General features: G+C 67.1%; 55 protein-coding genes and 2 pseudogenes (2 of these 57 only partly in view). 23 read left to right on the top strand and 34 right to left on the bottom strand.

Annotation, left to right across the window (positions count from 1 at the left end):
* The 5 genes from AC1VVG_RS22210 to AC1VVG_RS22190 form a co-directional block, all read right to left on the bottom strand.
* On the bottom strand, window positions 1–18 hold the start of the coding sequence (locus tag AC1VVG_RS22210) for a cytochrome P460 family protein (protein WP_482836288.1). It extends 522 nt beyond the left edge of the window; only the first 18 of its 540 coding nucleotides appear in the window; it begins with the start codon at window positions 16–18; its stop codon lies off the left edge, out of view.
* Window positions 18–1,061 (bottom strand): alpha/beta fold hydrolase, encoded by a 1,044-nt coding sequence (locus AC1VVG_RS22205; RefSeq protein WP_482836286.1) that lies wholly within the window; start codon window positions 1,059–1,061, stop codon window positions 18–20. The genes AC1VVG_RS22210 and AC1VVG_RS22205 overlap by 1 nt, the downstream gene beginning before the upstream one ends.
* A gap of 258 nt (window positions 1,062–1,319) precedes the next feature.
* Complete coding sequence (locus tag AC1VVG_RS22200; protein ID WP_482836285.1) at window positions 1,320–2,699, bottom strand: tripartite tricarboxylate transporter permease; 1,380 nt, start codon at window positions 2,697–2,699, stop codon at window positions 1,320–1,322.
* On the bottom strand, window positions 2,699–3,196 hold the full coding sequence (locus AC1VVG_RS22195; RefSeq protein WP_482836283.1) for a hypothetical protein: 498 nt from the start codon (window positions 3,194–3,196) through the stop codon (window positions 2,699–2,701). The genes AC1VVG_RS22200 and AC1VVG_RS22195 overlap by 1 nt, the downstream gene beginning before the upstream one ends.
* An 87-nt stretch (window positions 3,197–3,283) precedes the next feature.
* Window positions 3,284–4,570, bottom strand: coding sequence for a hydroxymethylglutaryl-CoA reductase, degradative (locus AC1VVG_RS22190; RefSeq protein WP_482836282.1), 1,287 nt, complete (start codon window positions 4,568–4,570; stop codon window positions 3,284–3,286).
* A gap of 163 nt (window positions 4,571–4,733) precedes the next feature.
* On the opposite strand from AC1VVG_RS22190, the gene AC1VVG_RS22185 reads away from it, so the two are divergent.
* Entirely contained in the window at window positions 4,734–6,119 is a 1,386-nt protein-coding gene (locus AC1VVG_RS22185; RefSeq protein ID WP_482836280.1) for an aminotransferase-like domain-containing protein, read from the top strand.
* A 53-nt stretch (window positions 6,120–6,172) separates the two neighbouring features.
* Here the strand turns inward: AC1VVG_RS22185 and AC1VVG_RS22180 are convergent, their stop codons facing one another.
* Both AC1VVG_RS22180 and AC1VVG_RS22175 read right to left on the bottom strand, forming a co-directional pair.
* Window positions 6,173–7,450: an epoxide hydrolase family protein gene (locus tag AC1VVG_RS22180; RefSeq protein ID WP_482836279.1), complete on the bottom strand. Its 1,278-nt coding sequence runs from the start codon at window positions 7,448–7,450 to the stop codon at window positions 6,173–6,175.
* 201 nt (window positions 7,451–7,651) lie between these two features.
* The gene (locus AC1VVG_RS22175) at window positions 7,652–8,356 is read right to left on the bottom strand and encodes an SDR family oxidoreductase (RefSeq protein WP_034188601.1); all 705 of its coding nucleotides are present in this window, start codon (window positions 8,354–8,356) and stop codon (window positions 7,652–7,654) included.
* Window positions 8,357–8,490: 134 nt separating this feature from the next.
* Here AC1VVG_RS22175 and gcvA point away from each other — a divergent pair, with 134 nt between their 5' ends.
* Window positions 8,491–9,384, top strand: a complete 894-nt coding sequence (gcvA, locus tag AC1VVG_RS22170) for a transcriptional regulator GcvA (RefSeq protein ID WP_069704470.1) — start codon at window positions 8,491–8,493, stop codon at window positions 9,382–9,384.
* Window positions 9,385–9,418: 34 nt separating this feature from the next.
* On the opposite strand, the gene AC1VVG_RS22165 is transcribed toward gcvA, so the two are convergent.
* The 5 genes from AC1VVG_RS22165 to AC1VVG_RS22145 form a co-directional block, all read right to left on the bottom strand.
* Complete coding sequence (locus AC1VVG_RS22165) at window positions 9,419–10,009, bottom strand: pyridoxamine 5'-phosphate oxidase family protein (RefSeq protein WP_049035274.1); 591 nt, start codon at window positions 10,007–10,009, stop codon at window positions 9,419–9,421.
* A 96-nt stretch (window positions 10,010–10,105) separates the two neighbouring features.
* Window positions 10,106–10,297, bottom strand: a complete 192-nt coding sequence (locus AC1VVG_RS22160; RefSeq protein ID WP_482836276.1) for a hypothetical protein — start codon at window positions 10,295–10,297, stop codon at window positions 10,106–10,108.
* A gap of 12 nt (window positions 10,298–10,309) precedes the next feature.
* Window positions 10,310–11,509 (bottom strand): aminotransferase-like domain-containing protein, encoded by a 1,200-nt coding sequence (locus AC1VVG_RS22155; protein ID WP_124670108.1) that lies wholly within the window; start codon window positions 11,507–11,509, stop codon window positions 10,310–10,312.
* 311 nt (window positions 11,510–11,820) lie between these two features.
* On the bottom strand, window positions 11,821–12,204 hold the full coding sequence (locus AC1VVG_RS22150) for a hypothetical protein (RefSeq protein WP_034188417.1): 384 nt from the start codon (window positions 12,202–12,204) through the stop codon (window positions 11,821–11,823).
* 130 nt (window positions 12,205–12,334) lie between these two features.
* Window positions 12,335–14,635, bottom strand: coding sequence for an NADP-dependent malic enzyme (locus AC1VVG_RS22145; RefSeq protein ID WP_069704467.1), 2,301 nt, complete (start codon window positions 14,633–14,635; stop codon window positions 12,335–12,337).
* A gap of 135 nt (window positions 14,636–14,770) precedes the next feature.
* On the opposite strand from AC1VVG_RS22145, the gene AC1VVG_RS22140 reads away from it, so the two are divergent.
* Window positions 14,771–15,742: a LysR substrate-binding domain-containing protein gene (locus AC1VVG_RS22140; RefSeq protein ID WP_049028874.1), complete on the top strand. Its 972-nt coding sequence runs from the start codon at window positions 14,771–14,773 to the stop codon at window positions 15,740–15,742.
* 4 nt (window positions 15,743–15,746) lie between these two features.
* Here the strand turns inward: AC1VVG_RS22140 and AC1VVG_RS22135 are convergent, their stop codons facing one another.
* The 6 genes from AC1VVG_RS22135 to AC1VVG_RS22110 all read right to left on the bottom strand — a co-directional run bounded on the left by AC1VVG_RS22135 (window position 15,747) and on the right by AC1VVG_RS22110 (window position 18,671).
* The gene (locus tag AC1VVG_RS22135) at window positions 15,747–16,427 is read right to left on the bottom strand and encodes a hypothetical protein (protein WP_482836274.1); all 681 of its coding nucleotides are present in this window, start codon (window positions 16,425–16,427) and stop codon (window positions 15,747–15,749) included.
* Window positions 16,428–16,544: 117 nt separating this feature from the next.
* The gene (locus tag AC1VVG_RS22130) at window positions 16,545–17,057 is read right to left on the bottom strand and encodes a GNAT family N-acetyltransferase (protein WP_049028876.1); all 513 of its coding nucleotides are present in this window, start codon (window positions 17,055–17,057) and stop codon (window positions 16,545–16,547) included.
* A gap of 85 nt (window positions 17,058–17,142) precedes the next feature.
* Window positions 17,143–17,586: a hypothetical protein gene (locus tag AC1VVG_RS22125; RefSeq protein WP_034188422.1), complete on the bottom strand. Its 444-nt coding sequence runs from the start codon at window positions 17,584–17,586 to the stop codon at window positions 17,143–17,145.
* A 110-nt stretch (window positions 17,587–17,696) separates the two neighbouring features.
* Entirely contained in the window at window positions 17,697–17,984 is a 288-nt protein-coding gene (locus AC1VVG_RS22120) for a hypothetical protein (protein ID WP_080287844.1), read from the bottom strand.
* A gap of 13 nt (window positions 17,985–17,997) precedes the next feature.
* Window positions 17,998–18,225, bottom strand: coding sequence for a hypothetical protein (locus AC1VVG_RS22115; protein WP_482836272.1), 228 nt, complete (start codon window positions 18,223–18,225; stop codon window positions 17,998–18,000).
* Window positions 18,226–18,299: 74 nt separating this feature from the next.
* Window positions 18,300–18,671, bottom strand: a complete 372-nt coding sequence (locus AC1VVG_RS22110; RefSeq protein WP_034188424.1) for a VOC family protein — start codon at window positions 18,669–18,671, stop codon at window positions 18,300–18,302.
* Between the two features lie 621 nt (window positions 18,672–19,292).
* Between AC1VVG_RS22110 and AC1VVG_RS22105 the strand changes: the two genes are divergently transcribed.
* A complete protein-coding gene (locus AC1VVG_RS22105) occupies window positions 19,293–19,721 on the top strand; it encodes a VOC family protein (protein ID WP_034188425.1) in 429 nt (142 codons plus the stop codon).
* 34 nt (window positions 19,722–19,755) lie between these two features.
* On the opposite strand, the gene AC1VVG_RS22100 is transcribed toward AC1VVG_RS22105, so the two are convergent.
* The 3 genes and pseudogenes from AC1VVG_RS22100 to AC1VVG_RS22090 form a co-directional block, all read right to left on the bottom strand.
* Complete coding sequence (locus AC1VVG_RS22100) at window positions 19,756–20,673, bottom strand: alpha/beta hydrolase (RefSeq protein WP_482836270.1); 918 nt, start codon at window positions 20,671–20,673, stop codon at window positions 19,756–19,758.
* Window positions 20,674–20,760: 87 nt separating this feature from the next.
* The gene (locus AC1VVG_RS22095; protein WP_226103885.1) at window positions 20,761–21,231 is read right to left on the bottom strand and encodes a helix-turn-helix domain-containing protein; all 471 of its coding nucleotides are present in this window, start codon (window positions 21,229–21,231) and stop codon (window positions 20,761–20,763) included.
* A gap of 27 nt (window positions 21,232–21,258) precedes the next feature.
* Window positions 21,259–21,408 (bottom strand): annotated as a pseudogene (locus AC1VVG_RS22090) (cupin domain-containing protein); the annotation flags it as partial.
* Between AC1VVG_RS22090 and AC1VVG_RS22085 the strand changes: the two are divergent.
* Entirely contained in the window at window positions 21,361–21,651 is a 291-nt protein-coding gene (locus tag AC1VVG_RS22085; RefSeq protein WP_482837246.1) for a hypothetical protein, read from the top strand. The pseudogene AC1VVG_RS22090 and the gene AC1VVG_RS22085 overlap by 48 nt on opposite strands.
* 90 nt (window positions 21,652–21,741) lie before the next feature.
* Here AC1VVG_RS22085 and AC1VVG_RS22080 read toward each other — a convergent pair whose 3' ends face one another.
* Window positions 21,742–22,206 carry a GNAT family N-acetyltransferase gene (locus AC1VVG_RS22080; protein WP_049028879.1) on the bottom strand — a complete coding sequence of 155 codons (465 nt, stop codon included), beginning with the start codon at window positions 22,204–22,206 and terminating at the stop codon, window positions 21,742–21,744.
* A 265-nt stretch (window positions 22,207–22,471) separates the two neighbouring features.
* Window positions 22,472–23,599, bottom strand: coding sequence for an aminotransferase class V-fold PLP-dependent enzyme (locus AC1VVG_RS22075; RefSeq protein WP_482836269.1), 1,128 nt, complete (start codon window positions 23,597–23,599; stop codon window positions 22,472–22,474).
* Window positions 23,600–23,851: 252 nt separating this feature from the next.
* Between AC1VVG_RS22075 and AC1VVG_RS22070 the strand changes: the two genes are divergently transcribed.
* Complete coding sequence (locus AC1VVG_RS22070) at window positions 23,852–25,033, top strand: serine hydrolase domain-containing protein (protein ID WP_482836267.1); 1,182 nt, start codon at window positions 23,852–23,854, stop codon at window positions 25,031–25,033.
* 94 nt (window positions 25,034–25,127) lie between these two features.
* On the opposite strand, the gene AC1VVG_RS22065 is transcribed toward AC1VVG_RS22070, so the two are convergent.
* The 4 genes from AC1VVG_RS22065 to AC1VVG_RS22050 form a co-directional block, all read right to left on the bottom strand.
* Window positions 25,128–26,300 carry an NAD(P)/FAD-dependent oxidoreductase gene (locus AC1VVG_RS22065; protein ID WP_482836266.1) on the bottom strand — a complete coding sequence of 391 codons (1,173 nt, stop codon included), beginning with the start codon at window positions 26,298–26,300 and terminating at the stop codon, window positions 25,128–25,130.
* A 163-nt stretch (window positions 26,301–26,463) separates the two neighbouring features.
* Window positions 26,464–27,615: a branched-chain amino acid ABC transporter substrate-binding protein gene (locus tag AC1VVG_RS22060; RefSeq protein ID WP_482836265.1), complete on the bottom strand. Its 1,152-nt coding sequence runs from the start codon at window positions 27,613–27,615 to the stop codon at window positions 26,464–26,466.
* Between the two features lie 423 nt (window positions 27,616–28,038).
* Window positions 28,039–28,230 (bottom strand): CsbD family protein, encoded by a 192-nt coding sequence (locus AC1VVG_RS22055; protein WP_034188432.1) that lies wholly within the window; start codon window positions 28,228–28,230, stop codon window positions 28,039–28,041.
* Window positions 28,231–28,370: 140 nt separating this feature from the next.
* Window positions 28,371–29,903: a PAS domain S-box protein gene (locus AC1VVG_RS22050; protein WP_482836263.1), complete on the bottom strand. Its 1,533-nt coding sequence runs from the start codon at window positions 29,901–29,903 to the stop codon at window positions 28,371–28,373.
* A 384-nt stretch (window positions 29,904–30,287) separates the two neighbouring features.
* Between AC1VVG_RS22050 and AC1VVG_RS22045 the strand changes: the two genes are divergently transcribed.
* From AC1VVG_RS22045 to AC1VVG_RS22035, 3 genes are all read left to right on the top strand, one after another.
* The gene (locus AC1VVG_RS22045; protein WP_167361896.1) at window positions 30,288–30,452 is read left to right on the top strand and encodes a hypothetical protein; all 165 of its coding nucleotides are present in this window, start codon (window positions 30,288–30,290) and stop codon (window positions 30,450–30,452) included.
* Between the two features lie 63 nt (window positions 30,453–30,515).
* A complete protein-coding gene (locus AC1VVG_RS22040) occupies window positions 30,516–30,866 on the top strand; it encodes a BON domain-containing protein (protein WP_482836261.1) in 351 nt (116 codons plus the stop codon).
* 63 nt (window positions 30,867–30,929) lie between these two features.
* On the top strand, window positions 30,930–31,127 hold the full coding sequence (locus AC1VVG_RS22035) for a CsbD family protein (protein ID WP_034188435.1): 198 nt from the start codon (window positions 30,930–30,932) through the stop codon (window positions 31,125–31,127).
* Between the two features lie 342 nt (window positions 31,128–31,469).
* Here the strand turns inward: AC1VVG_RS22035 and AC1VVG_RS22030 are convergent, their stop codons facing one another.
* On the bottom strand, window positions 31,470–32,498 hold the full coding sequence (locus AC1VVG_RS22030; protein WP_034188436.1) for a DUF1338 domain-containing protein: 1,029 nt from the start codon (window positions 32,496–32,498) through the stop codon (window positions 31,470–31,472).
* A gap of 225 nt (window positions 32,499–32,723) precedes the next feature.
* Between AC1VVG_RS22030 and AC1VVG_RS22025 the strand changes: the two genes are divergently transcribed.
* Window positions 32,724–33,680 (top strand): LysR family transcriptional regulator, encoded by a 957-nt coding sequence (locus AC1VVG_RS22025; protein ID WP_059559810.1) that lies wholly within the window; start codon window positions 32,724–32,726, stop codon window positions 33,678–33,680.
* Window positions 33,681–33,775: 95 nt separating this feature from the next.
* Here AC1VVG_RS22025 and AC1VVG_RS22020 read toward each other — a convergent pair whose 3' ends face one another.
* Entirely contained in the window at window positions 33,776–35,905 is a 2,130-nt protein-coding gene (locus AC1VVG_RS22020) for a TonB-dependent receptor (protein ID WP_482836259.1), read from the bottom strand.
* Here AC1VVG_RS22020 and AC1VVG_RS22015 point away from each other — a divergent pair.
* Complete coding sequence (locus AC1VVG_RS22015) at window positions 35,895–36,107, top strand: hypothetical protein (RefSeq protein ID WP_124608118.1); 213 nt, start codon at window positions 35,895–35,897, stop codon at window positions 36,105–36,107. The genes AC1VVG_RS22020 and AC1VVG_RS22015 overlap by 11 nt on opposite strands.
* Window positions 36,108–36,837: 730 nt before the next feature.
* Window positions 36,838–38,465: pseudogene (locus AC1VVG_RS22010) on the top strand (NADP-dependent glyceraldehyde-3-phosphate dehydrogenase).
* 72 nt (window positions 38,466–38,537) lie between these two features.
* Here the strand turns inward: AC1VVG_RS22010 and AC1VVG_RS22005 are convergent.
* Complete coding sequence (locus AC1VVG_RS22005) at window positions 38,538–39,170, bottom strand: LysE family translocator (protein ID WP_049036148.1); 633 nt, start codon at window positions 39,168–39,170, stop codon at window positions 38,538–38,540.
* Between the two features lie 603 nt (window positions 39,171–39,773).
* Here AC1VVG_RS22005 and AC1VVG_RS22000 point away from each other — a divergent pair.
* The 5 genes from AC1VVG_RS22000 to AC1VVG_RS21980 all read left to right on the top strand — a co-directional run bounded on the left by AC1VVG_RS22000 (window position 39,774) and on the right by AC1VVG_RS21980 (window position 45,174).
* Complete coding sequence (locus AC1VVG_RS22000) at window positions 39,774–40,097, top strand: hypothetical protein (RefSeq protein ID WP_034188441.1); 324 nt, start codon at window positions 39,774–39,776, stop codon at window positions 40,095–40,097.
* Between the two features lie 71 nt (window positions 40,098–40,168).
* Window positions 40,169–40,723, top strand: a complete 555-nt coding sequence (locus tag AC1VVG_RS21995; RefSeq protein ID WP_482836257.1) for a hypothetical protein — start codon at window positions 40,169–40,171, stop codon at window positions 40,721–40,723.
* A gap of 95 nt (window positions 40,724–40,818) precedes the next feature.
* Entirely contained in the window at window positions 40,819–41,304 is a 486-nt protein-coding gene (locus tag AC1VVG_RS21990) for a hypothetical protein (protein ID WP_034188443.1), read from the top strand.
* Window positions 41,305–41,545: 241 nt separating this feature from the next.
* The gene (locus AC1VVG_RS21985) at window positions 41,546–43,015 is read left to right on the top strand and encodes a PepSY-associated TM helix domain-containing protein (RefSeq protein WP_301741196.1); all 1,470 of its coding nucleotides are present in this window, start codon (window positions 41,546–41,548) and stop codon (window positions 43,013–43,015) included.
* A gap of 41 nt (window positions 43,016–43,056) precedes the next feature.
* Window positions 43,057–45,174 (top strand): TonB-dependent receptor, encoded by a 2,118-nt coding sequence (locus AC1VVG_RS21980; RefSeq protein ID WP_069704457.1) that lies wholly within the window; start codon window positions 43,057–43,059, stop codon window positions 45,172–45,174.
* A 66-nt stretch (window positions 45,175–45,240) separates the two neighbouring features.
* On the opposite strand, the gene AC1VVG_RS21975 is transcribed toward AC1VVG_RS21980, so the two are convergent.
* Window positions 45,241–46,485, bottom strand: coding sequence for an NADH:flavin oxidoreductase/NADH oxidase family protein (locus AC1VVG_RS21975; protein WP_482836255.1), 1,245 nt, complete (start codon window positions 46,483–46,485; stop codon window positions 45,241–45,243).
* Window positions 46,486–46,562: 77 nt separating this feature from the next.
* On the opposite strand from AC1VVG_RS21975, the gene AC1VVG_RS21970 reads away from it, so the two are divergent.
* From AC1VVG_RS21970 to AC1VVG_RS21960, 3 genes are all read left to right on the top strand, one after another.
* Window positions 46,563–47,021 (top strand): MerR family transcriptional regulator, encoded by a 459-nt coding sequence (locus AC1VVG_RS21970; RefSeq protein ID WP_482836253.1) that lies wholly within the window; start codon window positions 46,563–46,565, stop codon window positions 47,019–47,021.
* Window positions 47,022–47,118: 97 nt separating this feature from the next.
* On the top strand, window positions 47,119–47,814 hold the full coding sequence (locus AC1VVG_RS21965) for a hypothetical protein (protein WP_069704455.1): 696 nt from the start codon (window positions 47,119–47,121) through the stop codon (window positions 47,812–47,814).
* Between the two features lie 129 nt (window positions 47,815–47,943).
* Window positions 47,944–48,264 carry a DUF1330 domain-containing protein gene (locus tag AC1VVG_RS21960; RefSeq protein WP_482836251.1) on the top strand — a complete coding sequence of 107 codons (321 nt, stop codon included), beginning with the start codon at window positions 47,944–47,946 and terminating at the stop codon, window positions 48,262–48,264.
* Window positions 48,265–48,292: 28 nt separating this feature from the next.
* On the opposite strand, the gene AC1VVG_RS21955 is transcribed toward AC1VVG_RS21960, so the two are convergent.
* The gene (locus AC1VVG_RS21955) at window positions 48,293–49,129 is read right to left on the bottom strand and encodes an NAD-dependent epimerase/dehydratase family protein (RefSeq protein WP_034188450.1); all 837 of its coding nucleotides are present in this window, start codon (window positions 49,127–49,129) and stop codon (window positions 48,293–48,295) included.
* A gap of 79 nt (window positions 49,130–49,208) precedes the next feature.
* Here AC1VVG_RS21955 and AC1VVG_RS21950 point away from each other — a divergent pair, with 79 nt between their 5' ends.
* Complete coding sequence (locus tag AC1VVG_RS21950; RefSeq protein ID WP_034188451.1) at window positions 49,209–50,312, top strand: LacI family DNA-binding transcriptional regulator; 1,104 nt, start codon at window positions 49,209–49,211, stop codon at window positions 50,310–50,312.
* A 72-nt stretch (window positions 50,313–50,384) separates the two neighbouring features.
* Here the strand turns inward: AC1VVG_RS21950 and AC1VVG_RS21945 are convergent, their stop codons facing one another.
* The gene (locus AC1VVG_RS21945) at window positions 50,385–51,677 is read right to left on the bottom strand and encodes an MFS transporter (protein ID WP_034188452.1); all 1,293 of its coding nucleotides are present in this window, start codon (window positions 51,675–51,677) and stop codon (window positions 50,385–50,387) included.
* A gap of 317 nt (window positions 51,678–51,994) precedes the next feature.
* Between AC1VVG_RS21945 and AC1VVG_RS21940 the strand changes: the two genes are divergently transcribed.
* Window positions 51,995–53,467 carry a DNA-3-methyladenine glycosylase 2 family protein gene (locus AC1VVG_RS21940; protein WP_482836250.1) on the top strand — a complete coding sequence of 491 codons (1,473 nt, stop codon included), beginning with the start codon at window positions 51,995–51,997 and terminating at the stop codon, window positions 53,465–53,467.
* Window positions 53,464–53,997 (top strand): methylated-DNA--[protein]-cysteine S-methyltransferase, encoded by a 534-nt coding sequence (locus AC1VVG_RS21935; RefSeq protein ID WP_482836249.1) that lies wholly within the window; start codon window positions 53,464–53,466, stop codon window positions 53,995–53,997. Before AC1VVG_RS21940 ends, AC1VVG_RS21935 begins: the two co-directional genes overlap by 4 nt.
* 13 nt (window positions 53,998–54,010) lie before the next feature.
* Here AC1VVG_RS21935 and AC1VVG_RS21930 read toward each other — a convergent pair whose 3' ends face one another.
* Window positions 54,011–54,765: the 3' portion of an AraC family transcriptional regulator gene (locus AC1VVG_RS21930; protein ID WP_343726350.1), read on the bottom strand. 64 nt of this gene lie beyond the right edge of the window; only the last 755 of its 819 coding nucleotides appear in the window; the start codon falls outside the window, past its right edge; its stop codon occupies window positions 54,011–54,013.

The following is a 54,765-nucleotide window of genomic DNA, read 5'->3' as shown; positions in this document are numbered from 1 at the left end:
CCGCACGCGTGCCCCCATCACAGATGCTCCACTTGCAGGATCGCATCGGCGAACGCCTGCGGCGCTTCCTGCGGCAGGTTGTGGCCGATGCCGCCGAAGATCGTCCGGTGCTGGTACTTGCCGGTGAACTTCTTCGCGTAGGCGGCCGGTTCCGGATGCGGCGCGCCGTTCGCGTCGCCTTCCATCGTGATCGTCGGCACCGTGATCGCCGGCCCGGCCGCCAGGCGCCGCTCGATGTCGTCGTACTGCGCCTCGCCCTTCGCCAGCCCGAGGCGCCAGCGATAGTTGTGGATCACGACGGCCACGTGATCGGGGTTCTGGAACGACGCGGCCGTGCGTGCATACGTCTCGTCGGAAAACTTCCACTTCGGCGACGCGAGTTGCCAGATCAGCTTGTTGAACGCGTCGCGATTCGCCGCATAACCGAGCTCGCCGCGCTCGGTCGTGAAATAGAACTGATACCACCACTGGAATTCGGCCTGCGGCGGCAGCGGCTTGCGGTTCGCCTCCTGGCTGCCGATCAGGTAGCCGCTCACCGACACGAGCGCCTTCACGCGCTGCGGCCACAGCGCCGCGATGATGTCGGCCGTGCGCGCGCCCCAGTCGTAGCCGCCGAATACCGCGCTGTCGATCTTCAACGCATCCATCAGCGCGACGATGTCGACGGCCGTCACGGCCTGCTGGCCGTTGCGCACCGTGTCGGCCGAGCGGAACGTCGTCGAGCCGTAGCCGCGCAGGTACGGCACGATCACGCGATAGCCGGCCTTGACGAGCAGCGGCGCGACGTCCGCATAGCTGTAGATGTCGTACGGCCAGCCGTGCAGCAGGAACACGACGGGGCCGTTCCTCGGTCCGAGGTCCGCATATCCGACGTTGAGCACGCCCGCGTCGATCTGGTGGATCGTGCCCAGCGACGCGCTGCCGGCCGGGCGCTTCGCGGCCGGTGCATCGGGCGCCGACTGCGCATGCGCGAGCGCGCTGAAGCCGAGGTCGGCCAGGCTCAGGCTCGCCAGCGTCGAGCCCAGGATCAGGCGGCGGCGGGTGTTCACGGTATCGGGCATGACTCGTTCTCCATTGTCGATCGCTAAGGAAGAGGCCCGCGGCACAGGCGGGCAATCAGGTGTCGCCGTTCGCAGCGGCGGCGCATGGCACCGCGCCGCCGTGTGAATCGCTTCACCGGTTTTATATCCGAACCCTCCGGAGGCTTTGTATCCCAACGTATCCGCGTGCGAACCCGACACACAGCGATTCAAAAATCGCGCGAGAAACGACGCTTTCGGGCGACCGCGCGGCACACGCGGCCACCGTGTGGCGGTACGTCAGAACAGCCTGGCGATCGCCGGCACGCTGAGCACCGCGACGTAGTAGCCCATGAACTGCACGCCCGTGTTGAACGCGAACAGGCGCGACAGCATCCCGCCGAACAGGCCGATCGTCACGATCACCGCCAGCCCCAGCAACTGCCCTTCCCACACGCCGATCACGACGATCAGCCCCGCGAAGGTCGAGATGATCGCTTCATGACTCAGCTTGCGCGCGACGAACGATGCCGCGCGGTGGGCGTGGTGCATCGCGAGCGGATACGCGATCAGCGCGGCCAGCAGGATCGACAGCAGCCCGTAGCCGAGAAACTCGGGCCAGCTCATCAACGTATGCAGGTTGTGGATCTGCCCGCTCGCCGCGTCGACCGTGAAGCGCGGCGGCGCATTGAACAGCGGCGCGGCCGGGCCGGCCGCCACCGGGCTCAGCGGCAGCCCGAACGCGATCAGCGGAATCAGCGCCTCGGCGATGTAGGTCGCCTCCGTCACGCCGTTGCGCGCGGCGATCACCGTCGTCAGCCGCTGGTACGCATGACGCACGCGCGCGCCGACGACCTCGCCCATCAGCACCGTCATCGCGACCGGGCTGAACACGAACGTCGCGCTCGATACCGCGGCCGTGCCGACCGTCCACGCGACCTGCTCGCGGTCGAGCACCTTCAGCGGATTCGGGAAATAGCCGCGCCAGCTTTTCACGTCGGGCGCGAGCACGAACGTCGACGGCCCGTCGCGGCGCATGCGCCGCCGCTCGGCCGGCGACAGGATCGAGAACAGGTCGGCCACGAGCGGCCCGATCGCGATCCCGAGAAAGTAGCTGACGCTCAGCTTCACGCCGTAGCGACCGGTCAGCGCCTGCAGCCCGACCACCAGCATCACGAACGGCACGAGCAGCAGCACCGACGCCCAGCGCCCCGCGGAAAAGTACGCGATGCCGATGGCCGCCGCGAGGAACACCCACGGCGCGGCCTTGGCGATCGCCGCGCCGAACGGCGCGAGCAGCGACGCGAACAGCACCGCGAGCGGCAGCGCGACGAACGCGGCGACGATCGCGCCGGAAATCATCTTGCGCAGCGCGATATGCGGCACGCCCAGCGCGCGCAACAGCGTCGCCTGCTGCAGCAGCGGCGCGGCCATCGTGTCGCCGGGAATGCCGAGCAGCGCGGTCGGGATCGAATGCGTGATGTGCTTGGCCACCGCGCCCGCGAGAAAGAACGTGAACACGCCGGCCGGCGGGACGCCGAGCAGTGCGACGAGCAACGTGAGCGGCGCGATCGTCGTCGTTTCGTCGGTGCCGGAGATCAGCCCGATGGCGGAGAACACGATCGCGCCGAGCAGCCCCATCGCGAACGCGGCCGGCAATGCATGCAGCAGCGCGTCCATCAGCGGCCTCCCGCGCGGGCGCGCCCGGACGACGCGTCGTACGACGCGAACAGGTCGAGCAGCCCGAGTTCCTCCATCTCGGCACGCGCGCTGGCCGACAGGTCGCTCGCCGAACCCAGGCCGCCCGACGCTTCGGCGAGCTGCCGCAATGCCGCGTCACGCTCGGCGCCGCCGGCCGCATGTTCGATCACCGTGCGCTTCGGCTTGAACAGCACCGCGCAGATCGTGCCGGCCAGCAGGCAGCCGCCGAGGCCGATCAGCATCGCGTAAGCACGTGCGATCGCCGCGTCGTGGACGAACGACGCGAGCACGACGCGGCCGATCTCGAACGCTCCGAGGCTGATCGCGATGCCGAGCAGCACCGACCACGCGAGATGTTTCGTCGCCACCGTGTCGCCCCATACCTCGACGAGCGTCGCGGCCGACGCATCGGCACCGGCCACCGGCCCGGCACGACGCGGCGCGCGTGCGAGCGCGCTTGAACCGGTCTGTTCCATGTGTCTCCTCCTGGATTGATATGTCGCCGGCCTGGCCGGCGTGGCGCGCCGCACGCCGCGTGCGTGACGCGGCGTGCAGTCCGCGCGTCAGCCGCCGCGGCGGCCCGCGAGCAATTCGACCGCGAAGTCGGTGCGCACGTCTTTCGCCGCGACCATCTGCTGCGCGATCCGGTCGATGTCGGCGCCGGTCGCGCCGGCCGCGACCGCGATGTTGCGGGCATGCAGCGCCATGTGGCCGCGCTGGATGCCTTCGGTCGCGAGCGCGCGCAGCGCGCCGAGATTCTGCGCAAGCCCGACCGCCACCGCAATTTCACCGAGTTCCTGCGCGGAAGTCACGTTCATGATCTTCAGCGCGAGACGCGCGAGCGGATGCGTCTTCGTCGCGCCGCCGACCAGTCCGACCGGCATCGGCATCTCGATCGTGCCGACGAGGTCGCCGTTCGCGGCCTTCTCCCACGTCGTCAGCGACGTATAGCGGCCACTGCGGCTCGCATACGCATGCGCGCCGGCTTCGACCGCGCGCCAGTCGTTGCCGGTCGCGACCACGACCGGGTCGATGCCGTTCATGATGCCCTTGTTGTGTGTCGCCGCGCGGTACGGGTCGGTCGCCGCGAACACGTAGGCGTCGATCACGCGATCGATGACGTCTTCACCGGAATAAGCGTCGGTCGCGAGCGTGGCGGCCGCGTACCGTACCTCCGCACGGGCCAGCCGGAGATCCGCGAGGTTGGACAGTATCCGCAACCGTACCTGGCCCCCGGTAATCGCCTCGATGCGCGTCGCGACCGTTTCGGCCATCGTATTGACCGTGTTCGCCCCCATCGCGTCGCGCACGTCGACGATCAGGTGCGCGACGAGCATCGCGCCGCGCGGCGTGTCGGGAAACACGTGAACCTCGATGTCGCGGCAGCCGCCGCCGAGGCCGACGAGCACCTTGTCGCGGCTGTTCGCGAGTGCGACCAGTTCGGCCGCATGCCGCAGGATCGCGAGCCGCGCGCCGTACGGATCGTCGACGCCGATCACCTGGACCTGCGCGCGCATCAGCGGGCCGCTGCTCGACGTGCGGAAGCCGCCGGCCGCGCGCGCGAGCTTCGCCATATACGATGCGGCCGCCACGATCGACGGCTCCTCGACGGCCATCGGCACGATCACGTCGCGGTCGTTGATCCGGAAGTAGCCGGCCACGGCCATCGGCAGCTCGAACGTGCCGATCACGTTCTCGATCATCCCGTTGGCGACCTCGAGCGGCAGCGCGCCCGGCTTCGCGAGCAGCGCATGCTCGGCATCGTCGAGCCCGACGGCGCGGGACAGGTGGGACAGGCGTTGCTCGGGCGTGAGCGCGCGGAAGTTCGGCAAGGCGGAATCGATGGGCATGACGGGTCGGTTGTCTCGGGGTGGCGGTATTGCCCGTCGGTGCTTGCGGCGGGCATCGGATAGCCGAATAATAGTCACGCTGTACCCTTTGAAAAGGTACAGACGACGCAGACAGTCACCCAACCGTACCCATGACAGTGGGCCGGCCCAACGGAACATGCCGATGAAACAGCGTGCAAGAGCCAGCCTGTCTGGCGCGATGGCGGACAATCTCGCCAGACAGATCGAGGAAGGCGTGTTGCCGGCCGGCGCGAAACTGCCCTCCATCAGGGAATACGCCGAGGCGTCCGGCTGCTCGAAGAACACGGTGATCAGTGCATTCGAGATGCTCGCGGCCGACGGCCTGATCGAGCCGCGCCGCGGCTCGGGCTTCTTCGTGACGCGTCGCGCGGCAGCCGCGCCCGACATCGACGAACCGAGCTCGCTCGACCGCGCGATGGACATCGTGTGGCTGATGCGCGAGCAGTTGCACGTGAAGCCCGATGTGCTCAATCTCGGCGAAGGCTTCCCGCCGATCGAATGGCTCGAGGAAACACGGCTGAACCAGTACCAGCAGCGCATCATGCGCACGAGCGCCGCGTCGCTGTTCCGCTACGGCAGCCGCTTCGGCTACCTGCCGCTGCGCCAGTCGCTGCAGCAGAAGCTCGCCGGCTACGAAATCGAGGCACCGCCCGCGCAGATCGTGCTCACGCACGGCGCGAACCAGGCGATGGACCTGGTGCTGCGCTACTTCGTGCGCCCCGGCGATACCGTGCTCGTCGACGATCCCGGCTACTACCCGCTGTTCGGCAAGCTGAAGCTGAGCGGCGCGAACATCGTCGGCGTGCCGCGCGAGATCGACGGCCCCGATGTCGCGCAGCTGGCCGAACTTGTCGCGACGCACCGGCCGAAGCTGTTCTTCACGCAATCGGTCGGCCACAACCCGACCGCGACCGATACGAGCGCGGCCAAGGCGCACCGCATTCTGCAGCTCGCCGATGCGCACGACCTGATCATCGTCGAGGACGACGCGCTCGCCGACCTGCGGCCGCGCTCGCTCACGCGCATCGCGACGCTCGACCAGCTGCGCCGGACCATCTATATCGGCAGTTTCTCGAAATCGGTGTCGGCTGCGCTGCGTGTCGGGTTCCTTGCGTGCAATGCGGCGCTTGCGAGCGACCTGGCCGACGTGAAGATGCTGACGCATGTCAGCAGCTCGGAGTACTGCGAACGCACGCTCGACGCGATCGTCAGCGACGGGCACTTTCTCAGGCATACGAATCACCTTCAGGAGAAGCTGCGACGCGCGACCGGCAACGCGCTCGATGCGCTCGGGCGTCTTGGCGCGGAGGTCTATCGGTCCTGCGACCAGAGCCTGTATCTGTGGGCCGCGCTGCCCGGCTGGCCCGATTCGATGCAGCTCGCGCAGGCGATGCTGGCGCGCGGCGTGATCCTCGCCCCCGGTGCGGTGTTTTCGCCGCAGGCCGATCGGCCGTCGAAGTATTGCCGCTTTAACGTTGCGTATCTGGCGGACAAGCGGTTTGCGCAGGCCTTGCAGGCGGTTGCCTGAAAACGAATGCGGGCCGCACCACCGCCCGGCCCGCATTCGTCGTGCAACCCCGCTTACCCGCGCCGCAACAGCCGGAACCCGGCCCGCACTTCACGCGCAAACAACGCCGGCTCCTCCCATGCCGCGAAGTGCCCGCCCTTGTCGACTTCGTTGAAGTAGATCAGGTTGTGATAACTGCGCTCGGCCCAGCTGCGCGGCGCCTGATAGATCTCGCCCGGAAACACCGTGATCGCGGCCGGCAACGAGATATCCACCGCGTTGAAGTTGTTCGAGTGATCCTCCCAGTAGATCTGCGCGGCCGACGTCGCCGTGTTCGTCAGCCAGTACAACGAAATGTCGTCGAGAATCTCGTCGCGCGGGATCGAGCGTTCGGGCACGCCGCCGCTGTATGTCCATTGCGAAATTTTGTCGTACATCCACGCAGCCTGCCCGGACGGCGAATCCGCGAGCGCATAACCGACCGTCTGCGGACGCGTGACCATCATCGCCGAGTAGCCGCAGTTGTCGCGATAGAACGTCGCGAGCTGCTTGTACGCGGCCCGCTCCTTCGGCGACAGCGAAGCCGGCGCGGGCGCATCGGTCGCGAGCAGCGTCGCGATATCCGGCGGCACCGTCGCCGGCATGTTCACGTGAATCCCGGCCAGCCCCTGCACGCGCTGCATCGCCATCCGATGCGAGATCACCGAGCCGCAGTCGCCGCCCTGCGACACGAAGCGCGTATAACCGAGCCGCGCCATCAGTTCGCCCCATGCCCGCGCGATGTGGTCGGAGCCCCAGCCGGTTTTCGTCGGCCGGCCCGAGAAACCGAAACCCGGCAATGACGGCACGACGACGTGGAACGCATCGTCGGCGCTCGCGCCGTGCGCGGTCGGGTCGGTCAGCGGGCCGATCGCCTTCAGCAGCTCGAAGATCGAACCCGGCCAGCCGTGCGTCATGATCATCGGCATCGCGTTCTCGTGCCGCGAGCGTACGTGGATGAAATGAATGTCGAGCCCGTCGATTTCCGTGATGAACATCGGGAAACCGTTCAGGCGCGCCTCGCCCTTGCGCCAGTCGTAATCGGTGCCCCAGTAGCGCAACAGCGCCTGCATGCGCGCGAGCCGCACGCCCTGCGATTCGTCGGCGACGGTCTCGCGGCCCGGCCAGCGTGTCGCGGCAATGCGGCGGCGCAGGTCGGCCACGGCTTCGTCGGGAATGTGCGCGGTGAACGGGCGTATGCCGCTCGCGCCGGTTGCGGCATGCAGCGCGGTGGGCAGCATCGCCGAGACGCCGGCGGCCACGGAAGTGGCCAGCAGGTGGCGACGCAGCGGGGAAAACGGTGTGGAAGACATCGTTCGGCATCTCCTTTCGTGAAGTGGAAAGTGAACATGCCGCGCGCGGGATCGCGCCCAGGCTTTCGATCCGGCGCGCCCTCGTCACACGGCGTCGCCCATTTGAAAGGTCTGATGTATCCCGGATTTGTCTGATTTGTACGCGTTTGTAGTCGCTGCATGGCGAGCGGCCCGCGCCGCGCCCGCTCGCCCGCGCGACGCTCAGAGCGCCTTGACGATCGCGCCGTCGACGCGAATGTTCTGCCCGGTGATGTAGCCCGCGCCGTCCGACAGCAGGAACGCGACCGTCTTCGCGATCTCGCCGGTCTTGCCGAAGCGGCCGGCCGGAATGCGCGCGACGATCTCCGGCGTTTCCGGCCAGCTGTCGATGAAGCCCGGCAGCACCGCGTTCATCCGGATGTTCTCGGCCGCATAGCGTTCCGCGTACAGCCGCGTCCACGCGCTCAGCGCCGCGCGCAGCGCCGACGACACCGGCATCGGCTGCTCGGGCGCATCCGCCGCGAAGCTCGAGATGTTGACCACCGCGCCACCGCCCTGCTTCTGGAAGATCGGCGTCACGCGGCGCATCACGCGCACCACGTTCAGCAGGATCAGGTCGAGCCCCGCATGCCAGTTGTCGTCGGTGATCGCCAGCAGGTCGCCTTTCGGCGGATGGCCGGTGTTGTTCACGACCGCGTCGATCCGGCCGTAGCGGGCGACCGTTTCCTGCACGAGCCTGTCGATATCGGCTTCTTCCGTCACCGAGCCCTGGATGCCGAAGCCGCCGAGTTCCTCGCCGAGCGCCACCGCGCTGCCCGACGGCGACATCAGCGCGACGCGATAGCCCGTCGCCGCCAGTTCGCGCGCGATCGCCGCGCCCATGCCCTTGCCTGCCGCCGTGATCAACGCCACTTTTTCTACAGTCACGATTTGCTCCTCGTTCCGATTCCGTTGCCGCGCAGCCGCCGTTCGGCCCGCCATGGTGGTAATGTAGGCGCATCGAATCCGACTGTCGAACCAGTATTTCTGCCGCCAGTCGATAGTTTTTCTACAGTCTGACGATGCCGCCACGCCCTTCCCGACTGCCGCCGCTGAATGCGCTTCGCGCGTTCGAGGTATCCGCGCGGCACCTCAATTTCCGCGCCGCGGCCGACGAGATCGGCGTCACGCAGGGCGCCGTCGCGCAGCAGGTGCGCCACCTCGAGGACGTGCTCGGCCTGAAGCTGTTCGAGCGCCTGCCGCGTGGCCTCGCGCTCACGCACGACGGCGCCGCGTATTTCTCCGACGTGCAGCGCGCGCTGCACGCGATCGCCGACGCGACCGACAAGCTCGTGAAGCGGCGTGCCGCGCTGACGATCAGCACGACGCCGTCGTTCGCGTCGAAGTGGCTGATCCCGCGGCTCGCGCGGTTCACCGAGGCCCATCCCGACTACGACGTGCGCGTGATCGCCGACCCGCAGATCGCGACGTTCCGCCACGACGGCGTCGATCTCGCGATCCGCTACGGCAAGCCGCCGTTCGGCAAGCATCTCGTCGCGCATGCGCTGTTTCCGCTCGACGTGTGCGCCGTGTGCAGCCCGGCGCTGCTCGCTGCGCCGGCTTCGCCGCGTGCGCTCCTCGGCCAGGTGCTGCTGCATGACGCGCACGACCTGTGGCCCGAGTTTCTTGCGGCGCTGCCCGAACCGGTCGACGTCGATCCGCACAAGGGGCTGCGCTTCAACCAGACGTCGCTCGCGATCGATGCGGCCGTCGCCGGCCAGGGCGTCGCGCTCGCGACCGAGCCGCTCGTCGAGCGCGACATCGCGGCCGGCAGGCTGTGCAAGCCGTTCGATTTCGCGTTTCCGCTGTCGATGGGGTTCTATCTCGTGTATCCGGCCGAGCGGCGCGACGACGATGCGATCGCGGTGATGCGCGAGTGGATGACCGGGCAGGCAGCGTCGGACGGGCGGCCTTGAGTGCTTCAAGTACCTTGATCGTCCTGCATCAGCGTCAGGGAGCGATCCAGCGCGCCTCGTAGCCGCTTTCACCGTTCAGATCGAACACCGCCCGGCGATGCCCCGTTCGCGCGAGTTCGAGCCAGTCGATGCGCGTGACCGTCATGTGGATCAGGCAGAAGTTTTCGTAGCCGTCGCCGGATGGTGCGGTGCCGTCGATATGCGCTTGTTCCGGTGACGCGATCGGCGTGCCGGGCGGCAACGGCGCGCGATACAGCAGCAGCGTATGCGGACGGCTCGACGCCCAGATCGCACGCCGTTGTGCTTCGTCTTCGCAGATCGATGCAATGCCTTGCGCGCGAATCTGCACGAGCGCGTCGAGATCGTTCGCAACGATCGAGAAGCGTGGATCGCGGCGCAACTCCGCGACTTTCTCCGAGCGCGCATCGGTATGAAACGACAGCACGCGATCGGCCCGGCTCACCTGACGCAATACGATCGTCCGGACCTTCGGCGTGCCGTCGAGGCCGAGCGTGGCGGCCTGCAGCATCGTGAACGGCGAGCGCCGCGCGCCGACGCCGGTTTCGAGACAGGACCAGAGGCGGTCGTAGGTTTGCGCGAGCGATTCGGAAGTCGGGTCGGACATGAGGCGATGGCGATCGTCGGTGTTTCGATCGCACCAGCTTAACCGGTTGTTTCAGCGGCGGCTCGCGTGCGACGCGGGCCGCCGTGCTTGTGCCGGTCAGTTATAGCCGAGCACGGCCGGGGCGACATCGCCCGCATCGGACGCCGGCTCCGCGCCGAAGCGGCCGAGCACGTCGGCCACGTATTGCGGCCCCGCGCTGATCTGCGACGAGCGATGCCTGGGCGGCCGCTTGTCGCTCGTGACTGACGCCGCGCCCGTCGATGCCGTTTCGTTGACGGTGATATTCACGTTGATGTCTCCTCACGCGGCCAGCGCCGCGCCGTAAGCGCGCACGAGGCGCGCGACGCCTTCCCGGATCGCATCGACGTCCGGCGCGGCGAACGACAGGCGCAGCGACGCTGCGTCGACGTTGTCCGCGAAAAACGCCTTGCCGGGAACGAACACGATCTTGTTGGCGATCGCCTGTTGCAGCAGCACGTCCGACGGCACCGCGCCGATCCGCGCCCACACGAACATCCCGCCTTCGGGACGGTGGAATTCGATCGCATCGCCGAACCCGTCGCGCAGCGCGTCGCACATCGCGTCGCATTTGCGCTGGTACGCGGCCGTGATGCGCGGCAAGTGGCGTTCGAGCGCGCCGTCGGCCAGGTATTCGGCGGCGGTCGCCTGCGTCCACGGCGCGCTGCACAGGTCGACCGTCTGCTTCGCGATCACGCAGCGCCGCGCGATCTCGGCCGGCGCGATCGTCCAGCCCACGCGCAGCCCCGGCGCGACGATCTTCGACAGGCTCGCGAAATGCACGATCCAGTCGCGCGCGCCGTCCACTTCACCGGCCAGCGCGAGCATCGACGGCACGGCCTCGCCCGCGAAACGCAGGTCGCCGTACGGATCGTCCTCGATGACCAGGAAACGGTATTGCACCGCGAGACGCAGCAGCTTCAGCCGGCGTTCGCGCGTGAGCGTCGCGCCGGTGGGGTTCGCGAAGGTCGGAACGGTGTAAAGCAGCTTCGGTTGCGCGATCGCGCCGGAGGCGAGTTGCTCGGCAAGACGGTCGACGTCGAGCCCTTCACCGTCGACGGGGATCGTCACGATGCGCGCCTGCTGCAGACGCATCGCCTGCAGCGTGGCCGGATAAGCCGGCTGTTCGGTCAGCACGACGTCGCCGGGCGACACCATCACGCGCAGCAGCAGGTCGAGGCCCTGCTGCGAGCCGGTCGTGACGAGCAGTTCGGCCGGCGTGCACGCGACGCCGCGACGCGCCATCAGCGCGATCAGTTGCTGCTTCAGTTCGGCGAGGCCGTCGGTCGGGCCGTATTGCAGGCAGCGGACGGGCTGTGCGTATGCGCGCTCGGCGGCCGCGTTCAGGCCGTCGACGTCGAACAGGTCGCTGGCCGGATAGCCGCCCGCGAAGGAAATCATGCCCGGTTCGGACAGGTACTTGAACAGTTCGCGGATCGGCGAGCCGGCGGGATTCTGGAATGAGGGAGTGAACGCGTACATGTCGTCGTGAGCTGGAGGGCACGGGCGGCCGGGATAGCCGTCGAGTGCCAACCGCCGGGGCGCTTTTGGCGCCGCGGCAGTGAATTCGAGCCACGATTGTCGATAGTCATTAAGGGCTCGGCAAACGATATCTATGCACTAGGTCTTGCGGTTTGGTCATTAAATCCCGGGTTTAGACGGAGTGAGGCCGGGTTGTTGACAGGTAGACGAACATCAAAAAAAAGCGAGCGTGACGCTCGCCCGACCGATGCGCTTCGCTCGGCCGACATGGTTGAAATTTCTGACAAGCCGGCACAGATGGAACACGAAGATCAGAGATCCCCGCGCACCTCACCCGTTCCCAACGCGCTCCGCTGCCGGTTGACCTCCGCCCAAAGCGCATCGCTGTCGTCATCGCGCAGCAGGATCATCCAGTCCAGTTGATCGTCGGTCACGCCGAAGTACGCCAGGATTTCCCGGCGAACCGTATCGACGAACTGCGCGTATTCCGGAGTGGCCTGGGCCTGCGCGTGCAAGGCATCGTAGGCTGCATCGTCCTCGCCGCCGCCGTGCTCGTCGATATAGCGCGAGATCCACTGGTCGCGTTCGTAGTCGTAATCGGCCTCGGCGCGCATCGCTTGCACGGCCGTGTGGAGATCCAGTTGGGCAAACGCGGCGATCGCCGCCGTGGTCGCCTCGTCAAATGTAGTCGTCATTCCATTTCTCATGCTGGTCATGGCACATCATCGCACGGGCCGCCCCCGGGCAGACGCAGCGAATCCGGCTGGCTCGTAACGGCCAGATGCGCACGAACAAGGGGCGGCCGTAACCGCCCCCGCCATTCAATCAACCACCCACACCCCGATTCGCCTCGATCACCGTCAACGCGGCCATATTCACGATCCGCCGCACGGTGGCGCTCGAAGTCAGGATGTTCACCGGCGCATTGACGCCGAGCAGGAACGGCCCCACCGCCACATTGCTCCCCGCCTCGGTCTTGAGCAGGTTGTACGCGATGTTACCGGCGTCGACATTCGGACAAACCAGCAAGTTCGCCGCGCCCTTCAGCGGCGACATCGGCAGCAGCTTCGCACGCAGCCCTTCATCCAGCGCACAGTCGCCATGCATCTCGCCATCCGCCTCGATATCCGGCGCCTGTTCCCGCATGATCTCCAGCGCCCGGCGCATCTTCACGCCCGAGGCCGCGCTTCCCGACCCGAAGTTCGACCGCGACAGCAGCGCAACCTTCGGCGTCAGGTTCAGCCATTCCATCTGCCGGGCCGCCGCGATCGTGAATTCCGCGATCTGCTCCGCATCGGGGTTGTCGTTGACGTGCGTATCCACCAGCGCGACCGTCCGCTGATCGAGCAGCAGGATGTTCATCGCCGCGTAGGTCGACGCACCGGGCTTCTTGCCGATCACTTCGTCCACGAACCGCAGGTGATTGTGATACTCGCCCACCGTCCCGCAAATCATCCCGTCCGCATCGCCGAGCTGCACCATCATCGCGCCGATCAGCGTGAGGCGGCGGCGCATTTCCACGCGCGCCATTTCCTTCGAAATGCCGTCGCGGCAACGCAGTTCCCAATACTTCGTCCAGTACTGCGGGAAGCGTTCGTCATACTCCGGATTGGTCACTTCGACATCCTGACCGAGTCGCAGGCGCAGGCCGAACCGCTCGATGCGCGCCAGCAGCACCTCCGGACGCCCGACCAGGATCGGACGCGCAAGCTTCTCGTCGACGATCACCTGTACCGCACGCAGCACGCGCTCGTCTTCGCCCTCGGTGAACACGATCCGCGCCTTGCCGCCGTCACGCACGAGCCGACGCGCGGTCGCGAACAGCGGCTTCATGAACGCGCCCGAGTGATAGACGAACTGCTGCAGCTGCTCGACATACGCGTCGAGATTCTCGAGCGGGCGCGTCGCCACGCCGCCTTCCATCGCCGCCTTGGCCACGGCCGGCGCGATTCGCACGATCAGGCGCGGGTCAAACGGCTTCGGAATCAGGTATTGCGCGCCGAACGACACGTCGTACGCGCCGTAGGCCGCCGCGACCACTTCGTTCTGCTCTTCCTCCGCCAACCCCGCGATCGCGTGCACCGCGGCGATTTCCATTTCGCGCGTGATCGTCGTCGCGCCCACATCCAGCGCGCCGCGGAAAATGTACGGGAAGCACAGCACGTTGTTGACCTGGTTCGGATAGTCCGAGCGGCCCGTCGCGATGACGACGTCGTCGCGCGTCTCGTGCGCCAGTTCCGGGAAGATTTCCGGCGTCGGGTTGGCCAGCGCGAGAATCAGCGGACGCGCCGCCATCGCCTTCAGCATCTCGGCCGTGAGGATGCCGCCGACCGACAGCCCCAGGAACACATCCGCGCCGCCGATCACTTCGGCCAGCTTGCGCGCATCCGTTTCCTGCGCGAAGCGCGACTTGGCCGGGTCCATCAGCACGGTGCGGCCGCGATAGACGACGCCCTCGATGTCGGTCACCCAGACGTTTTCCACCGGCAGCCCGAGGTCGACCAGCAGGTCCAGGCACGCCAGCGCGGCTGCTCCGGCGCCCGACGTCACGACCTTCACGTCCTTGATCGACTTGCCGACGACCTTCAGCCCGTTGATGAACGCGGCGGAAACGGTAATCGCGGTGCCGTGCTGATCGTCGTGGAAGACGGGAATCTTCATGCGTTCGCGCAGCTTCTGCTCGACCGTGAAGCATTCCGGCGCCTTGATGTCCTCGAGGTTGATGCCGCCGAACGTGGGTTCGAGGCCGGCAATGATGTCGACCAGCTTGTCCGGATCGGTCTCGTTGATCTCGATGTCGAACACGTCGATCCCGGCGAACTTCTTGAACAGGACGGCCTTGCCTTCCATCACCGGCTTCGATGCGAGCGGGCCGATGTTGCCGAGGCCGAGCACCGCGGTGCCGTTCGTGATCACGCCGACCAGGTTGCCGCGGCTTGTGAAGCGGTGCGCCTGCAGCGGATCGGCGGCAATCGACTCGCACACGCTCGCCACGCCGGGCGTATAGGCCAGCGCCAGATCGCGCTGGGTCACCAGCGGCTTGCTCGCCACGACCGAGATTTTCCCGGGGGTCGGAAACTCGTGATAGTCGAACGCGGCCTGTTGCTGTGTCTCTGTCTGTTTCATGTTTTGGGTCCCGGCGTGGGCGCCAGGCCAGTCCCGGCGCGATCCATGGAGGTGATTCTAGGGATCTGCCATAACGTGATGATTCTGTTTTAATATCGGCCCATCACTTTTTCCTGATGAATACATGACCAGTCAATGAATTTTGACGCAAACGACGTGGTCAGGCGGCTGGGCGCGCGTCTGAAGATTCGGCATCTGGTGCTGTTGCTGCAGATCCAGCAGCACGGGTCGCTGACGCGTGTCGCCGAGCACATGGCCAGCAGCCAGCCGGCCGTGACGAACGCGCTGTCCGAGCTGGAGAGCATGTTCGGCACGCCGCTGTTCGAGCGCTCGTCGCGCGGCATGCGGCCCACCGCGCTCGGCACGGTCGTGCTGGAGCGCGCGAAGGCGATGATCAAGGATCTCGACCACCTCGCCCGCGAAATGGAGGCCGTCGCCGCCGGGCACGCGGCCCATCTGCACATCGGCGTGATTCCGTTCATCTCCGGCCAGCTGCTGTCGGCGGCGCTGAAGCGGTTGCAGGCACGGATGGAACGGCGGCTGACCGTGACGATTCACGAAGGCACCAGCGATCAGCTGCTGTTGCAACTCAGGGATCACGGCGTCGACATCGTGATCGGTCGCGCGTCGTCGGCGATCGATCTGGGGCAGGTTTCGTTCGAAGTGCTGTACCAGCAGCAGCCGCGCGTGATCGCGAGCCGGCGGCTGGCGGCCAAGCTCGCGCGCATGCCGCTGGACTGGCACAAGCTGCACGCGCTCGACTGGATTCTCGGCGCGCCGCATACGCCGATGCGCGAACAGGTGACCGACCTGTTCCTGTCGGCCGGCATCGCGCCGCCCGTGCCGATCGTCGAAAGCTACTCGTCGAAGCTGATCGGCGAAATGATCGCGTCGAGCGACGAGGCCGTGTCGATCGTGCCGGCCGATATCGCGGAAGAACTGGTGCGGATTGCCGGCGTGGCGATCGTGCCTTACTCGCTCGTGTGGACGCTGCCGCCGATCGCGCTGTTTACCCGCTCCGCCGATTCGCGCTCGCCCGCGCGCGATCTGCTCGTCGACGCGCTGCGCGCGGTGTGCAAGGAGACGTACGGGGACATGCAGCGATAAGCGGCTATTTGCTCGCGGCGAGGCGGCGCAGGATTTCCGCGCGCTCGGCACTCAACACGTGGTCCGAGCCCTCGCCGCGGTCGTAGCGCCTGGTTGTGCGGTAGGAAAAACGCTTCGCATATTGATTGGCGGCGGGATCGAACACCCACGCGTCGACTTCGAAGAAGTGCTTGCCGAAATGATCCTCGTCCTTCTCCCAGATATAGTCCGCGCGGACAAACACCGGGTAGGGCGAAACGTCCGGCAGCTTCCACATCGCGCGGTCGGCCATCTCCGTTCCGGTCACTTTGGGCATCAGGTTCTCGATCTTGCCATTCGGGCCGACACGCAGGACGGCCACACGCTCCAGCATCCCGCTGCCGCCGCCCGAGAACATCCCCGAGAAGAACACCCACGAGCCGCCCGATGCGATCGGCAGCCGTTCGGAGCGAGGATTCAGGCCGAACTGGTACACCTCCCGGGACGAACCGGGAAGCGGCGCCGGCGGCATCTCGAAGCACGGCGCATGGTCGGGAAGCATGCAGAGCTTCACGCCGGAAAGCGGGAGCCCGTCGCTATCGAGCTGGCCTTCCGTCTGCGTGTAGCGCGGAAATGCGGATTCGCCGGCGGAGGCCGCCCGAACGCCGGCAATGCCGACGACTGCCAGACTCAAGATTGCCGCGAACATCTTGCCGGTCCTGCGCATACACCCTCTCTCTCTGATTTTTTTGACGGCTGCAGATTGTCGATGATCTGGCCGGTTCTGGCAAAAAGGCGCATCGCCGGTTTCATTCGCTTCGACGAAGTGCGTGAGAGAAACCCTTCAACGTTCCGGTCGGTGCGGGGCAACCGGTTTCTCGTACAACGACCAGTCGCGGCCATCCGACTTGATCCCCACGCGGACGAAGCCGAGCGATTCGTAATAAGCGCAGAGCTTGGTGTTTTCGGCAGCGCAGTCGAGTCGAACGAAACGCCGGTCGATGCGGCTCACCTCGCGGACGCACCAATCGAGCATGACGCCGCCGATCCCGAGCCCGTTGAAACCTTGCCGCACACATAGCCCGTGCACGTAACCGGCGACCGGTTCTTGCGGCCCCCAGTGCGGATCATCGTCGAAACTCAGCGAGAACGTTCCGACCAACGTACCGTTCTGTTCGACGACATACACCGATTTCTCGGCGACATGGTTTCGTACCCACCGCTCGGAGAAGCCGTCACCCTCCTTGCCCCACACATAGTCGCCATGCGCGACTTTCTTTGCGTGCGCATCGTTCCGGATCTGCGTAAGTGCCGGTACGTCGTCTGCCGTGGCTCGGCGGATGTCATTCGAATTCACGCTCGTCTTTCCGTTGAATCTTCGCGGCGTCGCACGACGGCCTTCATCTCGCCGACCCGCATTCGCAATAACAAACGTAACGACCTTACGAAGTCGTACCCTGGAACCAGCGTGAACATGGGCCCGAATAAATGAGCACGGTCGCAATCGCATTGGCGAAAAAGGACACTTCGAACAGAGTCATCCTGAACGGGGGCGCCATCACGATGAAGGCTAGCGTCGTGACAATCGTGAGTATCAGTTCCAGCGTTCGCGCCAGCTTTTGTCGCTGGCAAAGGCCGATGATCAGGCTCGCGTTCAAGAGCAGCCAGAATGCCTGGACCACGGCGATCAGGGCAATGCCCTTACGCATCAGCGTTGCCTTTTCCGCGGGCACTTCACCAAGTTGATCGAAACCCAGCCTCTGAAGCCAGACAGCACATCCGACCTCGATGAGCCAGACAATCGCGAAGAGCGCGACGGCATGACGGATCTGCGGCGGCGCGTCCGTGTGAAACGCCGGCATGGCCTTCAGCTTGCTGATTGGCATCGTCTTTTCGGGAGGCCGATGGCCCCCGCCCCGGTATTATTTGAATCGTCTGTGCAGATTGTCGGCCGAGTGTAGCTCACTCGCAATGCCGCATACATCGCTATCGATCGTTATCCGTTTCCATCTCTCAGGTTGTGACAGCCGGGTGACGAATCGTGGCGGTCCATACGAATCGGCAGCGGCGTTCCATCTTCAAATGCAACCAGTTCGTCCCGTGCCAATAGAACCAATTTCTCCACTTGCGCAAACGGCAGCGCGTCGCAAAACAATGAAACCGTCAGGGTATGGTCGGCGTCGCATCTGAACACTTCGGCGAGCACATTTCCCTCCGTGTCGGTTAGCTCAACACCCAACCCGTCGCGAAGGACATTCGACGCCACCTGAAATCGATACGCCATCGTACTGCTCCAATCAGGCTGAAGCACTCAAACTCTGCCTGAGCGATTCATAGATCCCCACGCCGGCATCGACGATAAACACCAGCGCAACGACGACACAGACCACGCGCCCGATTCCACTCAGACGCGTCACGCCGAAATACAGGCCGACCGCCCCGATAGCAAGCGTCGCCGGCCAGTAGATGGCGCCGACGATAATCGCGATGACCGGAAAAGGTATATCGATGGCGATGTCACTCATCCCGCGAGACTCCCGTGCATGCCGGATGCATACGTCAGTTCATGGTTTCGACGACATCGGCCAGCCGCCGACGATTACTCCGCCTGATGACACACCACCTCGATATTGTGCCCATCCGGCCCGATGACGAATGCCGCGTAGTAGTTCGCGTGATAATGCGGCCGCAGCCCGGGCGCGCCGTTGTCCTTCCCGCCCGCCTCCAGCGCCGCGCGATAGAACGCATCGACTTGCTGCCGATTGTCGGCCACGAACGCGATGTGGAGATGCGCCGGTTTCTCGTCCGACTGGAACAGACACAACGAGGCCTTGGCGGGCGTACTGATCTCGATACCGTAAGAAGGCTCGCCCTCGCCCACGGTCACTGCCCCGATCGGTGCAAGCGCCTTGAGGAAAAACGCCTTGCTGGCGGCAAAGTCGCTGACGCCGAATTTGACGTGGTCAAACATGAGATCCCCTCGGATAGATGGGCGGGCCTGCACCCGGGTGTGATGTCGAGACCACCGCGATGGTGCCACACACTGCCTGCAGCAGTACACCTCTTCGCTCACCAACAAAAAAGGCCCGACAACGTCGGGCCAATGAGCGGGATACAAGGAACACCCGCTCACCCCATACCGGGCCGTCACGCGACGCGACGTGACATTGGCGAGATCCTGCGGATACCTGACGATCGCATGTCGATACCTTGCTCACCTGAAAGGATTCGAAAAAACCATGCGCATCCGGTTGGCGCTCACTCGAGCGCCGACAGCACCCGCTCGAAAAAATAGGCCCGCGCCGGAAAGCGCGGGCCGAGCGGAAGTCACCAAACGCCTTGGGGGGGACAAGGCGCGACCAGTCTAGCCCGAGTCACCGGAAAGAAGATTTCATGCGGGATTACAGCTATTACTTCATATGACGAAGCAACGGCTGGCGTCAGCGCCGGTTTGCGGCACGTCATTTGTGAGCCCCATTGCCGCGCGACCGCGCTTGACCATCGTCGGCGCTGTGCAGCGCATCGCCGGTTTGTTATGGTCCGATAGCGTGATGTCCCAACCCCGCACACCCACACCGAAAAAGGCGGCCCAATGATCGACCACGTCTACCTCTCCGTCACCGACATCGACAAGTCGCTGGCCTTCTACGCCGCAGCGTTGAAACCGCTCGGCTGGCGCATCTTCGGCAACTACGACTCCGCGTCGGGCCCCGAGGGCGTCCCCGATCTCTACGGCATCGGCGACGACGTGTACGGCAAGGGCACCGCGGTCGGATCGAGTATCTGGCTGCGCCAGCGCAAACCCGGCGAGACGGGGCTGTATCTCGGGATCGTCTGCGACTCCAACGAACGGGTCGACGCCGCCTACGCAGCCGCGCTCCAGGCCGGCGGCATCGATGAGGGAAAACCGGCGGATCGCACCTACTTCGCCCGCGGCTACTACGCGGCGAACGTCGCCGACTTCGACGGCAATCGGCTCGAGTTCGTCCACAAGGCGTGGAACCCGAAGCGGCACGCATAGCGCCAACGGCGGCGCCGGTCGGACGCGCGCGGGCTCAGGTCGGCACGCCGCCCAGATGCTGCGTGAACCATTCCGCCGCTGCCCGACTGGTTGCGTCGAAGTGCTCGATATACGGCGTGAAATGCCCGCCCTTGATCTGGAGCAGGCGCTTCGGTTCGAGTGCGTTTGCCCATGCCTTGAGGCACAGGTCGGTCGGCGTCAACACGTCCTGATCGGCGACGATCATCAGCAGTGGCGTCGGCGAGATGCGGTCGACGTACTGGCCCGGTTCGTTCTCGCGGGACATCTCCGCACTGCGTAACGTCACTTCGTTTCGCCAGCTCGGCGCAAACTGCGCGGCCGATTCGGTGAAGAACCGGTACGCATCCGCGCCGGCCATCGCGCACGCAGCCGACGGGTCGGCACTGACGGCCGGCAACATGGCCGGCGCGCTGCCCGCGAAGCGCTGCCTGCGGTCTTCGTCAAAACGCGCCAGCATTGCCGGCACGAGATCGGAACGCGTGCGGCGCAAGCCCGACTGGTATCCGCTGATCGTCGGCACCTGCGACACCACGCATTTCACGCGCCGGTCGATCGCGGCGACTTCGAGCACGTGGCCGCCGCTGTAGCTGGTGCCCCAGATACCGATGCGTTCGCCATCGACATCGGCACGCGTCAGCAGGTAGCTGATCGCATCACGATAGCCGCGCTTCTGTTGTACGGGGTCGATTTCCTGACGGGGCAGCCCGTCGCTCGCGCCGAAGTTCTTGTGGTCGTAGAGCAGCACGGCAAAACCACTCGCGGCGAACACCTCCGCGTAGCGGTCCAGATACTGCTCCTTCACGGCCGAAAAGCCGTGCGCCATCACGATGGCAGGATACGTTTCGCTGTCGGCGACGCGCCGCGTCGGCACGTAGAACCAGCCCCGCAGCGTCGTGGATTCGGACGGGAATTCGATGTCGTGGCGCGTCATGTCGGCTGGCCTCATTCGGTCGGTGGATTCGATGACCGACACGATATGCCCGCACGCCATGTCCCGCGTGTTCCGGTAAGACGTGTGCTACGCCGAATCGGACAATTTCGCGTAAGCGCTCGGCGTCATGCCGGTGAAGCGGCGAAACACGGTCGAGAATGCGCTCGTCGTTTCGTAGCCCAGTTCGGCCGCGACGGCGATCACCGAGCAACCCGACGCCAGCAGCGGGCGCGCGGCTGAAATACGCGCTTGTTGTCGCCACTGGCTGAACGACAAGCCCGTTTCGGCCTGGAACAACCGCGCCAAGGTTCGGCTCGACGCACCGACTTCACCGGCCCATTCCGTCAGCGTTCGTTGATCGGCCGGATCCGACAGGATGGCATCGCAGACGCGTGCAAGCCGCCGGTCCCGGCCAGACGGAAGCCTTAACGGCTGCTCGGGCGACCATTCGATTTCAGCGAGCATGAGCTGGATGACGAGATCGTCGCGTCCGGCGGGATGCGTGTCGATCGGCAGGGACGACGCGCGCACGATCAGTTCACGCAGCAGCGGCGACACCTCGACCAGTCTCGGTTGATTCGGATAAGCCGACGGGTACGCGCGCGGGTCGACGTACGCCGTTCGCATTTCGAGGAGGCCGTGTGCACGCATCGCATGCGGAAGGTCCGGTGGAATCCAGAGTGCGCGATGCGGCGGGATCATCCACAGCGACTGGCTCGCACGGACTTCGGCTATGCCCGTCGTCGTGTAGACGAGTTGCGCGCGCGGATGCTGGTGTTCCGCGACGACGAAACCGTCGGGAAATGCTTTCGGCATGACTGCCGCGATACCCGGTGCGTGCTGGTAATCGCGCGGATCGGTGCTCTTCGGCGCGTATGCGCGGCCAGTCCGCTTCGGGTGGGCCGTCGCGTCGAGCATGATCGCTTTACCTTCGCCCTGCATCGCGCGTCCTTTCATTTGCGCGGGATGGCCGGGTGATGCGGTCGCGCGAGTCGGACAAACGACACGGGTCCGCCTGCAGCGTGGAATTCCGTTCGGTCGCCCCGATGATTGCACCACGTCGCCAAATCACACGGGTACCCGCAGGATCGGAACCCATCTGCCCGGAATGAGCGTCGACTCTTTCTCGGCAATCTTCTCCGCGCCGAGCGCCATATAGAACGGCACGGCGTTGGGATCTGCCTCGATCACGAAGCTTCCGATTCCCTTCGCGGCGGCTTCCTTCCTGAGCGCGGACCATAGCGCACGTGCGACGCCCTGCCCCATATGATCCGGATGAACGAACAGCCATCCGCGCGTAAGCGCATCGGAATCGGTCGCAGCCCTCACCCAGAACCCGATGATCCGTTCTTCCGTTTCGGCCACGTACGCCATCGAGCTTTCGATCATCTCGGGCGTCACCGTGAGATCGGCTCGCCAAAGATCCAGCCACGCCTCGGGGTAGCCCCAGTGCGCTTTCGAAAGAAATGCCAGTTTCGTGAGTGCGTCTGCATCGGCGGGCCGGCCGGCACGAATGACAAATCGGCGGTGCATCCGGTCTCCTTTCCCGGTCGGTAAAGACCGACGGCCATGCGCGGCATGCCTCTGTCGGAGGCATCAGGCGCTGGACGACGCGTTGAAGCAGGCGGAACTCGGCGTAGTCACCGGTGGAGGCGGAAACCGCTCGAACGATCACGTGGTCGAGTGGGTCGGCATCGAAACTCACCGTGCCCATTCGGGACCGCTAGACCAGGACAGCGCACGCCACCGCGCACCGTCCCGGCAACGATCCGGTGCGCGCCCGCGCCGAACAACCGCGTCAAAGAATCCGGTTCAACGCATCCGAGAACCGCTCGACCGCGCCATCGACATCGTGCAGCTTGTCGAGACCGAACAACCCCAGCCGGAACGTCTTGAAGTCCTCCGGCTCGTCGCACTGCAGCGGCACCCCGGCCGCGATCTGCAACCCGACATCCGCGAACTTCTTCCCGGTTCGAATCCCGTCGTCGTCCGTATAGCTGACCACGACACCCGGCGCCTCGAACCCTGCCGCCGCCACGCTCCTGAACCCCTTCTCCGCCAGCAGCGCACGAATGCGCTCGCCCAGTTCGAGCTGCTCGGCCTTTACCTTGTCGAAACCGTACGCGTCGGTTTCCTTCATCACGTCGCGCAGCGTCGTGAGGCTGTCGGTCGGCATCGTCGCGTGATACGCAAACCCGCCGCCCTCGTACGCCTCCATGATCTGCAGCCACTTGCGCAGATCGCACGCGAAGCTGGTGCTGGTCGTCGAATCGATGCGTTCGCGCGCAAGCGGGCTGAACATGATCATCGCGCAACACGGCGACGCGCTCCAGCCTTTCTGCGGCGCGCTGATCAGGATATCGACGCCGCTCGCCTGCATGTCGACCCAGACGGTGCCCGACGCAATGCAATCGAGCACGAACATCCCGCCGACCGCATGCACGGCATCGGCCACCGCGCGCAGATACCCGTCGGGCAGCATCATCCCGGAAGCCGTTTCGACGTGCGGCGCAAACACCAGATCCGGCCTGTGCTCGTTGATCGCGGCGACCACTTCGTCGATCGGCGCCGGCGCATAGGCGGCCTGCCGGCCCGCTTCGACCGGACGCGCTTTCAGCACCGTGGTTTCGGACGGAATGCCGCCCATGTCGAAGATCTGCGACCAGCGGTAACTGAACCAGCCGTTGCGGATCACGAGGCACTTCCTGTTGGTCGCGAACTGCCGCGCCACGGCTTCCATGCCGAACGTGCCGCTGCCCGGGACGATCGCGACCGCCTTCGCGTGGTAGACCTTCTTCAGCGTGGCGGAAATGTCGCGCATGACGCCCTGAAAGCGCTGCGACATGTGGTTGACCGAGCGATCGGTGTACACCACCGAATATTCGAGGAGCCCCTCGCGGTCAACATCGGGAAGTAAACCTGGCATGCTCGCCTCCGGTGAAAGATGAACGATGGAACCGCGGCGCGCGGCGCCTGCGATTCGATACTGCTCCGCACCCATGCGGATGCGTCATTTCCTCGACGAAAGCAGATTCTAACGAACGCCGCCGGCCGATTGGGGCATATTTTGTCCGCCGGCCCGTGCCGCGCGCGTAGCCCTGTTCCGTGTAAGGGTTAACGACGCGTGCGGCCATCCGCCCATAACATGTCGACCAGACCCTTCACGAAGGAATCCTCGATGACCTCCTCTTCAGCTTCGTCACGGCAGTCGTCCATCGATCCGGCGCTCGCCGAGCGCATCGATGCGGTCCTGTCCCGCCAGCTCGACACGCAGCGCCTCGTCGGCGCGGTGGTCCTGGTCGCGCGCGACGGCGAACTCGTCTACCGCCGCGCGGCCGGGTTCGCGGACCGCGAATCGCGCACGCCGATGCGCGAGGACACGCTGTTCCGGCTCGCATCGGTGACGAAGCCGATCGTCTCGGCGGCCGCGATGGCGCTCGTCGCGCAACGCAAGCTGTCGCTCGAGGACGACGTGACGCGCTGGCTGCCCGAGTTTCGCCCCGCACTGCCCGACGGCCGCGTGCCGACGATCACGCTGCGACAGTTGCTCGCGCATACCGCCGGCCTCGGCTATCGCTTCAGCGAGACCGACACGAACGGCCCCTATGCGCGTGCCGGCGTCTCCGACGGGCTGGACGGCGCGACGATCACGCTCGCCGAAAACCTGCGCCGGATCGCGAGCGTGCCGCTGCAGTTCGCGCCCGGCACCGACTGGAACTACTCGCTGTCGATCGACGTCGTCGGCGCGCTGATCGAGGCCGTCTGCGGCGTGCCGCTCGCCGACGCGATCGATGCGCTCGTGCTCCGCCCGCTCGGCGCGCGCGACACGGCCTTCGTCGCGCGCGATCCGGCGCGGCTTGCCACGCCGTACGTCAACGACACGCCGCAGCCGCACCGGCTCGCCGAGAACGAGACGGTGCCCATCGACGCAGGGTTCGTCGGCGTCACGTACTCGCCGTCGCGCGCGCTCGACGCGCAGGCTTTCGCATCGGGCGGCGCCGGCATGGTCGGCACCGCCGGCGATGTGCTGACGGTGCTGGACACGCTGCGCGCGGGCGGCGGCGCCATCCTGCCCGCGGACCTCGTCGACGAAATGGGCCGCGTGCAGACCGGCGACCTCGAACTGGCGGACCTGCCGGGCGCGGGCTTCGGGATCGGGTTTTTGGTGCTGCGCGACCCGCAGGCGGCCGCATCGCCCGAATCGGTCGGCACCTGGCGCTGGGGTGGCGTCTACGGTCATTCCTGGTTCGTCGATCGCGCACGCGGGCTGACCGTCGTGTCGCTGTCGAACACGCTCTACGAAGGAATGAACGGCCAGTACACGCTGGATCTGCGCGACGCCGTCTACGGCGCCGGCTGACCCGCACGAAAAAAAGGCCCGACACGCGTCGGGCCAACGGGTTTGAGGCACAAGGAGAATCCCGCCCACAACACGACCGGGCGGTCACGCCGCGCTACACGACGTTCTTTTCGACGATCGGCCGGTTTTCCAGCACACGCGCCCAGCCGAGCGACGACAGGTCGAGCGTGTCGTAACGCCCGCCCAGAATGAGTTCACAGACGCCGCGCCCCGTCGCCGGCCCTTGCTGCAATCCGTGGCCGCTGTAACCGTTCGCGAACACGACGTTGTCGAGCGCCGGGTGATAGCCGATGATCGCGTTGTGGTCGAACACGTTGTACTCGTAGTACCCGGACCAGCAGTTCTCCACGCGCAGCGCCTCGAATTCCGGCACGCGATTCGCGAGCGTCGGCCAGATCACCTCGTCGAACAGGTCATGATCGACTTCGTCGAGCGGCAGGTCGTCCGGGTCGCGATCCGGGCTCGGCGACGTGCCGCAGATATACGTGCGCCCTTCCGGCCGGAAATACACGCCGGTCGGGTCGATCAGCAGCGGGCAATCGGCGAGCTTCGCCGGCGACGATACGTTGAAGATGCTGCGGCGCCGCGCATACACGGGAATGTCGATGCCCATCATCGACGACAGCGTGCGCGCCCATGCGCCGGCTGCATTGACGAGCGTGTCGCACGCGTAGCGCTCGCCGTCGCCCGTCACGACATGCGTGACCTTGCGCCCGTCGCGCACCACGTCCTTCACGTCGGCCGGCACGTAGCGCGCACCGAGCGCCTGCGCCTTCTTGCGCAGCGCCTGCACGAGCCCGTAGCCGTCGAACCAGCCTTCGCCGCTCGCGCCGTACGCGCCCGACACGAGATCGTCGACGTTCAGCCACGGAAACTTCGCGCGCAGCGCGTCGCGGTCCATCAGGCGGATATCGGCGCCGAGGCGCGTCTGCAGCGCATGATTCTCGCGCAGCGTCGCGTCGCCGGCCGGCGTCGCGAGGAACAGGTAGCCGCCTTCGTGCAGGTCGATCGACGGCCGGTCGCCGTCCACTTCGAGACGCTCGCCGATCGTGCGCAGGAAGTCGATGCCGAACAGCGACATCTCGATCGACAGCGGCGTCGAGAACTGCTGGCGAATCGATGCGGCCGACAGCGCCGACGACGACCGCGCATAGGTGGGGTCACGTTCGATGACGGTCACGGCGACCGTGGGATCGGTGGCGCGCAGGAAATAAGCGATCGAGCTGCCGATCACACCACCGCCGACGATGACGACTTGAGAACTCACGACTGACTCCGGTTGCACGTGAAAGGCGCAGCCCGCCGGCCGCGCCCGTAGGTTGTTCGTGCCGCGTCGCGCGCGGCCTCGCGTGGGCGGACTCCCCGGCGATCGCTTCGGCTATTTCAGCACGTCCGGCATCGCCGCGAAAGCCCGCTCGCGCGTATTGCTGTCAGTCCGACGATTGAGTCGTGACGGGCTGCCACGCGGCGTTCTTCACCTCATACAGCGTCGAGCTCGGGTTCTTCAGGTCGCCCGTGTTCGTGAACGCGATCGTGCCCGTGATGCCGTCATAGCGCGTGCCCTTCAGCGCGCCGTTGAAATCGGCCGGCTTCGTCGAGTTCGCCTTCTGCATCGCGTTGATCGCGATCCACGTCGCGTCGTACGCGAACGGCGCGTACGCGAGCATGTCGACACCGTACTTCTGCCTGAATTTCGTTTCGAACTGCTTGCCCTTCGCGAGACGCGACAGCGGCTGCCCGTATTCCCACACCGACGCGCCCTCGGCCGCATTGCCGGCGAGCTTGATGAAGTTCGCGTTCATCACGCCGCCGCCCGCGAGGAATTGCGCGCGGATGCCGAGCTGGCGCATGCGCTTCACGAGCATCGCGGCCTGCGCGTCGAGGCCGCCGAAGAACACGAGGTCGGCATTGGTGCTCTTGATCTTCGTGAGCTGCGCGCTGAAGTCGACGGCCTTGTCGTTCGTGAACTCGCGCGCGACGATCGTGCCGCCGCTCGCCTTCACGGCCCGCTCGAACTCGTCGGCCTCGCCCTGGCCGAACGCGGTGCGGTCGTCGATGATCGCGATGCGCTTCGCCTTCGTCACGCTCGCGGCGTACGCGCCGGCGTTGCCCGCGTTCTGCGTGTCGGTCGCGATCACGCGGTACACGGTGCCGAGCCCGGCGCGCGTGATGTCGGGATTGGTCGCCGACGGCGTGATCATCGGAATGCCGGCTTTCGCGTAGATCTTCGACGCGGGCAGCGTCGTGCCCGAATTGAAGTGGCCGATCACGACGGCCACCTGCGCGTCGGCGAGCTGCTGCGCCGCCTGCACGCCGGTACGCGGATCGCTCTGGTCGTCCTGCGATGCGATCACGAACTTCACCGGCTTGCCGCCGACCGTCGTGTGCGCGGCATTCGCTTCGTCGACCGCCATGCGCACGCCGTTCTCGATGTCCTTGCCGTATGCGGCGCCGCCGCCCGTCAGCGGGCCGGCCACGCCGACCTTCACGACGGTTTCCTGCGCATGGGCCGCGCCTGTCTGGAACGCGAGGAGCGCAGCGGTCAATGCAACGCCGGAAAGCGAACGAATGCGGAACGTCATGGCAATCCTTCTTCTGTGGGTCGGGATGCAACGCGCGGCGGCCGCGCGTCGGCGACCTCTCGCGCGTCGGTGATGGCATGCGCTGCCGGGGCGTCATTCGATGCGCCAACCGGCCGGCCGATCACCGCGATTCCGTCTCCGAAGAACCTTTCATCGCGAAAGAGGTGAAGGGATTGTGGGTAGCCAATACCCGCGCAGCAAACGAAATATCGGAACTATGTTGTGAGGATTTTTCATCAAGTTCCGCGTTCGCGGGCGACCCGCGGCCAGTACGGCGAGGGGTCGAGCGTGGAAGGCTGCAAGAGGGCGCGGCGGCGGCGCCCACGGGTAAAGGCCGGCCGTGGTCATGCCGATCGCGCATCATCGTCGCGACGACGGCCCGGCCGGCCTTTGCGACGCCCGCGGCGGGCGTCGCGTCATCGGTCAGCGCCGATCGGTACGCACCGGCTTGCGCACCGCGTCGGCCGCCTCGCCGGCCTTCTCCTGGATCTTGCCGGCCTGCTGTTCGGCAACCCCTTCGGCTTCCGCCTTGCGGTCGCCCGTTACCTTGCCGAGCGCTTCCTTGACCGAACCCTTGACCTGTTTGAGCTTGCCTTCGATGCGATTCCTGTCCATGGTCGTCTCCTGCGATGGTGAGGGAGAACCGGCGATGCGGCGGCCCGCGCCGCCCCGCCGAGTGGACAGGATCGCAAGCGAACGCGGCGGGCGGCAGATGCGGATGCACCAGTGTGCGTGGTGCATTCGTACCGTCGGCGTCAGTCCTTGCCCTTCGTGCCGCCCTTCTCGCCGCGTGCACCGTTCGCCTCGGCCGCGCCGACGATCCCGCGCTCGCGCGCCCACACGATCGCCTCGCCGCGGCTGTGCACGTCGAGCTTCGCGTAGATCGTCGCGACGTGATTGCGCACGGTGTTCGGCGCGAGCCCGAGGCGGCCCGCGATCTCCTTGTCGGCAAGGCCGTGGCACAGCAGGTCGAATACGTCGCGCTCGCGCGCGGTCAGGTCCGACAACTGCGCGCCCGCGTCCGGCGCATTCGCGCGCCGCACGTTCGCGAGCTTCTCGATCAGCGTGCGGCTGAACCACGACGCATCCTGCATCGCGGTCTCGATCGCATAGACGAGCTCCATCTCGGTACGCTTGCGATCGCTGATGTCGAGCAGCGCGACGAGCAGGCAATCGCGGCCGTGGATCGCGACCGGATCGGCCGACACGACGCAATCGCGCACATCGCCGTCGCGCGTGCGGATCTGCACGTCGGCGTTGCGGACGTTGCCGTCGCGCGCGAGCCGGCCTTCGATGCGCTGCCATGCGCCGCACTCGGCCCACAGCCCGATCTCGTCCGCGGATTTGCCGAGCAGCGCGTCCTGCGCATGGCCCGTCATCGCGGCGAACGCATCGTTCACGTCGAGCAGTTCGAAGCGGTCGGCCGTGACGATCGCGGTCGCGACCGGCGCCATCCGGAATGCCGTCGCGAAACGCTCCTCGCTCTGCTTCAGCGCGCGCTCGGCCTGCTTGCGCGGCTCGAGATCCATGAACGTAAACAGCATGCACGCCTCGCCGTTCATGTCGATCGGCTGCCCGGCGACGACCACCGCCTTCGTGCTGCCGTCCGCGAGTTTCAGCACGGCTTCCATCTGCGGGATCGTCGCGCCTTCGCCGAGCCGTTCGATCGCCAGCTCGCGCCGCTCGGCCTGTTCGAGCACGTCGACCTCGTACACCGAGCGGCCGAGCACGTCGTCGCGCGCGTGGCCCGTCATGTCGAGGAAGCCCTGGTTGACCTTCACGTAGCGCAAGTCGTCGAGCCGGCAGATCACGGCCGGCGCCGGGTTGGCGTTGAAGGTGCGCTCGAAGCGCTCCTCGGCGCTCGCCCATTCGGTCGCATCGTGCAGCACGAGCGCGAGGCAGTCGGGTTCGCCGGCCGCGTTCGTCAGCACGAGGCTGCGAATGCGGTGCACCCAGCTCACGGTTTCGTCGGCGGCCGATTCGACTTCGACCGTCACGTCGCTGAACTCCTCGCCGGCGATCACGCGATCCATCGGATAGTGGCCGTCGCGCACCGGATGGTTGTTCCGGTAGCGCAGCCGGAAGCGCTCGCGGTATTCGGTGACGTCCGCGCCGAGCGCGGCCAGTTCGGTCACGCCATGCATCGCGAGCGCAGCCTCGTTCGCCCAGACGATCCGCTGGTCGGGCTCGATCAGGATCACGCCTTCGGTGAGCCCCGCGATGATCTGGTGCAGCTGGCGCCGGTCGGTGTGCGACTTGAGCGCCTGTTCGTCTACTTGTTCGTTCATCGAGTCGTTGTCCCTGTCGTCAACATGACCGCCCGCCGATTGCCCCGTTACGCCGCACGCCCCGGCCGGCGCGTGCGGTGATGATCGCGTACCGCGCGAGGACGCGACAGGCGCGAATGCACTACCTCCAATAGTACATTCGCATGCCGCATCGGCACCGTGCGGTGTCCCGCCCAACGGCACGGCAAGGCCCTCGCGCCGGTGCCCGCGCGTTGCCCGGGTCGTGATGCATTCCCCGTTCCTGCCCGCCCGTGCCATTCCCGGTGCAAACGCACTAGCCGATCCGGTGAATTTGCGCGATGTCCGCTCGCGTTCGCGTCGGTACGCTGGTACTGCATCGGCGCTCATGCGCTGCCCTTTCACACCGCAGAGGAGGACAACCGGATGAAGCTGCATCAGACACCCGATCCGACGCGGCCCGAGCCGGCCCCGGACGCTCCGCCCGAACCGCCGCCCGGCACCGATCCGCCGGTGCCGCTGCCACCGGACCTGCCGCGCCCGGACATGCCGCCGCGCGAGCCCGGCTACGACACGCCGATCGCCCGGTAACCCGCGGCACGCTCCGTGCTCGTCGATCCATTCGTTCAACACGCCCATCGAAGGAGAACATCCATGAACAAGACCTCGCACCTTTCGACGCTGCTCGCCGTCAGCGCGGCCTTCCTGCTGTCCGCCGCGCCGCTCACGAACGCGTACGCCCAGGCCTCGTCGGCCGACAGTGGCATGACGGCCGAATCGAACCAGCCCGTCACCGACACGTGGATCACCACCAAGGTGAAGGGTGAACTCGCGACCACCGACGGCGTGAAGAGCACCGACATCAGCGTGAAGACGGTCGACGGCGTCGTCACGCTCACGGGCGTGCTGCCGACCAAGACGGCCGTGAAGAAGGCCGTCGCCGTGACGCGCGCGATCAAGGGCGTGAAGCACGTCGACGCATCCGGCCTGAAGGCGAAGGCCTGACCTCCCGCGCGGCGGCTGCCGCGCTTCCCCCGCAGTTTTCCCATCACGACCAAGGAGCACACGATGAACGAGGACAAGATCAAGGGCCAGTGGAAGCAGTTGACCGGCAAGCTGAAGGCCAAGTGGGGCAAGCTGACAGACGACGATCTCGCGGTCGCCGAAGGCAATCGCGACTACCTGGCCGGCAAGATCCAGGAACGTTACGGGATCGCCCGCGATGAAGCCGAAAAGCAGTTGAAGGATTTCGATCGCGAGCTGTAACGCATCCGGCAATTTCACCCGCCGCGGCGCCGATGGCGTCGCGGCCATTCAGGACAACGACATGGGTAAATACCTGATCGCCTGGCTGCTCGGCGTGCCGTTCGGGCTGCTGGTGCTGTTCTATCTGATCACGCACGTCTTCTGACGGCGCGGCGCCCGGCACGCGCCCGCCGCCTTCGCGGCACACACCTCCCCTTCGACGACACGACCGACGGCCACGGACGGCTTCGCCGCACGACCGTCGAGCGCGCCCACGCTGCATCGCGAGCCCCCCAACGCAGATCGGGCAGGACGCATGCACGTCCTGCCCGACCGGTTCGTCGCTTCCGCCGCGGTGCTGCGTTACTTCGCCGCGTTCGCCGTCATCTTGAAGATGCCTTGCGCGTTGCCCGCATCGAAACGCAGGTCGGTCACCCAGCGGCGCGCGCCCTGGTCGAACGTGCGCTTGCGCGTGATGAACTCGTAGAACGAGCCCGGCACGTTGCGCTTCACCGTGCCGCCGTCGCGGGTGCGGAACTCGCGCTCGACGGTGTCGGCGCGATACGCGGTCTGGAACACGCGGCCCGAGCGCGAACGCTCGACTTCCGGCTTCATCGGGCGGCCCTTCGCCTTCTCGTCGTCGGACAGCTTGAACACGTCGGCGACACGGTCGGTCGCGTGGTTGAACGCGTTGCCTTCGGTCGCGATCCACGCCATTTCCGCCGATTCCATCAGCAGCGTTTCATAGTCGAGTTCGTTCGGCACGTCGTGCTGGCGCGCGAACGCGCCGACGATTTCCGGCAGCAGCGCCTGCGCGGCGTCCAGCGGCAGCCAGCCTTCGCGCTCGACCTCCCACAGCAGCGCGACGGCCGCCGGCGACAGCGGATCGCGCGACGAGCTGACGACGTTCGTCACGGCCTGCTGGAACTCCTTCGAGAAACGTTCCGGATGCAGTTCGCTGACGAAGAACTGCGCGATTTCGTCCGGCGCGTCTTCGTGCGCGTACGCGCGGCCCGTCATGCCGAGCTTGTCGAGCGGGTAGCGGCCGTTCAGGCGGAACCCGAGCGGACGCAGGATGCGCGTGAACGCGGCTTCGCCCGGCGGCAGCGCGCCCGTGTGCGGCCAGCGCACCGTGCGCAGCGCGCCGTGGTCGAAATAGACCGAGCCGCCGCTTTCGATCGCTTCGGCCGTGTAGGCGCGGCCGTTCGCCGAACGTTCGAGCAGCCCTTCGAACAGCGCCATGTTCATCGCCTGCGCGATTTCCGCGCGCGTCACGACGCCGTCTTCCCATTCTTCGAGGATGGCCGGCATGTTCAGGGTCGAGAACAGGGCGTCGGTCTTCGCCTGTCCCAGCAGCTTCGTCAGCAAGCTCTCGATATTCGGATTGCGCATCAGGATTCTCGTCTCGGGGGACCGCCGGCAAACGTGCCGGCAACTCGTCGGCCGGCCGCCCGGCGGGCGCCTGACCTTGCGTGGGGAGCATTATTCAAAGGGTTGCAGCCGGGCGTAAAGCGAGATTAAATTGACACGTGATGAGTTTTTGGAATTATTACCTGTCCCCCGCCCGCCTTCCGCCCTCGCGCGGCGCGGCCCCGTTCGTCAGACGAAACGAGCATCATGCGTAAATTCAAGATTCCCAACATGGGCGCGCTCGTGGCTTTCGAAGCCGCCGCGCGCCACGAGAGCTTCACGCACGCGGCCAAGGAGCTGTTCCTGACCGAAAGCGCGGTGTCGCGCCAGATCGCGACGCTCGAGGCCAGCCTCGGCGTGCGGCTGTTCGCCCGGGTGAAGCAGCGCGTCGTGCTGACGCGCGCCGGCAAGCTCTACGGCACGCAGGTGCGGCGCGCGCTGGAAACGCTCGACCGCGACACGCTGTCGATCATCGCGCACGGCAGCGGCGGCGGCTACCTGGAGCTCGCGGTGCTGCCGACCTTCGCATCGCACTGGCTGATCCCGCGCATCAAGAGCTTCTACGACCGCACGCCCGACGTGCGCGTGAACATGGGCAGCCGCACCGACCTGTTCTCGTTCGAGGACACGCACTTCGAGGCCGCGATCCACTACGGCAAGCCGACCTGGCCCGGCACCTCGTCCGACTACCTGTTCGGCGAGGAGGTCGTGCCGATCTGTTCGCCCGCGCTGCTCGACGGGCCGGTCGAGCGTGTCGAGGATCTGCTCGCGTATCCGCTGCTGCACTCGACCACGCGCCCCGGCGCGTGGGCGCAGTGGTTCGAGACCCATGGCGTCGAGGACATCCGCACGATGCAGGGCGTGCGTTACGAACTGCATACGATGCTGATCAGCGCGGCCGCGGCCGGGCTCGGCATCGCGCTCGTGCCGAAGTTCTTCGTCGAGGAACAGCTGCAGCAGCTCGGCCTGGTCGTGCCGTGCGACGCCGCGACGGTCGGCGATTCGGCGTACTACCTCGTGTATCCGACGGAATTCAGCCACAGCAAGCCGCTGGAGCTGTTCCGCGGCTGGCTGCTCGAACAGGCGAGCGCGTATGCGGCGCCGGCGCGCGCGGAGGAGATGGACGATACGGAGGACGACGAGGACGACGAGGACGTCGAATGACGGCGCCGCCGGCAACCTGCCAACCGGCGCCGCGAGCGTCGGCAACGAGATGCAGGCCGTCCTGACGAAGGCCTGCATCGCTCACCGCAAGCGCGTTACATGTGCCACTTCACCGTGGCGGTCAGCGTGCGCGGATCGCCGGGCATGTTGTACAGGTCCGCATTGCCGTGCGCGGCGATGAAGTAACGGCGATTGAACAGGTTGTCGAGCGTGAGCGTCACGTCGACCTTCTTGCTGCGATACCCGGCGCCCAGGTTGAACACCGTGAACGACGGCAGCGTGACGAGATCGCTCGCCGACGCATAACGTGCCGACTGGAACTGCATGCCGGCCGCCGCGTAGAAGCCGTACGGCAGCTCGCGCTTCAGCCACAGGCTCGCGCTGTGGCGCGGCATCAGCCCCGGCGTGTTGCTCGACAACGCGAGGCCGGCCGCCGTCGATTGCGGGGAACCGTCGACCGTGCCGTTCAGGTACGCGTAACCCGCATACACCGACCACTTCGGCGCGATCTCGCCGGTCAGGCCAAGCTCCATCCCGCGCACGTGCTGCGTGCCGATCGGCAGCGCATAGCCGGGGTTCGCCGGATCGCCGATCTGCTGGTTGGTCTGGCGCATGTCGAACAGCGCGACGCTGGCCGTCGCCTTGCCGCCGAGATCGACGCGCGAGCCGACTTCATACGCGGTGGTCTTCTGCGGCGCGAGCGCGGCGCCGTTCGCGAACGCGCCGGAGCTGATCAGCGTATCGGCGAGCGGCGAGAACGACTGGCTGAACGATCCGTACAGCGTCAGCCAGTCGAGCGGCTCGTAGATCAGCCCGACACGCGGGCTCCACGCGTGATCGGTGCGGTCGAGATTGACGTTCGACGACGTATAGTCGTGGCGGATCTGGTTCAGGTAGTCGAAGCGCAACCCGGCGAGCACCTTCCAGTGCTCGGTCAGCGAGATCAGGTCCTGCGCGTAGACGCCCGCGAGCCCGACGACGGTCGACGCGTTCGTCTTCGCCCGCGCGCCGGTCGGCACGCCGGGCAGGACCACCTGTTGCGGATCGAAGAGATCGTAGGTCGCGACCTTCGTCACGCCGTAGATCGTGTCGAACTTCTGCTGCTGCGACAGTTCGAGCCCGTACAGCAGCTCGTGGCGCATGCCGAACAGCGACGTCTTCTGCGTGAGTTCGAACAGGCCGTCGATGCCGTGATCGGTACGCTGGCGCGTCGACTGGTCGAGCATGACGACCGGGTGCGCGGCCGTCTTGATCGGCTCGTACGTCACGTAGTTCTTGCGCTCGAGCGAGAAGTCGTACGCGCGGATCGCGCCGTGGAACGACAGCGAATCGTTGAAACGGTGATCGAGCGACACCGTCGCGCTCTTCGCGGAGACGTCGTTGTACGAGCTGTTCGCCGCGTCGGCCGAACCGTAGTACGTGTTGATCGGCACGTCCACCGGCCGGCCGCGATACGCGGGCAGGCCCTGGTCGGACGTGCGGCGGTCGTGCAGATAGTCGAATTCGACGTTCAGCACGGTGTCGCTGTCGAGCTTGAACTGCGCGGACGGCGCGATCGCCTGCCGGTTCAGCTGAAACTGGTCGCGAAAGCTGTTCGAGTTCTCGGCCGCGCCGGTGATGCGAAAGCGCGCCGCGTCGTTCGCGTTCCAGCCGAGGTCGAATTCGCCGCGCCGCTCGCCGCGCGTGCCGAGCGTCACGCCCACGTCGTTCACCGGGTTCGCCAGCGGCCGCTTCAGCACGCGGTTCACGATGCCGCCCGCCGAGCCGCGCCCGTACAGCACGGCCGCCGGCCCCTTCAGCACCTCGACGCGATCGACGTTCGACAGGTCGCGGTAGTACAGCGCGTCGTCGCGAATGCCGTCGACGTACTGGTCCGTGATGCTGTTGAAGCCGCGGATCGTGATCTGGTCGCGCTGGCCGTCGCCGACCGAGAAGCCGACGCCCGGCACGTTGCGCAGCGCGTCCTGCAGCGACGTCGCGTTCTGGTCCTCGATCACCGCGTGCGGGACGACGTTCACCGTCTGCGGCACGTCCATCAGCGACATGTCGGTCTTGGTCGCCGCGCGCGAGTGGCCGCCGTCGTACGACGCATGCTCGGCGGCCGCGTTGACGGAAATCGCGGGCAAGGTGGCCGCGGCATCGCTCGCCTGGGCGAACGCGGTGCGGGCGCCGGCCAGCGACGCGGCGATCAGAAGCGCATGGCAGGCGCTCTTGTTGAGTTTCATCGTGAACGTAGGGGTGGTGAAGAAAAACGGCGAACGGAAACGTGTCCGGTCAACGCGCGCGTCACGCGGCGAATCGGCCGACGACACCCTTTTCCGTGAAGAAGGCTGTGGCGCGCGGAGGATCGCCCCGTCGCGCATGCCGGCCGCGAATGGCCGGCGCGGGTGGATGCCGGCCGGCACGACCGGCACGAAAGAGCCGTGACGCGATGTCATGGCTCGTAACGGAGCGAAATATTAAACGAGAATGATTCGTGTTTTTAATTAATTTTCGACGTGTCGCCTGCCCACAACGTGCGTCTGCTTAACGCTCTGCATTCCCGACAAGTGCCTTTCATTTTTGTAGATTTGACCGGCCTTTCGTAATAAAAACGAAAGACCAGGATTGGCCGCGCCAGGCGGAAACGATCAGGGGGAAGGCGGGATTCGGGAAGCGACGGCGGAGAGACTGGGGAGGATTCCGAAGGATCTGGCCACGCAGGCAGCACGCATGCAAAAGTCCGGTGCGCGCCGGACCGGGCAACCCCGACCCGGCGCTCCGGGCAGCCGACCTCGCATCGGCAACGCGGCGGACCTACTTCCGTTCTTCACTCCGTCTGCTCTCAGGCTCACTTCATTATTTTCTTCGCCGCGCCGCGCCATTATCCGCTCAATTCGGTCGAAGTGAAACGTTTGCGAATGCACCCTGCACGTTATACCGGCCATTCGGCAACAGTCTTTCCAAATACTTACAGCCTCCGTCATGCCGTTCGGCGATTCTTGCATTCGCGACGGCGTTCCTTTTTAATGGAACTGGTTCCATTCATTGATTCGGCCAGGTTTCCGCGTGACGCGCCGTCGCGTGCGCGTCATCATGCCGATTCAGGATCGAGGATCATTCAGCTCAGGATTCGCATCACCCGTCCTTCCCGGACACCCCGTCAAACGAGACCGTCATGCCCGATTCCGCCTCCCTGCAGCAGCTGTTTCCCGCCTATCAGGACATCCCCGCCGAGTTCCGGCTCTCCGCCCCGATCCACCAGCGCGTGTCGCTCGTCGACGGCGCACTGCGACCGTGGGACGGTGCGACCAAGACCGTGCTGTCGCCCGTATGCGTGCGGCAGGCGGACGGCAGCGTCGAGCAGGTCGAAATCGGCAGCTACCCGGTGATGGGCGAAACGGAAAGCGACGCGGCGCTCGACGCCGCGGTGCGCGCGTACGATGCCGGCCGCGGCGAGTGGCCGACGATGAAGGTCGAGCAGCGCATCGCGTGCATGCAGGACTTCATCAAGCGGATGGTCGCGCAGCGTGAACTGGTCGTGAACCTGATCATGTGGGAGATCGGCAAGAGCCTCGCCGATTCGCAGAAGGAGTTCGACCGTACCGTCACATACATGACGCAGACGATCGATGCGCTGAAGGAGCTCGACAACGCGAACTCGCGCTTCGTGATCGCGGAAGGCACGATCGGCCAGATCCGCCGCACGCCGCTCGGCGTCGTGCTGTGCATGGGCCCGTACAACTATCCGCTGAACGAGACGTTCGCGACGCTGATCCCCGCGCTGCTGATGGGCAACACCGTGGTGTTCAAGCCGCCCCAGTACGGCACGCTGCTGTTCGAACCGCTGCTCGAGGCGTTCCGCGACGCGTTCCCGAAGGGCGTGATCAACACGATCTACGCGCCGGGCGCGGTGGTCGTGCCGCACATGCTCGCGTCGGGCAAGATCAACGTGCTTGCGCTGATCGGGTCGAGCAAGGTCGCCGATCACCTGAAGAAGCAGCACCCGAAGTCGCACCGGCTGCGCGCGATCCTCGGCCTCGACGCGAAGAACGCCGCGATCGTGCTGCCCGACGCCGATCTCGACCTGACCGTGAAGGAGTGCCTGCTCGGCGCGCTGTCGTTCAACGGCCAGCGCTGCACCGCGCTGAAGATGCTGCTCGTGCATCGCTCGATCGTCGACGAATTCCTGAAGCGCTTCACCGCGGCGCTCGAACAACTGAAGATCGGCATGCCGTGGGAGAAAGGCGTCAGCATCACACCGCTGCCGGGCATGCATCGCACGGCCTACATGACGGACGCGATCGACGATGCGAAGGCGAAGGGCGCGCAGGTCGTCAACCATTCGGGCGGCGAGTTCAGCAAGACGCTGTTCTATCCGGCCGTCGTGTATCCGGTGTCGGAAGGGATGAAGCTGTACCGCGAGGAGCAGTTCGGGCCGATCATTCCGGTCGCGCCGTTCGACGACGTCGACACCGCGCTCGACTACGTGACGACGTCGGATCACGGCCAGCAGGTCAGCATCTTCGGCTCCGATCCGGCGCAGATCGGCGCGCTCGTCGATCCGCTCGTGAACCAGGTATGCCGGTGAACATCAACTGCCAGTGCCAGCGCGGGCCCGACGTGTTCCCGTTCGCCGGCCGCAAGGATTCGGCCGAAGGCACGCTGTCGGTGAGCGACGCGCTGCGCGCGTTCTCGATCCGCTCGATGGTCGCCGCGAAGCAGACCGACAGCAGCAAGCAGCTGCTCGATTCGATCGTGTCGGATCACCACTCGAAGTTCATCAACACGGGCTTCATTTTCTGAAGCCGGGTTGATCGACGTCGGAGCCTCCGTCGCGCGCCCGCGCGGCGGAGGATGACAGTCCCTGCCGCGCGGCTAGACGTTCGACGCCAGCAGCCGAACCCCCGCCACGCCGAACACGACGGCCAGACACGCGTCCATCGCGCGCCGGCCGCGCACGTACAACCGGCGCGCGCCGTCCATCGAGAACACGAGCGCATAACCGCCGAACACCAGGCAGCCGATCACGAGGCAGCCCGGCACGACGGCGCCGTGCGACGCCCCCGCGCCGTTCGACGACAGCGCGACGATCGATACCCACACGAGAATCGCCTTCGGATTGGTCAGGTGCAGCATCGCGCCCCGCACGTAGAAGCGCGACAGCCGCTGCTCGCGCGCCGCGTTCACCGCTGCGGCCGCCGGCCCCGACAGCGCCGTGCGCCCCGACTTGAACGCGAGCCACAGCAGGTACAGCCCGCCGAAAATCTTGATCGCGACCAGCAGCTTCGACCACGCGAGCAGCGCGGCCGACACGCCGAGCGCCGCCACCGTCGCCCAGCACATCGACCCTGAAATGACGCCGAGTGCGAACACCAGCGCCGCCTTGCGGCCCTGGTTCGCGGCCACCGACATGATCGCCAGGTTGCTCGGCCCCGGGCTGGCCGTGCCGATGAAGTAAGCCGTATAGGCGAGCAGCAGGTTGGCCGAGAAGAAGGCGTGGACGCTCATGTCGAACCTCGCAGGGATGATCTGGAGATTGTTGGCAAACGCGCGCCGTCTGCCCATGGACAGTTGGTCGCCCTTTCGCTGGGCCAGTTCGCTGGGCCAGTTCGGCGGCCGGGCAAGCGATCGCCGCTCGCGCAAGCGTCTCGGTTTTGAAACACCCGGCGCATGCGCGGCCCGCTTGCGCCGCTCGGCGCCGGGCGCCGCGTTCCGGCATGCCGCACCGGCGAACGCACGTCGGACGTGGCCGGGACGCGCGAAACGCCTCGTTCCAGCCGTTCGTCGACGGAATCGCGCGACGGGTTTTATGCGGGCGTTACGTTACATCCCTGAAGCATTTCGACGTGTCGAGCCGTTTTGCGTGCGCGGCATACATCGCGCCGCGCGTATGGATGCCTTCCTCGACCGCCGCCGCGACCCAGCACCGGCGGGACTCGCCGACGTCGCGTTAACACGCCACAACAATACTCAACATTCGTCTCGCGACGCTGGTACGGAACCTGCGTTCCGTTCGGGTGAACACCGCGCCGATCCAGACGCGGACACACCTCCACCCACGGGCGCGTCCACGGATGCGCCCGAACGATCCACATACGCACGAGGCTCTTCATGGATGCGCTGCCCAACTCGTCCGATACGTCGTTCCAGCTCTTTCTCGCGAAAGTGCTCGAACAGCCCCTGCCCGACTGGACCGAAAAACAGCAGATGGAACTCGAGATGGCGCGCACGCTGTCGACGCAAATGGTCACCCTTGCCGAAGACATGCGCGGTCGTACGCCCGATCTCGCACGCTGCCTCGTGCTGCTGCGCTACGCGAAAGTGCTCGACTTCATGCTGACGTCGCTTGCGTCGCACCGCGACATTCATCCGCAGACGCTGCGCACGCTGTTCCGGCTCGCGAACCTGAAGGTGGACGACTCCTATCCGGCTTGAACCGGCCCACCGCACCGGCTGCCGCGGACGGCCATCGCGACGGGCACGGCAGCCGGGCTCCGATCACCGACATGCGCCTCGTGAACACGGCCGACTTCGACCGGATCTGGCCGGCCATCTGCGACACGCCGGCCTGGTCCGTGACGAAAGGCCAGGGCAGCTTCCTCACGTTCGAGTTCGGCCAGCCCGCGCTGCATGTGCGGGAGCCGCGCGGCGGCGCCTCCGGCCAGGCCGCCCCGGCACGCGACAGGCAGGCGTCGCGGCGCGTGACCGTCGCGGGCGACGGACAGCTGTGGATCTGCTACTGCCACTGGTCGATCGCGCTCGACGGCCGTGAACTCGCGCATAGCGAATCCCGCGCCGGCGACATCGCGGCCGCCGCGCGGCAGCTCGACGGACAGTTCCTGAGATCGATCGCGCCGCGCGCCGAACCGGGTGCGTGGGTATTCGACTTCGACCTCGGCGGCAAGCTGACGACCTGGCCGTACGGCGACGATCCGACCGACGAGCAGTGGCATCTGTACGACGCGCGCACGGGCAACGTGCTGACCGCGCTGGCCGACGGCACCTGGTCGTACGGCCCCGCGAACGTCGCGCCGGACCCACGATCAGCCGCTCCGGAATAGCCCCCGCGTTCCGCTTCCGGACACACACCGGCCGATCCCGCTGATGCAAGCCGCGCGCCGGCCCGGCCGCGCAAACGGATGTACAATCGCGCGCCATGAACGCACTTCGCCGCTTCCTGCTTCGGCCCGGCGTCGCGCGACAGCTGCTGTGGGGATTCCTCCTCGTGACGCTGCTGTCCCGCGCGCTGATGTCGGGCGCCGTGATGCTCGATCCGGACGGTCCGGATGCGGGCTCGGTGGTGCTGTGCTCGGGCCGCGGCCCGCTGATCGTCACCGGCGCCGCGCTGGCCGCCCGCTTCGATGCGAGCGCGCCGATCACGCCGGCCAACGATGCGCGGGCACTCGCCGATGCGCTCAAACACGACGCGCATGCCGACAAGACGGCGTCCGCCGGCAACGGCGACGGCCTGTGCGCATTCGGCGCGGCACTGTTCACCGCGCTCGCGTCGTTCGTGCTGCTGGTGCTGCTGTTTCCGGCCGCGGCGCCACGACGGTTCCGCGTCCACGTCGACAGTCTTCCCTTCGTGCGATCGATCCTCGACGATCGCCCGCCCTCTCGCGCCCCGCCTCTGTTCTGCTGAACGTTCCGCCCTGCGGCGCATGCACGTCGACGTGCATGCGCGTTCATGCCGTTCGTTTCACCCGACCTGATTCAAGCGTTCATCCGCATGCCCGCGTCGCGCGGGCGATGCCGCGTTGCGCATCGTTTGCGCATCACGCGGCGCCGCCCACCGCGTGATGCGCGCACGCGGACGCGACGCGCGTTGACGGCGGCCGGCCGTTGCCGGCCTTGCCGCTCGACGAACACGAGGAGCTGACACCATGTCGACCACCGTCGATCGGGCCATCTCGCCCACCCGTTCCACCGGCGCCGGTTACCGGACGCTCTGGCGCTGGCACTTCTATGCCGGCTTGTTCGTGATGCCGTTCCTCGTGATCCTCGCGATCACCGGCACGCTCTACTGTTTCCAGCCGCAAATCGAGCCGCTGCTGTATCCGCACCGGCTGGTCGTCGAGCCGCGCGCCACGCCGCGGCTCGACGCCGATACGCTGCTCGCACGCGCCCGCACCGCGATGCCGGCCGGCGCAACGCCGGTCTCCGTGCAGGTCTCCACCGCGCGCGACCGCAGCGCCGAATACGTGTTCCGGCTGCACGACGGCAGCCGCGAGAGCGTGTACGTGAACCCGTACGACGGCAGCGTGCTCGGCACGCTGAGCGTCGAGAACCGCTTCATGCAGGTCGACCGGATGCTGCATCGCAAGCTGCTGCTCGGCAAGACGGGCGAGCTGCTGATGGAGCTCGCCGCGTGCTGGACCTTCGTGATGATCGGCACCGGCATCGCGCTGTGGTGGCCGCGTGGCGCCGCGCGCGTCGGGCGTGCGCTGCGGCCCGACCTGTCGCTGCGCGGCCGGCCGCTGTGGAAAAACCTCCACGCGACGGCCGGCATCTGGCTCGCCGCCGGCACGGTCGCGTTCATCCTGACCGGGCTGCCGTGGTCCGGCTCATGGGGCAAGAACTTCAAGGCACTCGCGACGAGCGTGAACCTCGGCGCGCCGGAAGGCGCATGGGGCGGCGCATCGGTACGCTCGACGCGACCGGGCACTGCCACGACGCCCGAGCCTGCGCACGCGCAGGCTGCCGCACCATCGACGCATCACCACGATGCCGGCGACGCGATGCCGGGAATGGTGATGGACGACCTGCCGTTGCCGCAAACGCCGTGGGCGGTCGGCAACGTGCCCGTTCCGCATTCGCCGTCGGCGCCGACACCCGCGCCGCTGCCGCTGACGCGCGCGATCGCGATCGTCGCCGGCCTCGGCGTGACGAGCGGCTACACGCTCGCGCTGCCGTCCGGCACGGACGGCGTGTTCACCGCGTCGTACTTCCCGGCCGACCCGAAGGCCGAACGCACGATCCATCTCGACCAGTACAGCGGCGCGGTGCTGAAGGACATCCGCTACGACGACTACGGCGCGGTCTCGCAGGCCGTGTCGTACGGCACGTCGCTGCACATGGGCCGCTACTTCGGGCTCGCGAATCAGATCGTTTGCGCGGTGTTGTCGCTCGGGCTGGCCGCGATGGCCGTCACGGGCACGGTGATGTGGTGGAAGCGCCGCCCGGCCGGCAAGCTGGGCGCACCGTCGCGCGAACGCGGCACGCCGCCGATGCGCGGCTGGATCGCCGGGCTCGTGCTGCTCGGCATCGTCTTCCCGCTGATGGGCATCACGATCGTCGCCGTCTGGCTGGTCGACCGGCTGCTGTTCGGCCGCGCGACGCGCGCCGCGGCGTGATCGACGCAAGCGCGGCCACCCATTCGAAGGAAACCGAAACAATGAAGTTCAGATTGATGCTGCCCGCCGCCGTTCTCGCGGCCTTCTCTCCCGCCGGGCAGGCACAGGAAAGCGGCGTCGACCGCACCGGCGCCACGCTCGCCCCGATCCGCGTCGATGCGCGGAAAGCCCCCGCGCTCACGCAGCCGCTCGACACCGGCAGCCATCTCGGGCTGTCGTCGCTCGAAACACCCGCAAGCGTCGAGCAGATCAACCGCGCGGCGCTCGACACGCGCGGCGACCGTTCGATCATCGATGCGGTGAGCCGCGCCGCCGGCATCAGCGCGTCGCCGCACCCCGGCAACGGCAACTCGGAGCTCGCCGCGCGCGGCTTCGTCGGCGCGTCGTCGGTCACGCAACTCTACGACGGCGTGCGCCCGTACGGCGCGATCGGCGTCACGTTCCCGTTCGACACATGGTCGGTCGACCACATCGACGTGCTGCGCGGCCCCGCTTCGGTGATCTACGGCGAAGGCGCGATCGGCGGCGTGGTCAACATCGTGCCGAAGAAGCCGACGCGCACGCCGATCCGCAACGAACTGCAGGTCGGCGGCGGCACCGAGGGCACCGCGCGGGCCGCGTTCGGCAGCGGCGGCGCGATCAACGACAAGCTGTCGTACCGCTTCGACGTCAGCGGCAACCGCTCGTCGAACTGGGTCGACCGCGGCGATTCGCGCAACCTGTCGGTCTCCGGCGCGCTGCGCTACGACGTGACGCCCGACCTGTACGTGACGGCGTCGTATGCGCAGGGCTTCCTGCATCCGATGCAGTACTTCGGCGCGCCGCTCGTGAACGGCGCGCGCGATCGCGCACTCGACAGGAAGAACTACAACGTCGGCGACAGCGACATCGCATTCCGCGACAGCTGGGCCACCGTCTCGGCGAACTGGCAGCCGAGCGACAGCCTGAACGTGACGACCACGCTGTACCGGATGAAGAGCAACCGTCACTGGAAGGACGCCGAGTACTACACGTACCTGCCGTCGAGCGCGCAGGTGCGGCGCAGCAGCTACACGGAAATCTTCCACGACCAGGAGCAGTACGGCAACGTGACGACGGCCACCGTGAGCAGCGCGCTGCTCGGCATGCGCAACACGTTTTCGGCGGGCGTCGAGTTCAACCACACGACGTTCCAGCACGACAACAACTCGCCGTATTCGGGTACCTCGACGGTCGATCCGTTCGGCTTCGACCCGGGCAGCTTCATCAACACGGCCGGCACCTATCCGAAGTACCGCAGCCAGTCGAACCAGTACGCGCTGTTCGCGGAGAACCGGCTCGCGATCACGCCGCGCTGGTCGGTGATCGGCGGGCTGCGCTACGACCACGCGAGCGTGAACCGCGACGATCTCGTGAACGGCGGCGCCTTCACGAAGGTGTTCGCGAACACCGGCTGGCGCATCGGCACCGTGTACGACGTGCGGCCCGGTCTCGCCGTGTACGGCCAGTACGCGGTCGCGGCCGATCCGGTCAGCTCGCTGCTGTCGCTGAATGCGTCGAAGGCGGGCTTCACGCTCGCGACCGGCAGGCAGATCGAGATCGGCGTGAAGCAGTCGTTCCTCGACGGCAAGGCGGAATGGACGCTCGCCGCCTACCGGATCGTCAAGCGCAACCTGCTGACGGCCGACCCGGTGAACCCGAACCAGTCGATCCAGGTCGGCCAGCAGTCGTCGCGCGGGCTCGAGGCGACGGTCGGCGCGGAGATCGCGAAGGACTGGCGTGTCGACGCGAACGTGTCGATCCTGCGCGCGAAGTACGACGATTTCCAGCAGTCGTCCGGCGGCACGACGGTGTCACGCGCGGGCAACGTGCCGGTGTCGGTGCCGCAGCGGCTCGCGAACCTGTGGGTCAGCTGGCGCTTCGCGCCGGACTGGACGGGTATCGCGGGCGTCAAGTACGTCGGCAAGCGCTTCGCCGATACCGCGAACCAGCTCGTGATGCCGTCGTACACGACCGTCGACCTGGGCCTCGCGTGGAAGCCGCGCAAGGACACGACGATCACCGCGCGCGCGTACAACGTGTTCAACCGGCGCTACGTGCAGTCCGCGTACTACAACGAGACGCAGGTCCTGCTCGGCAACGACCGGCGGTTCGAAGTGCTGGCGAACTACCGGTTCTGACGGGGCATGCGCGGCGACGCGGCCGGCCGGTCTCCGGCCGCGCCGCGGCGGGCACCCGCGCGCCGATCACGCCCGCGTGCCCGCCGCACGCCCGGCCATCCACTTCCGGTACCGTCGCGTCTGGCACTGCGCGGCCAGTTGCTGCCGCACCAGCGCGCGCAGCGGCGACACCTGCGGGTGCGTGCGGCGGCCTTCGCTGAGCCGCGTGAGCTGGAACTTGACGACGGCCATGTTGGCCAGCGCGCCCAGCGCCTTGTTCTTCCAGCGGATCGGCTGCAGCGCCGGCGCGCTGTCCTTGCCCGCGCGCCAGTCGCGCGGCAGGTTCGGGTCGATCGACAGCGCGGTCGCGATGCCGACCATCGCGACGCCGCTGTTCACCACCTGCTCGGCCACCGCACGACGCCGGATGCCGCCCGTGACCATCAGCGGCATCCGCGCGACGGCGGCGATGTCGTGCGCGAATTCGAGGAAATACGCTTCGCGCGCCAGCGTGCGCCCGTCGCGTGCCTCGCCCTGCATCGCCGGCACTTCATAGCTGCCGCCCGACAACTCGACGAGATCGACGTCGAGCGGGTTCAGCAGCTCGACCACGCGCTTCGCGTCGTCCGCGCTGAAACCGCCACGCTGGAAATCGGCCGAGTTCAGCTTCACCGCGACGACGAATGCGGGCGACACCGCCGCACGCACGGCCTTCACGATATCGAGCAGCAGGCGCGCGCGATTCTCGATGCTGCCGCCCCACTGGTCCTGCCGGCGGTTCGTCAGCGGCGACAGGAACTGGCTGAGCAGATAACCGTGCGCCGCGTGAACCTGCACGCCGGTGAAGCCGCTTTGCTCCGCGAGCTGCGCGGCGCGCACGAAGCGCTGCTGCACGTCGCGGATATCGGCTTCCGTCATTGCCTTCGGCACCGGGAACTGCTTCGACAGCGCGCCGAGCGCGAGCGGCACGGCCGACGGCGCGAGCGTCGTCTGGCCGAGCGCCGCCTGCATCTGGCGCCCCGGGTGATTGATCTGCATCCACACGTGCGCGCCGCCCGAGCGCGCGATCCGCGCCCAGCGCCGGAAGCGGTCGAGATGCGCGTCGCTTTCGAGCACGACGCCGTTCGGTCCCGTCATCGCGCGGCCGTCCACCATCACGTTGCCGGTCAGGATCAGGCCCACCTGACCGTCGGCCCATGCCTGGTACAGGCGCAGCAACGCGTCGGACGGGGCGTGGTCCGCATCGGCCATGTTCTCTTCCATCGCGGCCTTGGCCAGACGGTTCGGAATCACCGCCCCGTTGGGCAGTGTCAGCGGCGCAAACAGATTCATGGTGGACATCCTCGATTGACGATGCCCAACGATAACTTTAAAGTCAACTTTAAGGTCAAGCCCTTTTGGAGCACACCATGAAAATCGGCGAACTGGCGAAGGCGAGCGGCCTCGCGGCGTCGCGCATCCGCTTCTACGAGGCGAGCGGGCTGCTCGAACCGGCCCGCCGCCAGGCGAACGGCTATCGGGAATACGGGGCGGAAGCGCTGACGCGGCTCGCGATCATCGACCGCGCGCAGCGCGCGGGCTTCGCGCTCGACGAAATCCGCGCGGTGCTGCCGCCCGATCTCGGCGCATGGCCGCGCGACGAGCTGCTGGTCGCGCTGCGGCACAAGGTCGACGACATCGCGCTGCTCGAACAGCGGCTCGCGCAGAACCGGCAGCAGCTGGAAGCGCTGATCGACGAAATCGAGAACAAGCCGGCAGGCGAGGATTGCGCGGGCGCCGCGCAACGAATGCTCGACCGGCTTTGCGAGCAGGCCGGCCAGCCGCTGGAGCCCGCACCCGTGGTACGGCCGGCGCGCAAGCGGGCATGACCGACTCCACCTCCCCCTTCGATCAACCCGCACCGTGGCGAGACGCGTCGACGCAAGCGCGTCGCCGTGCGCCGCGCAACCTCATGACCCTATCCGCATGACGCTCCCCCGTATCAGAGGATGGCTCGTCGCCGCGCTGCTGAGTTTCGGCATCGGCAGTGCCTGCGCGTCGACGTGCGACGACACGCATGCGTCGATCCGTTGCCCGGACACGTCGGCACTGCCGGCCGACATCGTCGCGCAGCTGCCGGCCGGCTACGAAGCGCTGGATGCCGCTTCAGGGCCCCTGACCGACGGCACGCGCAGCGGTTACGTCGTCGTCGCGCATCGGCCCGGCGATTCGACGCATACGCCGTCGCCGCGCCCGCTGCTGATCTTCGTGCAGGGCAACGACGGACGATACCGGCTCGCGGCGCGCAACGACACCGTGATCATGAAAGCCGAAGAAGGCGGCATGGGCGACCCGTATCTCGACGGCGTCGCCGAGCATGCGCTCACGGTCGAGCCGCGCACGTTCACCGTCGAACAAGGCGTATTCGCGGGCCATAGCCACTGGCGCGACCGCGTGACGTTCCGCTACGACGCGGCGTACCGCACGTGGGTGTTCCATCGCGAAGTGTTCCGGAACTGGCGATTCGACGCGGACGCCGACGGCGATGCGCTGAAGGCCGACCCGGTGCGTGTCACGCGCGCCAATGCGGCGAAGGCCGTCGCCTTCGAAGCCTGGCGGCCGAACGACTGGTGCGCTTCCGCCGAGCGGCGCGACACCGATCCGGCTTGCCGCCAGCCTTGACGGCGTCGGCTGGCGGCGACACGGGCGCCGCCGTGAGGATTGGCTTACGTCGCAGGTAATCGACGCGCGCCGCCCGCGCCGCGATCATGGCGCCATCGACTCACGAACCGCAACGACCGGGAGCCCGCCATGACCGCCTACGCCATCGCCCACCTGCACGACGTCGAGATGTGCGACGACATCGTCGACTACCTCGAACGCATCGACGGCACGCTCGCACCGTACGACGGCCATTTCGTGATTCACGGCGCGCGGCCGGAGGTACGCGAAGGCGTGTGGCACGGCGACCTGATCGCGATCGCGTTTCCCGATCTCGACGCGGCGCGCGCGTGGTACGAATCGGACGCATACCGGCGGATCCAGCCGCTGCGCGCACGACACGCGAGCGGCCCGCTGATCCTGATCGACGGGGTCGACGAGCGGCACAAGGCGACCGACATCCTGCGCTGAATCGTGACGCCGGCGATGCCGGCAACGCTTACGACGCCTTTCGCTCCATCGGTTCGCCGACGACGAAGCCGCCGCCCTGGAACCGCTGCGCGGGATCGTCGTACTCGGCGCTCGGCGCCGTCACCGGGAACAGGCCCGCGAACTGCTCGGAGCTGTCGCGCGGGCGGAAGCCGAGGAAGCCGGCCTTCGTGTTGTCCCACCACTTCACCGGGTTGTCCGACGCGCCGTAGACGATCGCGTGCCCGACGCGGTTCGTCAGCAGCGAGCAGCGCACGAGCTCGATGAAGTCGCGATAGCTGAGGAACGTGACGAGCATGCGCGGATTCTTCGGCACTTCGAACGACGAGCCGATCCGCAGGCACACCGTCTCGATCCCGAAGCGGTCGAAGTAGTAGCGCGACAGCGATTCGCCGAAGCACTTCGTCACGCCGTACAGGCTGTCGGGGCGCAGCGGCGAATCGGCGTCGAGCACTTCGGTGACCGGGTGGAAGCCGATCGCATGGTTCGAGCTCGCGAACACGACGCGCTTCACGCCATGCTTGCGCGCGGCCTCGTACAGGTTGTACGTGCCGGTGATGTTCGCGTCGACCAGATCGTCGAACGGCGCATCGACCGAAATGCCGCCGAGATGGACGATCGCGTCCACGCCCTCGACGAGCTGCATCACGGCCGGACGGTCGGCCAGATCGACCACGCGGATTTCTTCATGCGCGGCCGCGTCGTCCAGCGCCGCGATGTCGCTGACGCGCACGACGTCGGCCCAGTCGGCGAGCGCGCCGCGCAACTGGCGGCCGAGGTTGCCGGCCGCGCCCGTCAGCAGCAGGCGCCCGAACGGTTTGCGCGCGGCGGTGGATGAGGCGTTCATCGAATCTCCTTGAATCTGACAATCTGACCAAAATCGGAAAACGTTTTCCAACTATACGCGGGGGCGCGGCCGAACGTCAATGGCCGAACCTGTTCGCAGCCATCCGCACTTTCCCGATATCGGCCGGTGGCCGCAGCCCGGCTTTTTCTGCCACAATCCGGCGTTATCGAACGAAAACGTTACCCTTCCGATGAAAAAAGTTTCCCCGACGATCCGCGACGTGGCCGCGGAAGCCGGCGTGTCGGTCGCGACGGTATCGAAGTACGTGAACGGTACCCAGCGCTTCTCGCCGACCGTCGAGGCGCGGCTCAAGGAGGCCATCGAGCGGCTCGGCTACCGTTCGAACCCGCTCGCGCGTTCGATGATCACCGGCCGCACCCGCACGATCGGCCTCGTGATCCTCGACATCAGCAACCCGCACTTCACGAACGTGGTGAAAGGCGCGAACCGCGTCGCGCTGCAGCACGACTACACGCTGCTGCTCGTCGACACCGAAGAGAACCAGGCACGCGAACGCTCGCTGATCGAAGCGCTCGCGCAGCGCGTCGACGGGCTGATCGTCAGCACGCGGATGCCCGACGAGGAAGCCGGCTGGATGCTCGACCTCAACAAGCCGCTCGTGCTGCTGCGTCGCAGCCCCGGCCTGCCGATTCCGAGCGTCGGCATCGACAACCGGCTGTCGACCTACATGCTCGCGCGTCACCTGCTCAATCTCGGCCACACGCGCATCGCGTATCTCGGCTTCGGCAGCGCGCGCGTGAACGACGAGCGGATCCAGGGCGCGCGCGATTGCCTCGCCGAAGCGGGGCTCACGCTCGACGTACACGACGCGCACGCACCAACCGCCGAGGCCGGCGAACGCGCGTGCTCGCGCGTGATGCTCGGGCCGCAACGCCCGCAAGCGGTGATCTGCTACAACGACCTGATCGCGCTCGGGTTCATGAAGGAAGCCGCGTCGCTCGGCTTCCGGCTGCCGCAGGACGTGTCCGTCGCCGGCATCGACAACGTGCCGTACGGCGAATACGCGGCGCCCGCGCTGACGACCGTCGACATCCAGAGCGAGAACATGGGCGAGCTCGCGATGCAGAAGCTGATCGACGCGCTCGCGGGGCGCACCGATGCGAGCTATTCGACGTTCGAGCCGCGGCTGATCATGCGGGCGTCGACGGCGCCGGCCGGCTGACCGCGCGCCCGCCCCGCACGCCGAACGAAAACGCGCCGCCCTCGGGCGGCGCGTTCGTTTGCCGGCACGCGATCACGCGTCGAGCTTCGCGGGCTTCATCTTCGGCGTCAGCACGTGCATCACGGCCAGCGCGATCAGGTAGGCCGACGCGCCGATCGCGAACAGCACCCAGTAGTGGCCCGTGCGCTGCAGCACCTGGCCGATCACTTCCGAGAACAGCACGCCGCCGATCGAGCCGGCCATCCCGCCGATGCCGACCACCGACGCGACCGCACGGCGCGGGAACAGGTCGGACGCGGTCGTGAACAGGTTCGCCGACCAGCCCTGATGCGCGGCGGCGGCGAGGCCGACGATCAGCACCGCGACCCACAGGCTCTGCACCTGCGACACGAACGCGATCGGCAGCACGCAGCATGCGCAGATCAGCATCGCCGTCTTGCGCGCGCCGTTCACGCTCCAGCCCGCGCGCAGCAGCATCGACGACAGCCAGCCGCCGCCGATGCTGCCGACCGTCGTCAGCGCGTAGATGCACACGAGCGGCAGGCCGATGTGCTGCATGTCCATCCCGCGCGATTCGTTGAGCCACTTCGGCAGCCAGAACAGGTAGAACCACCACACCGGATCGGTCAGGAACTTGCCGATCAGGAACGCCCACGTCTCGCGCTTGCGGATCAGTTCGCCCCAGCGCGGCGCGCCGGCATCCGCGTTCGCCGCGTCGAGCGCCTCGGCTTCGTCGCGCGGTTCGTCGTATTCCGCGGCGAGTGCGCGCGTGTCGGCCTGCCGATAGAGCACGAGCCACACCGCGAGCCACACGATGCCGATCGCGCCGATGATCACGAACGCCGCGCGCCAGCCGTACGCCACCGCGATCGCGGGGATGATCGCCGGCGCGAACACGGCGCCGATGTTCGCGCCCGAGTTGAAGATGCCGGTGGCGAGCGCGCGTTCGCGGCGCGGGAACCATTCGGCCGTCGTCTTGATCGCGGCCGGGAAATTGCCGCCCTCGCCGATCCCGAGCAGCGCGCGCACGAACGCGAAGCCCGTCACCGAGCCGACCGCCGCGTGCAGCATCGCGGCGATGCTCCACACCAGCATCGCCACCGCGTACGACACGCGCGTGCCGAGCCAGTCGACGATCCGCCCGAAACCGAGCAGGCCGAGCGCATAGAACGCGGAAAACGCCATCACGATCCGGCCGTACTGCACCTGGCTCCAGCCGATGTCGTGCTGGAGCATCGGCGCGAGCAGCCCGAGGATCTGCCGGTCCATGTAGTTGATCACGGTCGCGAAGAACAGCAGCGCACAGACGGTCCAGCGGTAGCGGCTGGCGGCTGCGCGCACGGCGCCGACGACGGCAGATTGCATGAATGTCTCCGATGCGCGGCCGCGCCCGTCGCGCCGCACTGGGTTCGTTGACCGGCGACCGGCGCCGGGGCGGACGGCCCGCGCTGACGCGCGGGCCCTTTCGCCAATCAGTCTGGAAAACGTTTTTCAAAGGATAGGGCGTCTGCCGGCGCCCTGTCAGTCGGGGATTTCGATGAGTCATCTCAAATTGATCGCGGCAAAAGAGACGACTGTTTCGCAGCGTGGCATTAACCGTTTTTCCCGGATTTTCCCGACGCGCGCGCAGACGGGCGGCCGCCGATACACATGTCCGATTCCAGCCAGAATGCGGCACGGAGATGGGTTACAGTCGCCCCATGCGCCTCGATCCCGACACCTGCTACGACGCCCTGCTTGCGCGGAATCGCCGCTTCGACGGCTGGTTCTTCGTCGGCGTGGCGACGACCGGGGTGTACTGCCGCCCCGTCTGCCCGGTGAAGCCGCCGAAGGCGCAAAACTGCAGTTACTACCCGACCGCCGCCGCGGCTGAGAAAGCCGGGTTCCGGCCCTGCATGCGCTGCCGCCCCGAACTCGCGCCCGGCCACGGGCTGCTCGACCTGTCCGGCAATCTTGCCGACGCGGCCGCGACGCTGATCGAGGACGGTTTCCTGAACGCGCACGGCGTCGACGCGCTCGCGCAGCGCGTCGGCGTGACCGAGCGGCATCTGCGACGGATCTTCGGCGCGCAGTTCGGCGTGTTGCCGGTCGAGTTCGCGCAGACGCACCGCCTGCTGATGGCCAAGCGGCTGCTGACCGACACCGCGCTGCCGCTGGCCGTCGTCGCGTCGACGGCCGGATTCGGCAGCGTGCGACGCTTCAACGACCTGTTCCGCCAACGCTACGGCCTCAACCCGCTGCGGCTGCGCAAGGGCACCGGTGCCGCCGCCGGCGACATGACGTTCCCGCTGCCGTACCGGCCGCCGTTCGCGTGGGACGAGCTGATGCGTTTTCTCGCCCAGCGGCAGATCGACGGCGTCGAGCGGATCGATGCACGCGGTTATGCGCGCGCCGTCGCCATGCCGAACCGGAACGACGGCGGCCGCGTGACGGGCTGGCTGTCCGTCGCACACGTGCCGCAGCGCTTCGCGCTGGCCGTCACCGTGTCGCCCGCGCTGACGCCGGTCGTCCCGGCCGTGCTCGCGCGCGTGCGGCGGCTGTTCGATCTCGACAGCCGGCCCGACGTGATCGACGCGCATCTCGGCGAGCTCGCGCACGGCTCGCCGGGCCTGCGCGTGCCCGGCGCGTTCGACGGCCTCGAGATCGCGATCCGCGCGATCGCGGGCGAGCAGCTTGCGGCGGCGGATGCGTGTACGGGTACGCCCGTGCCGGCACGCCTCGCAGAACGTTTCGGCGCGTCGGTCGAAGGTGCGCCGCCGGGCCTCGCGCATGCGCTGCCGTGCGCCGCGACGCTGGCCGCCCTGCCGCCTGCGGCCCTCGAAACGATCGGCATCCCGCGCGAGACGGCGCGCGCCATCGTGTCGCTCGCGCGCGCGGTCGACGACGGCACACTCGCGCTCGAACCGATGGCGCCGCTCGACGCGACGCTCGCCGCGTTGCGCGCGATGCCCGGCTTCGACGAACGCGCGGTGCAGTACGTCGCGATGCGTGCGATGGCCTGGCCGAATGCGTTCCCCGCGGACGATACGTGGCTTCCCGCCCGCAACGAACGCGCGACCCTGCCATCATCCGCGCCGCATGCGGCGCGCTGGGCGCCGTGGCGCGCGTATGCCGCACTGCATGTGTGGCGCCTCCAAGGAGATGCAGCGCGATGACTCCCGCTCACCTGATTCCGAGCCCGCTGGGCGACATCGCCGTGCGCATCGAGGACGATGCGTTGACGGGCCTGTACTTCGTCGGCCAGAAATACTTTCCGCCGGTGACGATCGTGACCGAAGCGGACGCACACCCGATGTCGCCGATCGCGCGCAAGGTCGCGGAGGAAATCGCCGAATATTTCACCGGCACGCGCGACACGTTCTCGGTGCCGATCCACCTGCGCGGCACCGCGTTTCAGCGCCGCGTATGGAAGGAACTGCTCGCGATTCCGTTCGGCGAACTCGTGTCGTACGGCGACATCACCGAGCGCGTCGGGTTGCCGATGAGCGGCGCGCGCGCCGTCGGCGGCGCGGTCGGCCGCAATCCGGTATCGATCATCGTGCCGTGCCATCGCGTGGTCGGCGCGTCGGGCAGCCTGACCGGTTACGCGGGCGGCATCGATCGCAAGCGCGCGTTGCTGTCGCTCGAAGGCGCCGGGTTCTCGCGCGGCGCCCCTCATCCAGTGCAGCAGGCGCTCGCGTTCTGAGCGACGCTGCGCATCACGCGCTCAACGCCGGCCGGCGCGCTTCACGCTTCGCATACGCGCCGGGCGTCACGCCGAACTTCGCCTGGAACAGCGCGATGAACGACGACGTCGAGTCGTAACCCAGTTGCGCGGCCACCGTGCCGATCGGCTCGCCCGCGTCGAGCAGCGGCAATGACGCGAGCAGCCGCACGGCCTGCCGCCATTCGGTGAACGACAACCCCGTGTCCTGCCGGAACAGCCGCGACAACGTGCGCCGCGTCGCGCCGACCCGATGGCCCCATTCGTCGAGACTGCGCGTATCGCCCGGCGCGGCATGCAACGCACGCGCGATTTTCAGCAGACGCGGATCGCGCGGCAGCGGCACCGTCAGCGGCGCCGGCTGCATGCGCGCGATCCGGTCGGCGATCAGACACACGAGCGCGCCGTCTGGCCCCGTCTCGTCGTAGTTCACCGGCAACTCGCCCGTCGCGATCACCAGCTCGCGCAGCAGCGGCGTCATGCACAGGATCGTGCAGTCGCCGTTCACGTCGTCGCGCGCGATCGCTGCATCGAGATACAGGCTGTGGAACGCGACGCAATCGCGCGTCGATACCGCATGCGGCACGTGCGGCGGAATCCACATCGCATAGTGCGGCGGCAGCAGTTGCCGGCCCGAAGGCGTCGACACCTCGAGCACGCCGCTCGTCGCATACATCAGCTGCGCCCACGGATGACTGTGCGTGTCGACGCTGACGTTGCCGGGAATGCCGAACGCGCGCACGTACAGCG

It is taken from the genome of Burkholderia sp. L-4 (genome assembly GCF_056856535.1).
This window is presented reverse-complemented; position numbering and strand designations above follow the sequence as displayed.

Excerpts from the sequence above, each read along its gene's own strand:
- AC1VVG_RS22205 (WP_482836286.1), bottom strand. The coding sequence starts at position 1,061 with ATGCCCGATACCGTGAACACCCGCCGCCGCCTGATCCTGGGCTCGACG.
- AC1VVG_RS22200 (WP_482836285.1), bottom strand. The coding sequence starts at position 2,699 with ATGGACGCGCTGCTGCATGCATTGCCGGCCGCGTTCGCGATGGGGCTG.
- AC1VVG_RS22195 (WP_482836283.1), bottom strand. The coding sequence starts at position 3,196 with ATGGAACAGACCGGTTCAAGCGCGCTCGCACGCGCGCCGCGTCGTGCC.
- AC1VVG_RS22190 (WP_482836282.1), bottom strand. The coding sequence starts at position 4,570 with ATGCCCATCGATTCCGCCTTGCCGAACTTCCGCGCGCTCACGCCCGAG.
- AC1VVG_RS22185 (WP_482836280.1), top strand. The coding sequence starts at position 4,734 with ATGAAACAGCGTGCAAGAGCCAGCCTGTCTGGCGCGATGGCGGACAAT.
- AC1VVG_RS22180 (WP_482836279.1), bottom strand. The coding sequence starts at position 7,450 with ATGTCTTCCACACCGTTTTCCCCGCTGCGTCGCCACCTGCTGGCCACT.
- gcvA (WP_069704470.1), top strand. The coding sequence starts at position 8,491 with ATGCCGCCACGCCCTTCCCGACTGCCGCCGCTGAATGCGCTTCGCGCG.
- AC1VVG_RS22165 (WP_049035274.1), bottom strand. The coding sequence starts at position 10,009 with ATGTCCGACCCGACTTCCGAATCGCTCGCGCAAACCTACGACCGCCTC.
- AC1VVG_RS22155 (WP_124670108.1), bottom strand. The coding sequence starts at position 11,509 with ATGTACGCGTTCACTCCCTCATTCCAGAATCCCGCCGGCTCGCCGATC.
- AC1VVG_RS22150 (WP_034188417.1), bottom strand. The coding sequence starts at position 12,204 with ATGACGACTACATTTGACGAGGCGACCACGGCGGCGATCGCCGCGTTT.
- AC1VVG_RS22145 (WP_069704467.1), bottom strand. The coding sequence starts at position 14,635 with ATGAAACAGACAGAGACACAGCAACAGGCCGCGTTCGACTATCACGAG.
- AC1VVG_RS22140 (WP_049028874.1), top strand. The coding sequence starts at position 14,771 with ATGAATTTTGACGCAAACGACGTGGTCAGGCGGCTGGGCGCGCGTCTG.
- AC1VVG_RS22135 (WP_482836274.1), bottom strand. The coding sequence starts at position 16,427 with ATGCGCAGGACCGGCAAGATGTTCGCGGCAATCTTGAGTCTGGCAGTC.
- AC1VVG_RS22125 (WP_034188422.1), bottom strand. The coding sequence starts at position 17,586 with ATGCCAATCAGCAAGCTGAAGGCCATGCCGGCGTTTCACACGGACGCG.
- AC1VVG_RS22120 (WP_080287844.1), bottom strand. The coding sequence starts at position 17,984 with ATGGCGTATCGATTTCAGGTGGCGTCGAATGTCCTTCGCGACGGGTTG.
- AC1VVG_RS22115 (WP_482836272.1), bottom strand. The coding sequence starts at position 18,225 with ATGAGTGACATCGCCATCGATATACCTTTTCCGGTCATCGCGATTATC.
- AC1VVG_RS22110 (WP_034188424.1), bottom strand. The coding sequence starts at position 18,671 with ATGTTTGACCACGTCAAATTCGGCGTCAGCGACTTTGCCGCCAGCAAG.
- AC1VVG_RS22105 (WP_034188425.1), top strand. The coding sequence starts at position 19,293 with ATGATCGACCACGTCTACCTCTCCGTCACCGACATCGACAAGTCGCTG.
- AC1VVG_RS22100 (WP_482836270.1), bottom strand. The coding sequence starts at position 20,673 with ATGACGCGCCACGACATCGAATTCCCGTCCGAATCCACGACGCTGCGG.
- AC1VVG_RS22085 (WP_482837246.1), top strand. The coding sequence starts at position 21,361 with ATGCGGCGGGATCATCCACAGCGACTGGCTCGCACGGACTTCGGCTAT.
- AC1VVG_RS22080 (WP_049028879.1), bottom strand. The coding sequence starts at position 22,206 with ATGCACCGCCGATTTGTCATTCGTGCCGGCCGGCCCGCCGATGCAGAC.
- AC1VVG_RS22075 (WP_482836269.1), bottom strand. The coding sequence starts at position 23,599 with ATGCCAGGTTTACTTCCCGATGTTGACCGCGAGGGGCTCCTCGAATAT.
- AC1VVG_RS22070 (WP_482836267.1), top strand. The coding sequence starts at position 23,852 with ATGACCTCCTCTTCAGCTTCGTCACGGCAGTCGTCCATCGATCCGGCG.
- AC1VVG_RS22060 (WP_482836265.1), bottom strand. The coding sequence starts at position 27,615 with ATGACGTTCCGCATTCGTTCGCTTTCCGGCGTTGCATTGACCGCTGCG.
- AC1VVG_RS22055 (WP_034188432.1), bottom strand. The coding sequence starts at position 28,230 with ATGGACAGGAATCGCATCGAAGGCAAGCTCAAACAGGTCAAGGGTTCG.
- AC1VVG_RS22050 (WP_482836263.1), bottom strand. The coding sequence starts at position 29,903 with ATGAACGAACAAGTAGACGAACAGGCGCTCAAGTCGCACACCGACCGG.
- AC1VVG_RS22045 (WP_167361896.1), top strand. The coding sequence starts at position 30,288 with ATGAAGCTGCATCAGACACCCGATCCGACGCGGCCCGAGCCGGCCCCG.
- AC1VVG_RS22040 (WP_482836261.1), top strand. The coding sequence starts at position 30,516 with ATGAACAAGACCTCGCACCTTTCGACGCTGCTCGCCGTCAGCGCGGCC.
- AC1VVG_RS22035 (WP_034188435.1), top strand. The coding sequence starts at position 30,930 with ATGAACGAGGACAAGATCAAGGGCCAGTGGAAGCAGTTGACCGGCAAG.
- AC1VVG_RS22030 (WP_034188436.1), bottom strand. The coding sequence starts at position 32,498 with ATGCGCAATCCGAATATCGAGAGCTTGCTGACGAAGCTGCTGGGACAG.
- AC1VVG_RS22025 (WP_059559810.1), top strand. The coding sequence starts at position 32,724 with ATGCGTAAATTCAAGATTCCCAACATGGGCGCGCTCGTGGCTTTCGAA.
- AC1VVG_RS22020 (WP_482836259.1), bottom strand. The coding sequence starts at position 35,905 with ATGAAACTCAACAAGAGCGCCTGCCATGCGCTTCTGATCGCCGCGTCG.
- AC1VVG_RS22005 (WP_049036148.1), bottom strand. The coding sequence starts at position 39,170 with ATGAGCGTCCACGCCTTCTTCTCGGCCAACCTGCTGCTCGCCTATACG.
- AC1VVG_RS22000 (WP_034188441.1), top strand. The coding sequence starts at position 39,774 with ATGGATGCGCTGCCCAACTCGTCCGATACGTCGTTCCAGCTCTTTCTC.
- AC1VVG_RS21995 (WP_482836257.1), top strand. The coding sequence starts at position 40,169 with ATGCGCCTCGTGAACACGGCCGACTTCGACCGGATCTGGCCGGCCATC.
- AC1VVG_RS21990 (WP_034188443.1), top strand. The coding sequence starts at position 40,819 with ATGAACGCACTTCGCCGCTTCCTGCTTCGGCCCGGCGTCGCGCGACAG.
- AC1VVG_RS21985 (WP_301741196.1), top strand. The coding sequence starts at position 41,546 with ATGTCGACCACCGTCGATCGGGCCATCTCGCCCACCCGTTCCACCGGC.
- AC1VVG_RS21980 (WP_069704457.1), top strand. The coding sequence starts at position 43,057 with ATGAAGTTCAGATTGATGCTGCCCGCCGCCGTTCTCGCGGCCTTCTCT.
- AC1VVG_RS21975 (WP_482836255.1), bottom strand. The coding sequence starts at position 46,485 with ATGAATCTGTTTGCGCCGCTGACACTGCCCAACGGGGCGGTGATTCCG.
- AC1VVG_RS21970 (WP_482836253.1), top strand. The coding sequence starts at position 46,563 with ATGAAAATCGGCGAACTGGCGAAGGCGAGCGGCCTCGCGGCGTCGCGC.
- AC1VVG_RS21965 (WP_069704455.1), top strand. The coding sequence starts at position 47,119 with ATGACGCTCCCCCGTATCAGAGGATGGCTCGTCGCCGCGCTGCTGAGT.
- AC1VVG_RS21960 (WP_482836251.1), top strand. The coding sequence starts at position 47,944 with ATGACCGCCTACGCCATCGCCCACCTGCACGACGTCGAGATGTGCGAC.
- AC1VVG_RS21955 (WP_034188450.1), bottom strand. The coding sequence starts at position 49,129 with ATGAACGCCTCATCCACCGCCGCGCGCAAACCGTTCGGGCGCCTGCTG.
- AC1VVG_RS21950 (WP_034188451.1), top strand. The coding sequence starts at position 49,209 with ATGGCCGAACCTGTTCGCAGCCATCCGCACTTTCCCGATATCGGCCGG.
- AC1VVG_RS21945 (WP_034188452.1), bottom strand. The coding sequence starts at position 51,677 with ATGCAATCTGCCGTCGTCGGCGCCGTGCGCGCAGCCGCCAGCCGCTAC.
- AC1VVG_RS21940 (WP_482836250.1), top strand. The coding sequence starts at position 51,995 with ATGGGTTACAGTCGCCCCATGCGCCTCGATCCCGACACCTGCTACGAC.
- AC1VVG_RS21935 (WP_482836249.1), top strand. The coding sequence starts at position 53,464 with ATGACTCCCGCTCACCTGATTCCGAGCCCGCTGGGCGACATCGCCGTG.